At 63.3% G+C, this 57,671-nt stretch carries 45 protein-coding genes and 3 pseudogenes (1 of these 48 running past the window's edge); 15 read left to right on the top strand and 33 right to left on the bottom strand.

Annotation, left to right across the window (positions count from 1 at the left end; translation table 11 throughout):
- Both GLR48_RS23920 and GLR48_RS23925 read right to left on the bottom strand, forming a co-directional pair.
- Positions 1-1,189 (bottom strand): di-heme-cytochrome C peroxidase (locus tag GLR48_RS23920; protein WP_237066519.1); only part of this gene is annotated, 1,189 nt, incomplete at its 3' end.
- Positions 1,190-1,285: 96 nt separating this feature from the next.
- The gene (locus tag GLR48_RS23925) at positions 1,286-2,449 is read right to left on the bottom strand and encodes a helix-turn-helix transcriptional regulator (RefSeq protein WP_237066525.1); all 1,164 of its coding nucleotides are present in this window, start codon (positions 2,447-2,449) and stop codon (positions 1,286-1,288) included.
- 230 nt (positions 2,450-2,679) lie between these two features.
- Here GLR48_RS23925 and GLR48_RS23930 point away from each other — a divergent pair, with 230 nt between their 5' ends.
- Positions 2,680-5,019 (top strand): hypothetical protein, encoded by a 2,340-nt coding sequence (locus tag GLR48_RS23930; RefSeq protein ID WP_237066532.1) that lies wholly within the window; start codon positions 2,680-2,682, stop codon positions 5,017-5,019.
- A gap of 92 nt (positions 5,020-5,111) precedes the next feature.
- Here GLR48_RS23930 and GLR48_RS23935 read toward each other — a convergent pair whose 3' ends face one another.
- The 9 genes from GLR48_RS23935 to GLR48_RS23975 form a co-directional block, all read right to left on the bottom strand.
- A complete protein-coding gene (locus GLR48_RS23935) occupies positions 5,112-6,074 on the bottom strand; it encodes an ABC transporter ATP-binding protein (protein ID WP_237066534.1) in 963 nt (320 codons plus the stop codon).
- A complete protein-coding gene (locus GLR48_RS23940) occupies positions 6,071-7,048 on the bottom strand; it encodes an ABC transporter ATP-binding protein (protein WP_237066536.1) in 978 nt (325 codons plus the stop codon). Before GLR48_RS23940 ends, GLR48_RS23935 begins: the two co-directional genes overlap by 4 nt.
- Positions 7,049-7,052: 4 nt before the next feature.
- A complete protein-coding gene (locus GLR48_RS23945; RefSeq protein WP_237066538.1) occupies positions 7,053-7,958 on the bottom strand; it encodes an ABC transporter permease subunit in 906 nt (301 codons plus the stop codon).
- A gap of 1 nt (position 7,959) precedes the next feature.
- Positions 7,960-8,967 (bottom strand): ABC transporter permease subunit, encoded by a 1,008-nt coding sequence (locus tag GLR48_RS23950; protein ID WP_237066541.1) that lies wholly within the window; start codon positions 8,965-8,967, stop codon positions 7,960-7,962.
- Entirely contained in the window at positions 8,961-10,070 is a 1,110-nt protein-coding gene (locus GLR48_RS23955; RefSeq protein WP_237066543.1) for a M24 family metallopeptidase, read from the bottom strand. Before GLR48_RS23955 ends, GLR48_RS23950 begins: the two co-directional genes overlap by 7 nt.
- A gap of 73 nt (positions 10,071-10,143) precedes the next feature.
- The gene (locus GLR48_RS23960) at positions 10,144-11,733 is read right to left on the bottom strand and encodes an ABC transporter substrate-binding protein (protein ID WP_237066544.1); all 1,590 of its coding nucleotides are present in this window, start codon (positions 11,731-11,733) and stop codon (positions 10,144-10,146) included.
- Positions 11,734-12,218: 485 nt separating this feature from the next.
- The gene (locus GLR48_RS23965) at positions 12,219-14,708 is read right to left on the bottom strand and encodes an excinuclease ABC subunit UvrA (RefSeq protein ID WP_237066546.1); all 2,490 of its coding nucleotides are present in this window, start codon (positions 14,706-14,708) and stop codon (positions 12,219-12,221) included.
- A gap of 148 nt (positions 14,709-14,856) precedes the next feature.
- Positions 14,857-16,155 carry a glutamate-5-semialdehyde dehydrogenase gene (locus GLR48_RS23970; protein WP_336886676.1) on the bottom strand — a complete coding sequence of 433 codons (1,299 nt, stop codon included), beginning with the start codon at positions 16,153-16,155 and terminating at the stop codon, positions 14,857-14,859.
- A gap of 15 nt (positions 16,156-16,170) precedes the next feature.
- Positions 16,171-16,950 carry a pyrroline-5-carboxylate reductase family protein gene (locus tag GLR48_RS23975; RefSeq protein ID WP_237066550.1) on the bottom strand — a complete coding sequence of 260 codons (780 nt, stop codon included), beginning with the start codon at positions 16,948-16,950 and terminating at the stop codon, positions 16,171-16,173.
- A 273-nt stretch (positions 16,951-17,223) separates the two neighbouring features.
- On the opposite strand from GLR48_RS23975, the gene proB reads away from it, so the two are divergent.
- From proB to GLR48_RS23990, 3 genes are all read left to right on the top strand, one after another.
- Positions 17,224-18,384 (top strand): glutamate 5-kinase, encoded by a 1,161-nt coding sequence (gene proB / locus GLR48_RS23980; RefSeq protein WP_237066552.1) that lies wholly within the window; start codon positions 17,224-17,226, stop codon positions 18,382-18,384.
- A 239-nt stretch (positions 18,385-18,623) separates the two neighbouring features.
- Positions 18,624-20,048, top strand: a complete 1,425-nt coding sequence (locus tag GLR48_RS23985) for a hypothetical protein (RefSeq protein WP_237066554.1) — start codon at positions 18,624-18,626, stop codon at positions 20,046-20,048.
- Between the two features lie 207 nt (positions 20,049-20,255).
- Positions 20,256-21,287, top strand: coding sequence for a nucleotidyltransferase family protein (locus GLR48_RS23990; protein WP_237066556.1), 1,032 nt, complete (start codon positions 20,256-20,258; stop codon positions 21,285-21,287).
- Between the two features lie 114 nt (positions 21,288-21,401).
- Here GLR48_RS23990 and repC read toward each other — a convergent pair whose 3' ends face one another.
- The 10 genes from repC to GLR48_RS24040 form a co-directional block, all read right to left on the bottom strand.
- Complete coding sequence (gene repC, locus GLR48_RS23995; protein ID WP_237066558.1) at positions 21,402-22,523, bottom strand: plasmid replication protein RepC; 1,122 nt, start codon at positions 22,521-22,523, stop codon at positions 21,402-21,404.
- 136 nt (positions 22,524-22,659) lie between these two features.
- Positions 22,660-23,637, bottom strand: a complete 978-nt coding sequence (repB, locus tag GLR48_RS24000; RefSeq protein ID WP_237066560.1) for a plasmid partitioning protein RepB — start codon at positions 23,635-23,637, stop codon at positions 22,660-22,662.
- Positions 23,637-24,812: a plasmid partitioning protein RepA gene (repA, locus tag GLR48_RS24005; RefSeq protein ID WP_237066562.1), complete on the bottom strand. Its 1,176-nt coding sequence runs from the start codon at positions 24,810-24,812 to the stop codon at positions 23,637-23,639. Before repA ends, repB begins: the two co-directional genes overlap by 1 nt.
- Positions 24,813-25,191: 379 nt before the next feature.
- Positions 25,192-26,103, bottom strand: coding sequence for a zinc metalloprotease HtpX (gene htpX / locus GLR48_RS24010; protein WP_237066564.1), 912 nt, complete (start codon positions 26,101-26,103; stop codon positions 25,192-25,194).
- Positions 26,104-26,181: 78 nt separating this feature from the next.
- Positions 26,182-26,928 carry an amino acid ABC transporter ATP-binding protein gene (locus GLR48_RS24015; protein ID WP_237066566.1) on the bottom strand — a complete coding sequence of 249 codons (747 nt, stop codon included), beginning with the start codon at positions 26,926-26,928 and terminating at the stop codon, positions 26,182-26,184.
- Positions 26,925-27,599: an amino acid ABC transporter permease gene (locus tag GLR48_RS24020; RefSeq protein ID WP_237066568.1), complete on the bottom strand. Its 675-nt coding sequence runs from the start codon at positions 27,597-27,599 to the stop codon at positions 26,925-26,927. Before GLR48_RS24020 ends, GLR48_RS24015 begins: the two co-directional genes overlap by 4 nt.
- A gap of 4 nt (positions 27,600-27,603) precedes the next feature.
- Positions 27,604-28,356: an amino acid ABC transporter substrate-binding protein gene (locus GLR48_RS24025; RefSeq protein WP_237066570.1), complete on the bottom strand. Its 753-nt coding sequence runs from the start codon at positions 28,354-28,356 to the stop codon at positions 27,604-27,606.
- A gap of 281 nt (positions 28,357-28,637) precedes the next feature.
- Positions 28,638-29,672: a tartrate dehydrogenase gene (locus tag GLR48_RS24030; protein ID WP_237066572.1), complete on the bottom strand. Its 1,035-nt coding sequence runs from the start codon at positions 29,670-29,672 to the stop codon at positions 28,638-28,640.
- Positions 29,673-29,849: 177 nt separating this feature from the next.
- The gene (locus tag GLR48_RS24035) at positions 29,850-32,207 is read right to left on the bottom strand and encodes a YbcC family protein (protein WP_237066574.1); all 2,358 of its coding nucleotides are present in this window, start codon (positions 32,205-32,207) and stop codon (positions 29,850-29,852) included.
- The gene (locus GLR48_RS24040; protein ID WP_237066576.1) at positions 32,204-33,763 is read right to left on the bottom strand and encodes a proton-conducting transporter transmembrane domain-containing protein; all 1,560 of its coding nucleotides are present in this window, start codon (positions 33,761-33,763) and stop codon (positions 32,204-32,206) included. The genes GLR48_RS24035 and GLR48_RS24040 overlap by 4 nt, the downstream gene beginning before the upstream one ends.
- A gap of 100 nt (positions 33,764-33,863) precedes the next feature.
- Between GLR48_RS24040 and GLR48_RS24045 the strand changes: the two genes are divergently transcribed.
- A complete protein-coding gene (locus GLR48_RS24045; RefSeq protein WP_237066578.1) occupies positions 33,864-34,724 on the top strand; it encodes a LysR family transcriptional regulator in 861 nt (286 codons plus the stop codon).
- A 588-nt stretch (positions 34,725-35,312) separates the two neighbouring features.
- On the opposite strand, the gene GLR48_RS24050 is transcribed toward GLR48_RS24045, so the two are convergent.
- Positions 35,313-35,786 (bottom strand): Lrp/AsnC family transcriptional regulator, encoded by a 474-nt coding sequence (locus GLR48_RS24050; protein WP_237066580.1) that lies wholly within the window; start codon positions 35,784-35,786, stop codon positions 35,313-35,315.
- A 136-nt stretch (positions 35,787-35,922) separates the two neighbouring features.
- On the opposite strand from GLR48_RS24050, the gene GLR48_RS24055 reads away from it, so the two are divergent.
- The 4 genes from GLR48_RS24055 to GLR48_RS24070 all read left to right on the top strand — a co-directional run bounded on the left by GLR48_RS24055 (position 35,923) and on the right by GLR48_RS24070 (position 41,227).
- Complete coding sequence (locus tag GLR48_RS24055) at positions 35,923-37,152, top strand: aminotransferase-like domain-containing protein (protein WP_237066582.1); 1,230 nt, start codon at positions 35,923-35,925, stop codon at positions 37,150-37,152.
- 2 nt (positions 37,153-37,154) lie between these two features.
- The gene (locus tag GLR48_RS24060; protein WP_237066584.1) at positions 37,155-37,802 is read left to right on the top strand and encodes an RraA family protein; all 648 of its coding nucleotides are present in this window, start codon (positions 37,155-37,157) and stop codon (positions 37,800-37,802) included.
- Positions 37,803-37,824: 22 nt separating this feature from the next.
- Positions 37,825-40,206, top strand: coding sequence for a transketolase-like TK C-terminal-containing protein (locus GLR48_RS24065; protein WP_237066586.1), 2,382 nt, complete (start codon positions 37,825-37,827; stop codon positions 40,204-40,206).
- A gap of 79 nt (positions 40,207-40,285) precedes the next feature.
- Positions 40,286-41,227 carry a cyclase family protein gene (locus tag GLR48_RS24070; RefSeq protein WP_237066588.1) on the top strand — a complete coding sequence of 314 codons (942 nt, stop codon included), beginning with the start codon at positions 40,286-40,288 and terminating at the stop codon, positions 41,225-41,227.
- Positions 41,228-41,473: 246 nt separating this feature from the next.
- Here the strand turns inward: GLR48_RS24070 and GLR48_RS24075 are convergent, their stop codons facing one another.
- The 7 genes and pseudogenes from GLR48_RS24075 to GLR48_RS24100 form a co-directional block, all read right to left on the bottom strand.
- Positions 41,474-43,045, bottom strand: coding sequence for an FAD-dependent monooxygenase (locus tag GLR48_RS24075; protein ID WP_237066590.1), 1,572 nt, complete (start codon positions 43,043-43,045; stop codon positions 41,474-41,476).
- A 3-nt stretch (positions 43,046-43,048) separates the two neighbouring features.
- The gene (locus GLR48_RS24080) at positions 43,049-43,177 is read right to left on the bottom strand and encodes a hypothetical protein (protein WP_237066592.1); all 129 of its coding nucleotides are present in this window, start codon (positions 43,175-43,177) and stop codon (positions 43,049-43,051) included.
- 107 nt (positions 43,178-43,284) lie between these two features.
- Positions 43,285-43,365 (bottom strand): annotated as a pseudogene (locus GLR48_RS26175) (hypothetical protein); the annotation flags it as partial.
- A gap of 60 nt (positions 43,366-43,425) precedes the next feature.
- Positions 43,426-44,442 carry an amidohydrolase family protein gene (locus tag GLR48_RS24085; protein ID WP_237066595.1) on the bottom strand — a complete coding sequence of 339 codons (1,017 nt, stop codon included), beginning with the start codon at positions 44,440-44,442 and terminating at the stop codon, positions 43,426-43,428.
- 28 nt (positions 44,443-44,470) lie between these two features.
- On the bottom strand, positions 44,471-45,256 hold the full coding sequence (locus GLR48_RS24090) for an IclR family transcriptional regulator (protein ID WP_237066597.1): 786 nt from the start codon (positions 45,254-45,256) through the stop codon (positions 44,471-44,473).
- Positions 45,253-47,190 (bottom strand): TRAP transporter permease, encoded by a 1,938-nt coding sequence (locus tag GLR48_RS24095; protein WP_237066599.1) that lies wholly within the window; start codon positions 47,188-47,190, stop codon positions 45,253-45,255. Before GLR48_RS24095 ends, GLR48_RS24090 begins: the two co-directional genes overlap by 4 nt.
- Before the next feature lie 11 nt (positions 47,191-47,201).
- Positions 47,202-48,149: a TAXI family TRAP transporter solute-binding subunit gene (locus GLR48_RS24100; RefSeq protein WP_237066601.1), complete on the bottom strand. Its 948-nt coding sequence runs from the start codon at positions 48,147-48,149 to the stop codon at positions 47,202-47,204.
- Positions 48,150-48,294: 145 nt separating this feature from the next.
- On the opposite strand from GLR48_RS24100, the gene GLR48_RS24105 reads away from it, so the two are divergent.
- The 3 genes and pseudogenes from GLR48_RS24105 to GLR48_RS24115 form a co-directional block, all read left to right on the top strand.
- The gene (locus GLR48_RS24105) at positions 48,295-50,001 is read left to right on the top strand and encodes a thiamine pyrophosphate-requiring protein (protein WP_237066603.1); all 1,707 of its coding nucleotides are present in this window, start codon (positions 48,295-48,297) and stop codon (positions 49,999-50,001) included.
- Positions 50,002-50,745 carry a sulfite exporter TauE/SafE family protein gene (locus tag GLR48_RS24110; protein ID WP_237066605.1) on the top strand — a complete coding sequence of 248 codons (744 nt, stop codon included), beginning with the start codon at positions 50,002-50,004 and terminating at the stop codon, positions 50,743-50,745.
- A 349-nt stretch (positions 50,746-51,094) separates the two neighbouring features.
- Positions 51,095-51,969 (top strand): annotated as a pseudogene (locus tag GLR48_RS24115) (IS3 family transposase); the annotation flags it as partial.
- Between the two features lie 211 nt (positions 51,970-52,180).
- Here GLR48_RS24115 and GLR48_RS24120 read toward each other — a convergent pair.
- Positions 52,181-53,464, bottom strand: coding sequence for an IS110 family transposase (locus tag GLR48_RS24120; protein ID WP_237066606.1), 1,284 nt, complete (start codon positions 53,462-53,464; stop codon positions 52,181-52,183).
- Between the two features lie 136 nt (positions 53,465-53,600).
- On the opposite strand from GLR48_RS24120, the pseudogene GLR48_RS24125 reads away from it, so the two are divergent.
- The 3 genes and pseudogenes from GLR48_RS24125 to GLR48_RS24135 form a co-directional block, all read left to right on the top strand.
- A pseudogene (locus GLR48_RS24125) lies at positions 53,601-53,894 on the top strand (integrase core domain-containing protein); the annotation flags it as partial.
- A 71-nt stretch (positions 53,895-53,965) separates the two neighbouring features.
- A complete protein-coding gene (locus GLR48_RS24130; protein ID WP_442915874.1) occupies positions 53,966-54,241 on the top strand; it encodes a hypothetical protein in 276 nt (91 codons plus the stop codon).
- Complete coding sequence (locus tag GLR48_RS24135) at positions 54,238-54,987, top strand: ABC transporter permease (protein WP_237066608.1); 750 nt, start codon at positions 54,238-54,240, stop codon at positions 54,985-54,987. The genes GLR48_RS24130 and GLR48_RS24135 overlap by 4 nt, the downstream gene beginning before the upstream one ends.
- Positions 54,988-55,234: 247 nt before the next feature.
- On the opposite strand, the gene GLR48_RS24140 is transcribed toward GLR48_RS24135, so the two are convergent.
- The 3 genes in view from GLR48_RS24140 to GLR48_RS24150 are tightly spaced (each overlapping or abutting the next) and all read right to left on the bottom strand, a layout consistent with a single transcriptional unit that may run on beyond the window.
- The gene (locus GLR48_RS24140) at positions 55,235-56,020 is read right to left on the bottom strand and encodes a FadR/GntR family transcriptional regulator (protein ID WP_237066610.1); all 786 of its coding nucleotides are present in this window, start codon (positions 56,018-56,020) and stop codon (positions 55,235-55,237) included.
- Positions 55,966-56,958 (bottom strand): galactofuranose ABC transporter, permease protein YjfF, encoded by a 993-nt coding sequence (yjfF, locus tag GLR48_RS24145; protein WP_237066612.1) that lies wholly within the window; start codon positions 56,956-56,958, stop codon positions 55,966-55,968. Before yjfF ends, GLR48_RS24140 begins: the two co-directional genes overlap by 55 nt.
- Positions 56,955-57,671: the 3' portion of an ABC transporter permease gene (locus GLR48_RS24150; RefSeq protein WP_237066614.1), read on the bottom strand. 318 nt of this gene lie beyond the right edge of the window; the window shows 717 of its 1,035 coding nt (coding positions 319-1,035); its start codon lies beyond the right edge, outside the window — the gene reads right to left on this strand; its stop codon occupies positions 56,955-56,957. The genes yjfF and GLR48_RS24150 overlap by 4 nt, the downstream gene beginning before the upstream one ends.

The following is a 57,671-nucleotide window of genomic DNA, read 5'->3' on the forward strand; positions in this document are numbered from 1 at the left end:
CCGGCGTTGTCAGATCACCGTGCCCAAGCGGCGCATGACAACTGGCGCAGGACCGGTCGAAAATCTCAGCACCCTGCGCGGCAAGGTCCGTGTCGATCGGTCCCAGCAAAGCCTCTGGCCAAAGCGGAGAATTCAGGCGCGCCAGCTGCCGTTCCAGATTGACCATCGCGGTCACGCGCACGCTGCTGTCGTAACCAAGGGCGGCCCAGCCCCGGTCCGCCTCGACATGCGCGAACACGCCAATGACTTCAGAGGTGTTGCGGATCAGGGCGCCAACGCCGGTGTCGTGACCCAGAATGCGGATCGTCTGCACGGCGTCGGCAATGCCGTTCCACTGCAGCTTTTCCTGCTGATGGGTGTTCCAGATAAATGGATAACTGGCCGGCGCGTCCGACCGGATCACCGGGACCGCATCGGGCGCCCCGTTGATGGCCGCGACCTTGGCCAGGATGTGGCCCTGCGCATCCAGCCGGGCCGGACCAGCGATCACGTGGGACGCGTTGAACGCAGACAGGCGGGCCATCCAGTCGATCTGCTCGTCCACCTGGGTGCGCAGGGACAAGATCGCGTCCGCATCGTCGCTGCCCAGAACGGCCCGCGCGAACTGCGCCCAGCGGTCGGGCGCGTCGCGCGTGGCCCGCAACGCGGCCTCTGTCCCCGACACCAGACTGTCAAAATCGGCATTCGCCGGTGCGCCGTCGATCCGCATCACGGTGCCGGCATAGGCGATCTCTGCGGTGTGGCAGGCGGCGCAGTTCAGCCCGATCCATGGCGTGCGCATGGTCCGCGACAGGCAGGTTTCGGGAAAGGTGTCACACATCAGATCTGCGCCCCGCCCACGATCCTCGTCGACGACAAAGCCGACCGGCAGGCCGTGCGGATTGTCGCGCGACACCGGATTGGACAGGTAGCCCAGACGGGACAGGTTCGCGGGGCCGAACATGGCATCGCGCCCGTCTTCCGTCTTGAGAGACAGCGCCCAGGACAGCGGTAAAAGCCGCGAGCCCTGCGATGTCGAATACCACCACGACCGCTGCGTGTCGTCCCAGCCTTGGTCAAGACAGGTCACGCCGCCTGCGCTGCAGGCCGTGTGCGGTGTCTGCGCGCTGACACCGGGGCCCCAGACCGCCGAAATACCCGCCAAGACGACAGCGAGAAGGGCCGTTTTCAATGAATTTGGATAAATCATGCCGTTGAACCTTTCCGTCACTCTTATGTCTGCTTGCGGTCTGGGTAAGATGATCCTTGATCGTTCTGCCGTGGCCTGCCTCCCCCGGATGGGGGATTACTGCAGGAATTTTGCGCCCATGTTCGACACGAGTCGGATGAATTGGGTCCGGTTGACGCAATCCGCCTTGCTCAGCAGTGACGTGACCTGCGTTTTGACGGTTTCGACGGACCTGTTCCGCCGCTGCGCAATTTCGCGATTGGTCAGCCCTTCGGCCAGAAGGCCGACAAGGGCTGTTTCGGACGCGGTAAAGGACAAGGTCTGGGCAACCAGCCCGATATCCAAGTCAATCGGCCGCCCCGTATCCAGACTGTAAAGCGCGAAACCGTCCAGCCGCCGTTCGCCAAAGGCATCCGCTGACGTGATCGGGGCAAGCTCCACCGATAGCCTGCCAGCGCGACAGGACCGGCTTCCCAGCGCCTCCTTGCGGGGCCGGGCCCCGAACCGGCCGTGACAATGTGCAGATCCCATCAGGTCCGCAAGCCAGGCCCGATCCGCCGCCGCGCACATCTCCAGCCGCCCGTCGCGCAAGCGGCGAAAGACACCGGCCTCTGTCCGCTGGCGTTCGAATTCCGCGTTTTCCATCACGATCTGCCCGTCGGCGCGCAGCAGGCAGACGCCGATGCGAAACCGGTCCAGCGCCTCTGCCAACCCGCTGTTCATTTCCGCCAGTTGTGACACCGGCCGGGCCAGCGCACAGGCCTTGGCCACATGGGGCAGGATCCATTGCAATTTCGCAGCATCTTCGGCGGTGAAAGGGCCGTGGCGTTCCGAAAACTGCACACTGAACCGGTCGCGCCGCGGATCGTCCTTGCTCAGAAGCGCGCCCGCGCGATAGCGGATGCCGTAATCCGCCATCGCCCGCGCGTTCGGACGCGCCGCAAGTGTCGCGTGATCCGCAGCCAGCATGTGATCGCCAATGACGTCGATACCGTCGCCGGTTGCGGAAAACCGGGCAAACACGTCCTGATCTTCGATCTCGATCGTGCTGAAGGTGCGCAGGTAATCGTCGACCAGCGTGCGGTCATATTTCTCCGAGATGAAGGGCGCGGTCAGTATCCTGTCCGACCCCGTGCCGGGCGTCAGTTCGAAGATCATGCAGCCTCTGGCCCCCAGGCTGGCGGCGATCCTGTCCAGAACCTGCGGCCAGCGCGCCGTGTCCAGCACTGTGTCGTAGATATCCAGAATAAGAGACGTGTCGCCCTGCGTCATGATCTGCATGCCCACCGTGATCCTGAAGTCCGGCTTTGCAACACAGGTCCGTCGTCCGCGCGTCACGCAGAGGCAAGGCAGATGTCAAAGGGACGATTCTCGGCATGATGTTAACGTAAGGTAAACTTAAATCAAGATTGGCCTCCGGTATCCCCCAGCCGGGGGAGGCGAGGCGCCGTGAGCGCTGCGTAACCTGCTGCAGCGGCAAGGGGCCGCGACCCAACCAGAAGGACATGGCCATGACATCCCCAGACCCCAGACCCTTTGGCGAAAGCAGGAAAAACATCGCGCGCCAGATCCGGAAAGAAGCCGCCGACATCGCGTTCGAGAGAGCGCCGGCACCGCCTGCCGTCGAAAGCAACGGCGAGGCAGAGCACCTGACGCCACCGGTCGGCACCTTTTGCAAAAGCCTGCCCCACGATGCCGACGGTATGGTGGACGGTGCAGCTTACGGCAAATTGATCCGCGCACTCGGCCAGACCGACAGTCACGATGTCTTTGCCCCCTTTCCCGGCACCTATACGTCGCAACGCCGGGCGGCCTTCGATGTGACGCTGCACACGGGCGGCTACCGCGGCGCCGGCGCCCATGCCGCAGAAACGGCCCGGACCCTTGAATCGCCCCTGGCCGGTCATTGCTTTGATCTGGAAGGACCGGACGCCAACGACTTCGCAATGCCACCGGCACCCCAGGTCGGCTCTGACGAACTGACGGCGGAAATGGCAGAGCTTTACGCCATGGCGCTGCTGCGCGATGTGCCCTTCAATGCCTTCGAATCCGGCGCATCCGGCACACAGGCGGGGCCATCCGGCTTGACGGTTGACGCCGCCGTCGACGCCTTGAATGCCTTGCCGTGGTTCGATGGCAGCGCGACGGCGCCGGGTGGTGCGGCATTGTCATCCCGTGAAAAAGCGCGTCAGCAGGCCCGGACCGGCGACGGCAGTCCCCTGACGCGGCAAACCCTGTTCCGGGGATCGACGGCCGGGGCGCGGACCGGCCCCTACATCTCGCAGTTTCTGCTGATCGGCAATGTCGAGAGAGCCCCCACCGCACCCAATGCCTTTGCCGCGCCCGCCGCCCCTGCCCCGCAGCGCTCGGAAACCGTCTCGCCGAAATTTTTGTCGGCGCAGGATGCCCGGGGCGCCGTCGACGCGTCGGGCACAGGGACAGTCGCCTTGACCCTGCCCGGCGATGGACATGGCCGGGGCGTGATCCTCTATGGCCAGCAGATCATCCCGCAAAAGATCGTGCCGCACGCCGAAGGTGTGGACTGGATGCAGAACTGGATCGACTGGCTCGACGTGCAGAACGGACGCGACACCCGGTCGCGCGCGTCTTTCCTGCTGGATGGCGCACAGGGCAAGGCCCGCTTTATTCACACACCCCGCGATCTTGCCACCTATGTGCATTACGACGCGCTGTATCAGGCCTATCTGAACGCCTGCCTGATCCTGCTGGGACAGGGGGCGGCCTTCGATGCCGGGCTGCCCGAAGGCGACGGTCACCCGACCCGGGGCGCCTTTGCCAGTTTCGGCGGCCCGCATGTGCTGACCTTGCTGACAGAGGTAGCGACCCGCGCGCTTAAGGCTGTCCGGCGACAGAAATTCCTGATCCACCTGCGCGCCCGGCCAGAGGCGATTGCCGGCGCGCTGACGCTGGCCAGTGCCACGACGCACCGGCCCGACGCCTGGACGGGTGCCGACGGGCACAGCAAGCCAGCCAATGTCTGGCCGCGTCTGGATGCGATGCGAGACGCTTTGAAAGGGTCAACGGCCCTCTGGACCGCGCTGCAGACGGCCAATGCCGGGACCCTGACGCAGAATCGTCCTGCCGACGATCCGGCGTTCGACTGGCTTGACGATGCCGAAAACTGGTTGCTGCCGATGGCCTTCCCCGAAGGCTCGCCGGTGCACGGCAGCTATGGCGCGGGCCACGCGACCGTTGCAGGGGCCTGCACGACCATCCTCAAGGCTTTCTTCGAGATGTTCGGCGTCGATCAGCGAAACCTGTACCGGTCAGAGGCAGGTCAATCCCTGACACAGATGATCCACATGGGAACGGCGCTGTTCGCGCCAGAGCTGAAGATGACCGAAATCGGCAACCCGGCCCACGCGATATCCGGCGCATTCCGCACGAACGCGGACGGCTCGGCGCTGGAACCGGCCGATTTCCCGGACCTGACCCTGCAGGGAGAGATCGACAAGCTGGCGGCGAATATCGCGGTCGGACGCGACTTTGCCGGGGTGCATTACTACACCGACTATTATGAATCGCTGCGGCTGGGCGAGCGCATCGCCGTGGGCATGCTGCAAGAGCAGATGCTGACTTACCGCGAACCCGTCTCGATGCGGTTCACGTCCTTTGATGGCGACCGCATCATGGTGGCAGGGTCCGGCGGCACCTATCACGGACAACAGACCGGCGGATACGACACCGACGATGCCCGTGTGCTGGTCTGGCCGAAAGGCGATGACACGCCCCCCTGGACCACGATGCCCGACGGCAAGGCGCGTGACACGGCCATCCGCAACGCGGCGCGTGCGTGGTGGACCCGGGCCACGCCCGCCGCGGACAGCTGAACGACGGGGGACGCGTTCAGCCGGGTCATCTGCTGCACGGAGGCGTCTATCCGCGTTCAAAGCGGCACACCGACCGCCCGAGATCGCAGGCCCTACCCTTCGTTCTCGGGGAAGAAGCAGGCCGCAGTATGCGTGCCGGTGCCCAGCTCGGGCCGCTCCGCGCGGCATTTGGGTTGGGCCTTCCAGCAGCGCGGCGCAAAGGGACAGCCGTCGGGCACGGACAGGGGCGAGGGCAATTCCCCTTCCAGCTTGATGCGGATCTTTGCCTTCGTCGGGTCGGCCTGCGGCGTCGCGGACAGAAGGGCCACGGTATAGGGATGCTTGGGCGCGGCGAACAGCGCGTCCTTCGGACCCTTTTCCACCGCACGGCCTAGGTACATTACGATCAGCTCGTCGGCCACGTGCCGCACCACGCCCAGATCGTGGCTGATGAACAGATAGGCCAGTTGCAGCCGTTCCTGCAGGCCCAGCAGCAGGTTCAGGATCGCGCTCTGGATCGACAGGTCGAGGGCCGAGACAGGCTCGTCCAGCACCAGCACCTTGGGATCGAGCATCAGCGCACGGGCGACCGCGATCCGTTGCCGCTGACCGCCCGAGAACATGTGTGGGTAGCGGTCGAAATGTTCGGGCCGCAACCCGACAAGCTTCAGCATGTCGCGGGCCTTGGCCTCGCGTTCGGCGCGCGACAGCGTCGTATTGATGACCAGCGGTTCCATCAGGATCGTGCCGATCCGTTGCCGCGGGTTCAGCGACCCGTAGGGGTCCTGAAACACGATCTGCACGTCCTTGCGCAGCTCGGCCCAGTTTTCCGGCACCACATCCTTGCCGTCGAGCGTCAGCGCACCCTTCGTCGGCTCCTCGATCATCGCGACCATCCGCGCAAGGGTGGATTTGCCGCAGCCGCTTTCGCCCACGACGGCCAGCGTCTTGCCGGGCACCACCTGAAAATCGAGCCCACCCACGGCCTTGAGCACGCGGGACTTCTTCATAAAACCGCCGCTGACGTCGTAATGCCGCTCCAGCGCGGTGGCCTGCATCACCGGGGTATCGGTCATGATGCAATCCTTTCGTCGGTGTAGAGCGGGTAGAAGCAGCGCGCATATCCCACGTCCGGCCCCAGCGCCGGCGGCGGTGTGGACTTGCAGCGCGCATCGGCAAACTTGCACCGGGGCGAGAACAGGCAGCCGGCGGGACGGTCGAACTGTCCCGGCACGACGCCGGGAATGGTCGGCAGCAGGCGCGCGGTCGCGCGTTCGGGCAGCGCGTCCAGCAGGGCTGCCGTATAGGGGTGGTGCGGGGTGGCAAACAGGTCGACGACGGGCTGTTCCTCGACCTTCTGGCCCGCGTATTGCACGCTGACCCGTTCGGCGGTTTCGGCCACCACGCCCATGTCGTGGGTGATCAGCACCAGACCCATCCCCGTCTCGTCGCGCAGGGACGCCAGCAGATCAAGGATCTGCGCCTGAATGGTCACGTCGAGTGCTGTCGTCGGCTCGTCCGCGATCAGCAACTTGGGCTTGCAGGCAATGGCCATGGCGATCATCACACGCTGGTTCATCCCGCCGGACAACTGGTGCGGAAAGGCCGAAAGCCGCTTTTCAGGGTCGGGAATGCCGACCTGCTCGAACAGTTCGACCGCGCGGGCGTGACGCGCGCGCCGGTCCATCCCCAGATGAAAGCGCAGCGCCTCCTTGATCTGCCAGCCGACGGTAAAGCAGGGGTTCAGCGACGACATCGGTTCCTGAAAGATCATCGCAAGGTCCTTGCCGATGATACGGCGGCGGGCGCGGTTGTCGATGCGCAGCAAGTCGTGGCCGTCAAAGGTAATCTCGTCCGCCGTGACCTTGGCGGTCCAGGGCAGCAGGCCCATCACGGCCAGCATGGACACCGACTTGCCCGACCCGCTTTCGCCGACGACGGCCAAAATCTCGCCGGTGTCGACGTCCTGATCGACGCTGTCGACCGCCCGGAACCCGCCGGAGGCGGTGGCGAATTCGACGGTAAGGTTGCGGATGCGCAGCAATGCCATGGGCTCAGCTCCGTTTCAGTTTGGGGTCGAGGGCGTCGCGCAGGCCGTCCCCCATCAGGTTGATCGCCAGCACGGTCACCAGGATGGCGATGCCCGGAAACGTCACGACCCACCACGCGCGCAGGATGAACTCGCGCGCTTCGGCCAGCATGGTGCCCCATTCGGGCGTGGGCGGCTGCGCCCCCATCCCCAGAAAGCCAAGCGCTGCCGCGTCAAGGATCGCCGTCGAGAACGACAGCGCCGCCTGCACGATGATCGGGGCGAGGCAGTTCGGCAGCACGGTCACGAACATCAGCCGCCATAACCCCGCGCCAGCCACGCGGGCCGAGGTGACGTAGTCCTTCTGCCGTTCCGACATGACGCTGGCGCGGGTCAGGCGGACGTAATGCGGCTGCAGCACGATCGCGATGGCGATCATCGCGTTGGTCAGCGACGGCCCGAGGATCGCGACCAGCACAAGGGCCAGCAGCAGCGACGGGAACGCAAGGATGATGTCCATCACCCGCATGATGATGCTGTCCAGCCACTTGGGCGCAAAGCCGGCCAGCAGGCCGATCAGGATGCCCCCGGTGGCGGCGACGGTGACGACCACGATCCCGACAAAGAACGAAAACCGCGCGCCGACGATCAGGCGCGACAGCATGTCCCGCCCCAGCGGGTCGGTACCAAGGATGTATGTCCACTTGCCGCCCTCCTGCCAGACGGGCGGCACCAGCGTGTCGCTGCGGAACTGCTCGGTCGCGCTATGCGGTGCGATCCACGGGCCGAACACGGCGAGGATCGCGAAGACAACAAAGATCGACAGGCCGATGACGGCGCCGCGGTTCTCTCTGAAATAGAACCAGAACTCGCGCAGCCGGCCCGGGCGTTCGTGGACCATTTCGGCTTCGGAGGAGAGTGTGTCATCCATCTCAGCGTTTCCTGATCTTGGGGTTGATGACGCCGTAGAGCATGTCGACGGTCAGGTTGACGATCATCACCATGACGGCGATCAGCAGCAGACCGCCCTGCACCACCGGGTAATCGCGCCGGAAGATGCTGTCGACCATCCACTTGCCGATGCCCGGCCAGCTGAAGATCGTCTCGGTCAGGATGGCACCCGCCAGCAGCGTGCCGACGCTGAGGCCGATGACGGTGATGACCGGGATCATGGCGTTGCGCAGGGCGTGGATGCCGTTGATGCGCCCCGGCGACATGCCCTTGGCGCGGGCGGTGCGGATGTAATCCTCGCCCAGCACCTCCAGCATGGCCGACCGGGTCTGGCGCGCGATGACGGCCAGCGGAATGGTCCCCAGCACGATGGTCGGCAGGATCAGGTGCAGGACAGCGGACTTGAACGCGCCGCTTTGCCCGGACGCCAGACTGTCGATCAGCATGAAACCGGTGGCGTCGGGGAAATAATACAGAAGGTCGATCCGGCCCGACACCGGCGTCCAGCCCAGATTGCCCGAAAAGACGATGATCAGCAGCAGCGCCCACCAGAAGATCGGCATCGAATATCCCACCAGTGCCGTCGACATCAGCGCGCGGTCAAAGAACTTGCCCCGGTTCACGGCGGCGATGACGCCCGCCGGCAGACCCAGCAACAGGGCAAAGATCATCGCACAGACCGACAGTTCCAAAGTTGCGGGGAACAGGGCAAAGAATTCGTCCCAGACCGGGCGCTTCGTCACGAAGGACGTGCCCAGATCGCCGTGCAGCACGCCGGTCAGGTAATCCCAGAACTGGACATAGATCGGCTGGTCGAACCCATACTGCACCTTCAGCTCAGCATAACGCTCAGCTGACACGCCGCGTTCGCCCGCCATCACGGTGATCGGATCGCCCGGCAGCGCACGGATAAAGCCGAAGGATATCAGCGTGACCCCGATGAACGTGGGAATGAACGTCAGCAGCCGGCTGAGGACGTAGTTCAGCATGTCAGCACCGTCAGGTCCTTCGGAAAATGGGTCAGCGTCTCGTATCCGTCTTCCGTGATCAGCACGTCATCCTCAATCCGGACGCCAAAATTGCCGATCTGATACAGGCCGGGTTCATTCGTATAGACCGTTCCCGCCGGCAAAACCATGTGGTTCCCACGCATGATGTAGGGCGCCTCGTGCACGTCGCGTCCCAGACCGTGGCCGGTCTTGGTGCGGATACGGTCGGCGAAGGGCGACGATTCGAGCACGGAAATCACGGCGTCGTCGATGGCGTGGGCGGTGACGCCGGCGCGGGTGATGGCCAGCCCCGCCAGATTGGCCCGCAGCACGGTGTCATAGACCGCGCGGCCCTCGGCGGTGACATGGTCCAGAAATACCGTGCGGGTGATGTCAGCGCAGAACCCGTCGCAGCGCGCGCCGAAGTCCAGCAGCAACGCGTCACCGGCCTTGACGCGATAGTCGGCACGGGCGTGGGCGTGGGGCCGCGCCGATCCGTCACCGGCGGCCACGATGGGCGGGAACGACAGGTCGTCGGCGCCTTCGTCGAACAGCATCTGCACGAGGGTCTGTTCGATCTGCTTTTCGCTCTGCCCCAGCCGGACGGTCGCAAGCGTCCGCGTCAGGGCCCGTTCGGACATGTCGATGGCCCGCTGCAGTGCGGACAGATCGTCGGCGGTCTTGATCATGCGCAAGGCGGAAATCTCGCGTTCCGCATCGACGATTTTCAGGTCGGGCTGTGCTGCCAGCATCGCGTGGTGGACAAAGACGCGCATCACCTGCCCCTCGACCGCGACGGACGAAATGGACAGGTGTCGCATCAGGTCGTCAAAGGCGCGGGCATAGCCGTCCTGATCGCGCCAGTCGAAGACCGCACCGTCGAACCCGACCAGATCCCAGCTGCCGAGTTCGAGGTTCGACACGACCGCGGCGGCGGGGCCGTCCGCGGGAATGACCAGCACCAGCGGGCGTTCGTGGCTGCCGAACCCGTGCCGCACGGCGCGCATGAAATTGGGACCGGGGACCAGCGCCACGGCATCGACCTTCAGGTCGGCGGCAACGGCGGCATACTCTGCCAAGCGATGGGCAAGGGTTTGGGTCACGTCAGGATATCCGTCTTTGAAACAGGACGGGGCGGCACACCACGGTGCCGCCCCGGATGGTCGGTGCGTCAGATCACTCTTTCAGGCCGACCGCGTTGAAGATGTGGCCACCCAGCGGGTGCACGACATAGCCTTCGACCTCGGGACGCATGGTCATGTAGACGACCGAATGCGCGATCGTGTCCCAGGGCGCCTGATCCTTGAAGATCTGCTGTGCCTGTTCGTACAGCGGCGCACGCTCTTCCTGCGTCGGCAGAACCTTCGCATCCTGGATCAGCTTGTCGAAGTCTTCGTTGCACCAGTTGGCGCGGTTCGAGTTGCCGACCGCATCGCAGCCCAGCAGCACGGCGAGGAAGTTGTCGGGATCACCGTTGTCGCCGGTCCAACCCAGCAGTACGGCTCCGTCGCGGTCAGCCGCCTTGGAGCGTTCCAAATACTCGCCCCACTCGTAGGACACGATCTCGACCTTGACGCCGACCTTGGACAGGTCGTCCTGCATCAGCTCGGCCATGCGGCGGGCATTCGGGTTGTAGGGACGCTGCACCGGCATCGCCCAGATCTTCATCGACAGGTCCGTGACGCCTTCGGCCTCCAGCATCGCCTTCGCGGCCTCGGGGTCGTATTGATCATCCTCGATCCCGTCGTTGTAGGACCACATGGTCGGCGGAATCGGGTTCTTGGCGATCTGGCCGGAACCCTGGAACACCACGTCGATGATCGACTGCTTGTCGATCGCCATGTTCAGCGCCTTGCGGACTTTTGCATTGTCGAAGGGGGCCACGTTCGTGTTGTAGGCCAGATAGCCGACGTTCAGGCCTTCCTGTTCCATCACGACGACGTCGGGGCTGTCCTTCATCGCCTGCACGTCGGCGGGGTTCGGATAGGCCATGATATGGCACTCACCGGCCTGCACCTTCTGATACCGGACCGAGGCGTCGGGCGTGATCGCGAAGATCAGGCTTTCGACCTTTGCCTTGTCGCCATAATAGTCGTCATTGCGCAGATAGCGGATGACGGCGTCCTTCTGGTAGGCCTGAAACTTGAACGGGCCGGTGCCGATCGGCGCTTGGTTCAGCATTTCCGGCGTGCCGGCTTCCATCATCGCGTCGGCGTATTCCTTCGACACGATCGACGCGAAATCCATCGCCATGTTCGCGATAAAGGGCGCCTCGGGGCGGGTCAGGTTGAACGTGACCGTATAGTCGTCGACCTTTTCGATGCTGCCCACCAGATCGGGCATCGACATGGACCCATAATATTCCCACGTGCCGCCGGAGTAGCTGTTGTAGGGGTTGTCCGGGTTGCCCTGACGGTCGAAGGTAAAGATCACGTCGTCGGCGTTGAAATCGCGGGTCGGCGTGAACTGGTCGTTGGCGTGGAATTTGACGCCCTGACGCAGTTTGAACGTGACGGTCATGCCGTCCTCGGACACCTCCCAGCTTTCGGCCAGACCGGGCAGCACTTCGGTGGTGCCGACCTTGAACTCTGTCAGGTGGTCATAGATCGGGTGGCTGGATGCGTCAAAGGTCGTGCCGGCGGTATAAAGCGCCGGATCGAACCCTTCGGGTGACCCCTCCGAGCAATAGACGAGCGACTGGGCAGAGGCGGCGACCCCCACCGTGGCCAGCAGCAGGCCGGTGACTATGGACGTTCGAATGGACATTTTGTATCTCCCGTTGGTTTCGTTTTTTGTTCAGGGCCAGCTGATCCGACCGCAACTTGTGTGACTAGGGCTGCATCGGAAAGATGCCCCCTGCCCCTTCGCATATCTGCGCTCTTCGACCGTCTGCAATATCTCGCCCTCGATAATGTGGATGAACTTTGCCCCAACATGACGCTCATGGTTGGACGCGCAGCCGGGCGACAGGTTCAGAACAAACGACATCCGGTGCGGCCGCATGCGAGACCCCGAAGTGTCGGTGGTGGCGTCAGGCGGCCAGACTATCCCCCCAGAGGCCAGACCAGATCATCGTTTCAGCCAAGCTGTGAGAATAAGAAACCGTCGTCAAGACAAAGATCGCGTTGCCCTTTGGTCAGTTTGGAATGTGCGTGGAACGCCCGGTGGACCTGACCGGTCCGGGATCGGGGGCATCCCGTTCTGGCCATCCTCGGACCGCAGGACTGGACGGTCGGATTGCCCCTACCCGGTCAACCGCGCACCCTGTGCACCGTCGGAAACAGGAACGGCGCGGTTTTGCTGGCGGTGGACCGGGCGACGTCGGACGGCGGACCCTGGGCCACGATCCTGCCGCCGTCGTCACCGGCACCGGGGCCGATATCGACGATCCAGTCGCTGTGCCGCGCCACAAGCATGCTGTGTTCGACCATGATGACGGAATTCCCGGCCGCGACCAGCCGGTCGAGTTGCGCCAGCAACAAGGTCACGTCGGCCGGATGCAGCCCGGTCGTCGGTTCGTCCAGAACATACAGCGTGTCGCTGCGCTGCGCGCGTTGCAGCTCTGTCGCCAGTTTGATCCGCTGCGCCTCTCCGCCCGACAATTCCGTGGCCGGTTGACCCAAGCGCAGATAGCCAAGGCCGACCTGCCGCAGCGCCGCGATCGCCCTTGAAATCGCGGGATCGTCCGCAAAGACATCCTCTGCCCGGTCCACCGTCAGATCCAGCACCTCTGCAATGGTCCTGTCGCGGTAGCGGATCTCCAGCGTTTCGTCGTTGTAGCGCTGGCCGCGACAGACCGGGCACGGCGCATAGACGCTGGGCAGGAACAGCAATTCGACGCTGACGAAACCGGCGCCTTCGCAATGCGGGCAGCGGCCCTTGGCCACGTTGAAGGAAAAGCGACCGGCGTCGTAGCCTCTGGCGCGCGCTTCACCCGTTGCAGCGAAGAGCTTGCGCACTTGGTCGAAGAGGCCCGTGTAGGTTGCCAGATTGGACCGCGGGGTGCGGCCGATGGGTTTCTGATCCACCACGACCAGACGCCGGACATGCTGCATGCCGTCGAGGATATGCCCGCCAGTCGGGGTATCGAACTCCTGCTCCAGCAACTCCGGCTCATTGTCAGGGGTCTCAGTCGCGGGCTTTTGCCCCAGGGCGGTCCCGACGAACTCCACCAAGGCCTGACTGACCAGACTGGACTTGCCCGACCCGGACACGCCCGTCACCGTCGCCAGCACCCCCAGCGGCAGGTCGATATCGACGTCCTGCAGGTTATTGCGTGTGACGCCTGCCAGACGCAGCCAGCCCGTTGGCCGTCTGGGCGTGCGGTCGCCACCCTGCGGATCGTCGAACAGATGCTGCGCGGTCCGAGAGGTCTGCACCTCCTTCAGCCCATCGACCGGGCCGCTGTAAACGACCGTGCCACCTTCTGTTCCCGCATCCGGGCCGATGTCCACGATCCAGTCCGCATGGCGGATGACATTGACGTCGTGTTCCACCACGAACAGGGAATTGCCGGCGCCCTTCAGGTCATCCAGGGCACCCAGCAGCGCCTGCGTATCGGACGGGTGCAGCCCCGCCGAGGGTTCGTCCAGCACGTAGACCACGCCGAACAACTGCGACCGGATTTGCGTCGCCAGCCGCAGGCGCTGCATCTCTCCCGGCGACAGGGTCGCGGTATTGCGGTCCAGCGACAGATAGCCAAGGCCAAGGCGGGTCAGTGCGGCCACGCGGACCATGATATCGCGCGTGATGCGCTGCGCCACGATGGTCTTTTCTGGCGCTTGGTCATCCATCACCGGGCCGCGGTCCGCCCGCTTGCGCAGCAAGGCGGCCAGATCCTGCAGCGTCAACCGCGAGATTTGTCCGATATCGAAGCCTTCGAAGGTGACCGACAGCGACGCCTGCTTCAGCTTCTTGCCGTCGCAGACCGGACAGACAGAGATATCCATGAACTGGGACACGCGCTTTTTCGTGCGCAGGCTTTGCGTCGTGGCAAAGGAATGCAGCACGTAATTCCGCGCACTGGTGAAGGTGCCCATGTAGGTCGGCGAGCGGTCCTCCGCGCGGGCCTTTCGCGTCTCCTCTGGCGTCATCCGGGCATAGACAGGCACCTCGGGCGCGTCGTCGGTGAACAGGATCCAGTCGCGGGTCTCGCGCGGCAGATCCTGCCAGGGCGTGTCGATGTCATAACCAAGTGAGATCAGGATATCGCGCAGGTTCTGCCCGCCCCAGGCGGGCGGCCAGCCGGCGATGGCACCGTCGCGGATCGTCTTCGTCGGATCGGGGACCAGCAGGTCTTCGGTCACGTCGAACACGCGCCCGATGCCGTGGCAGCGCGGGCAGGCCCCGTCAGGGGTGTTGGGCGAAAACGCATCCGCGTAAAGGATCCCCTGCCCGTCCGGATAATCGCCTGCGCGGGAATAGAGCATCCGCAACCCGTTCGAGATCGTCGTCACGCTGCCGACCGACGACCGCGCAGAGGGTGCACCCCGTTGCTGCTGCAGGGCGACGGCAGGCGGCAGCCCCTCGATGCTGTCCACATCGGGCTCTCCCACCTGATCGATCAGGCGCCGGGCGTAGGGCGATACGGAGTCCAGAAACCGCCACTGGGATTCTGCAAAGAGCGTGCCGAACGCCAGAGACGATTTGCCAGAGCCAGAGATCCCGGTAAAGACCACCAGCGCGTCGCGCGGCACATCGATATCGACGTCCTTGAGGTTATGGACACGCGCGCCCCGCACCCGCACACAGTTTTCAGGGCTGATGCGCGCCTTGTCTGATGGACCTTGAGTGATCTGACGACCTCGTTTGCTGTTCCGGCCGTCAGCGACAGCCTTGCTTGATCTGGCGCCTGCCGGCGAAAGCGATGGCAGGCGCCAGCCTGTGGCATCAGTCCCGCTGTTGCCCGTTGCCGTAGACGAAATACTTGAAGCTGGTCAGTTGTTCCGCCCCAACCGGTCCGCGGGCGTGCATCTTGCCTGTCGCGATCCCGATTTCTGCGCCCATGCCGAATTCGCCGCCGTCGGAAAACTGGGTGGAGGCGTTGTGCATCACGACCGCTGAATCGATGGCCGCCATGAAGCGTCTGGCAACCGACACATCCTCTGCCACGATGGCATCCGTATGACCGGACGAATGCTGCTGCACGAAGGCGATGGCCGCATCCGCATCATCCACGATCTTCACCGACATGATATTGCTCAGGTATTCCGTGTTCCAGTCGTCATCGGTCGCCGCCGTCATCTCTGGCAGGATCCGCCGCGCCGCGGCGTCACCACGCAGTTCGCAATCGTCCAGGGCCGCCGCCAGCTGTGGCAGCACCTGATCCGCAATCGCGGCGTCGATCACGACACATTCCGTGGCACCACAAATGCCGGTCCGGCGCATCTTGGCATTGCGGACGATGCCGACGGCCTTTTCGATGTCGGCGCTTTCGTGCAGATACGTGTGGTTGTTGCCGTCGAGGTGCAGCAGCGTCGGCACACGCGCCTCGCGCTGGACCAGCGACACGAGGCCCCTGCCCCCGCGTGGAATGACAAGGTCGACCGTGTCCGTGCTGTGCAGCAGCGCCTTGACCGCCTCGCGGTCGCGCGTGTCGACCATCTGCACGGCGTCCTGCGGCAGACCCGCCGCGGCAAGTCCCTGCGTCAGACAGGCCACGATGACACGAGAGGACTGCAGGCTTTCAGAGCCACCCCGCAGGATGACGGCGTTGCCCGACTTGATGCACAGCGCGCCTGCGTCGGACCCGACGTTCGGGCGGGATTCGTAGATCATCGCGATCACGCCGATGGGCACGCTGACGCGGTCGATCTTCAACCCGTTGGGCCGGTCGAAGGTCGCAAGCGTGCGACCCAGCGGATCGTCCTGCCCCGCGATTGCATCCAGCGCGTCGGCCATGCCGGCCACGCGATCCTCGGTCAGCGTCAGGCGATCGACAAAGGCCGCGTCCTTGCCGCTGTCGCTGATGCTGTCCAGATCCTTGGCATTCGCCGCCAGAATATCGGCGGTGCGGGCGCGTAACGCCTTGGCCGCTTCGGTCAGCGCCAGATTGCGGGCCTCGGTCGTGGCCATGGACAGATCGCGGGCCGCGGCCTTGGCGCGGCGGCCAAGGTCGGCCACGACGGCTGCAACGTCCGGGTTCGTCTCAGTGCTCATGTCGTTCATTGTGTCTCCTTTCGGTGGCAGTCCAACCGCCACGTCTTACTTCAGTTCACCCGCGCGGACGTAGGCCGCCTGCAGGGTGCTGTGAAACAGATCGTCCAGCGCGCCGTCGCGCATCAACGCAGTCAGACCCGCCTGGGTCGTGCCGTTCTTGCTGGTGACGGAGTTGCGCAGCTCCTCCAGCGTCAGATCGGACTGGCGGGCGGCCTCGACCGTGCCGCTAACCGTATCGAAGACCAGCGTGCGGGCCGTGTCATGGTCAAAGCCAAGCGCCTCGGCGGCGGCGACATAGCTGCGCAGCACCTCGAAGATGTAACCGGGGCCGCTGCCGCTGACGGCGGTCAGGCGGTCGATCCGGTCTTCGCTGTCGACCGGGATGCAGGTGCCGGTCTGGTCGATCAGGTCCGTGATCTCTCGCGTCTGCTGCGCCGTGCAGCGGTCGTTGGCATAAAGCCCCGAGACGCCCATCCCGACAAGGGCGGCCATGTTCGGCATGACGCGCACGATGGCTGCGTCACCGACGACCTTTTCCAGCGACGCAACGCTGGCGCCTGCCGCGATCGACACGAAGGTGCCGCCGTCTTTCAGCGAATGTACGTAGTCCGGCAGCACATCTGCGATCATCTGCGGCTTGATCGCGATCAGGACGACGTCGAAGGCCCCGGATGGCAGATCTGTCGCTTTTGACACATGTGTCACGCCGTCGGGCAGGTCGCTGGCCGCGGGGTCAGCGACGGTGAAACTGTGTGCGCCGTGGCTGGTCCACTGGCGCAACATCGCACCACCCATCTTACCGCAGCCGATCAAGAGTATGTTCATCTTCGTCTCCTTCTTTCGCTTTGACCGCATCGACCGTCCGGTCGTGGCGATGCCGCCTTGCACCGTCTCGCAGCCCCGCGACGCGACGCCCGTTTCCGGGTCGGTGTGCGCTTGCCGATCCTTGGCCCCGGACCGCGACCTGTTTGCGCTTGGGGGGCAGGTCCATGTTACAAGCCGGCGAATCATTGAATGGGCAGTGCTACAGGGCTGCGTCGAACGACGCAAACCGATAGCACTTTATCCATTCCGAACAACAATTTACCGGAGGCACCCATGCCTAAGAAGAAAAAGATCGTCGTCAAGATCGGATCGAGCCTGCTTGCGAACGACGAGAATCTGACCCTGCGCTATGCCTTTATCAACGGGCTGCTCAGCGACCTCGCGCAGCTGAAAAAGGAAGGTTACGACATCATCCTGACGTCCTCCGGGTCGGTCGCCCTTGGCCTGAACATGGTCGGCAAGCGCCCCGAAGATGCGGGTATTCTGGACAAGCAGGCGGCGGCCGCCTGTGGTCAGCCGCTGCTGATGAATGCCTACCGCCAGATCGCGTCGGAACACAACATGGACGTGGCCCAGATGCTGGTGTCGGTCGGCGACATGGAAGAACGGCGCCGGTTCCTGAACATCAAGAACACCATGCTGCGGTTGTTCGAAAACGACATCCTGCCGATCATCAACGAAAACGACTCGGTCGCGACCCGCGACCTGCGTGTGGGCGACAACGACCGCCTATCCGCCAAGGTGGCCCAGATGGTCGAAGCGGACCTGCTGGTCATCCTGACGAGTGTCGACGGCCTGTACGACCGCGATCCGTCCGAACCGGGCGCCAAGTTCATCGCGGAAATCGACGATGTCAGCGAACACCTCGAGTCCACCACCGCCATCAGCGCCCTTGGCAGCGGCGGCATGCTGACCAAGATGCAGGCGGCCAACATGGCCCAGAACGCGGGCGTTGAGACGATCATCGCCGAAGGCATCATCGAACGGCCGATTTCGTCGGTCCTGCACAAGGAACGCCGGTTCACCCGTTGCCTTGTCACCGGCAAGACGGCGTCGCCGCTCATGGTCTGGCTCAGCAACAGATTGCAGGTCTCGGGTACGCTGGTCGTGTCGAACGCCGTGGCAGAGGCCGTGGCCGGCGGTGACTACGGGATCGGTCGGCATGACATCATATCGATCCAGGGCGATTTCACCAAGGGCGATGTCCTGCATGTCTATGACGAAGACGGCACGGAAGTCGCGCGCGGCCTGACGAACTTTTCGTCGGAAGAGACGATGCTGATGGCACGGCACCTCGACATGAATGTGGAAGATGTGATCGGCTACAAGACGAAAAGCGACGTGATCGGTGTCGAGAACATGCTGGTGCTGGAGCAGAACCACCTGCCGCTTGACGCGCCACAGGACGACCCGAAGCTGGTCGTGCCAGCCTAGGACTGTTCCTGCATCGCGATGACGGGTGCCACCGCGATGCAGGCCACGGCAGCCGCTGGGGACGGGCTGCCTGATCGTTTCAGGGGCGGCCCGTCCCAAGATCACGCAGGCCCCCTACCCTGCCGTCGCGGCCCGTTGTAGGAGCGGGGGGTGCGCTGCGCCTTGCCCGTCAAACGACACGGTCACAGGCAGCGCAGGACGGCCCCGCGATGCCATGTGACAGGATACGAAGCGCCACCATGTTTCTGCCAGACCGCAGCCGTCTTTCAGACCGCTCCCGCCTTTTCGCGCTGACCGGCTTTCTGCCGGCGGGCGTCGTGCTCTTGATGGTCGCCTTCGAATATACGGGCCAGTCGGGCTTTGCCATGGCAGCCTCGGTCCTTGGGGTCGCGGCGGTTGCCATCTTCAGCCTTGGGGTCAAGGCATCCCGCGTCGCATTCGTGTTCATTGCCTTGGCTCTGGTCGTCTGGGCCGCCCTGACCCGCGCGGACTGGGGGGCCGCCACCGTGGCCGCCACCCAGCGCGGTGCCATGGTCATTGCGCTGTTCACCGCCCTGACGGCGATCCGCAACGCGGCGATGACCGCACCCGAGATCGTGGAATGCGGTCGGTTTCTGGCCCGCCAGCGCCCCGGATTGCGCTATACCGCGCTGACGATCGGCGGGCACCTGTTCGCGCTGATCCTGATCTATGGCTCGATTTCCCTGCTGGGCACGCTGGCCACCGAAAGCGGGTCGCAGGACAAGGATCCAGAGATCACCCGTCAGCGCACCCGTCGCATGATGATCGCCATCCAGCGCGGGTTTGCATCGACCCTTTGCTGGTCGCCGCTGGGGTTTTCGATGATCATCACCATCGCCGTCGTGCCGGGTGCAAGCTGGTCCGCAGCCGCCCTGCCCGGCATCGCCAGCGCGCTGATGATGATGGTCATCGGCTGGGGTCTGGACGCGCTGTACAAGACCCGGCGCCCCGTCCAGCCGCGCCCGCAGGAAACCGAACGCTGGCTGATCCAGCTGCGCCCCCTGTTGTTGCTGCTGACAATCGTGATGGCAGGCGTGGCGCTGCTGCACTTCGCAGCCGGGGTCGAGATCATCGGGGCCGTCATGTCCCTTGTGCCGGTCGTCGCGTTCGTCTGGATCGCGCTGCAGGACCCGCCCGCGGGCCAGTCCCGCGGCGCGCACCTGCGCGACCGAATCTTGGGGTTCATCACCCGCGAATTGCCCGGCTACCGTGGAGAGATGGTCCTGCTGTTCATGGCAGGCTTCATCGGCAGTCTGGGGGCCTACCTGCTGGTGCCGCTGGTGCAGGCGCAGGGTCTGGACCTGACGACCCTGCCGCCCTGGGTGATCGTCGCGGCGATGGTCTGGATCATTCCGATCACCGGCCAGCTGGGCATGAACCCGATCCTTGCCGTGTCCCTGCTGGTCCCGATCCTGCCGGCGCCAGAGGTCATGGGCATCCCCCCCACGGCATTGGTCATCGCGATCACCAGTGGCTGGGCCCTGAGCGGCGCGACATCGCCCTTCACCGCCTCGGTGATGCTGGCAGCCTCGCTGGGGGGTGTGTCGCCGCTGCGCGCGGGTCTGGGCTGGAACGGGGTGTATATCCTGGTTGCCGGCGCCGTGTTGACAGGTTGGTCGCTGCTGCTGCTGACTGTGCTTTAAATCCGTAGGCTTTCGGACTGCTGAATCACGGTTTTTCAAGGTCAGTGACATGCTGGGGCATCAAGGCGGATATGCCCGATGCCCCGGCATGTGTATCAAATATATTTTTGATGCACACAGCATTAATATGCTTTACGGATTACACCTTAAACACGGATGTGCATCAGAAATCTCTTTGCTGCACACAATCGCGGTTGGGATTTTCAGATGGTCGACCTTCACATCACTTCGCTGTCTCGCAGTGCACAGGTCGCCTATCAGGATCTGTTGCGCCTGCATCTGGAGGAGACGGCCTCGGGCCTGATTGGATCCGTCGAGGCGCGTCATCGCAACGGGCGGACGTATCTTTATGACCGCTTCCGGATCGGGACCCAGATGAAGTCTCACTATCTTGGCGAAGACACGCCCGACCTGCGGGACCGGCTTGCCTCTGCCGCGCGGTTGAAGACCGAGGCGGAGGAACGGTCGAAAGGCATGAGCCGGTTGGCAAGACTGCTGCGGGCCGAAGGGATGATCACCACCGACAGAGAGACCGGATCGCTGCTGCTGGCCTTTGCGCGCGCTGGCGTCTTCCGTCTTGGCGGCACGCTGGTCGGCACCGCGGCCTATAGTCTGTATCAGGGCGAGTTGGGTGTCCGCTTTGATACGGATGATCTGGCGCAAACGGGTGACATCGACTTTGCGAGCTTTGAACGCCTGTCCGTCTCACTTGGCGACCGGGTCGAGGAGGATCCGGGTGACATCCTGAAGACCCTGAAATTCGATCCTGTCCCGGGCGTCTTTGATCGTCAGATATGGAAATGGCGGCAAAGCAGCGGTGCTGCGATGGTCGAATTCCTGACGCCGGCGTTCGGTGAAGAGGTCGTCAAACCGCTGCCGGCGCTTGGGGTCTCTGCGCAGGCGCTGCACTACCTCAATTACCTGATCGCCGATCCCATCCACGCCGTCGCACTCTATCGGTCTGGCGTCCTGATTCAGATTCCGCGTCCCGAACGGTTTGCGATCCACAAGTTGATCGTAGCAGACCGGCGATCCGGCGGGACGGACCAGGGCAAGTCGATCAAGGATCGCGGACAGGCCGCCTTTCTCATTGCCGTGCTCGCTCAGGACAGACCGGATGACCTCGCCGAGGCCTATGCGGACGCTTTGTCCCGCGGGCCGCGGTGGCGACACCGGCTGACATCGAGCCTGAGCAAGATGCCCGAGACGGGCGATATCCTGTCTACCTTGGTCAAATAATTCGTCAGATTGACTACTAAGCGGCGGGTGAGTCCCGATGCCCCTGAGGCTGATATGGCAAGGCAGCGTAGAAATTGTCAGCTGACAATTTTCGGCCCATCGCACATGACCAGCCTAAAAAGCGTGGTGATGCGCGGACCGATTGTCAGCTGACAACTTATCGGGACGCCGGGAGACAGAATTGTCAGCTGACAATTTCCCGGCACGGCGCAGGGCCACGGCCTGAAGCATCGGTCGCAGATCGAACCCACCTGCCCGTCCTTGTTGCGTCAGATGGCGTAGATACGCGCCCGGGCTGTCGATCTCGCGCAACCTCTCGAGAATGCACAACACCGCAACGCTCGCTGCGTTCTGACCCAATGTCCGTTGCGCTGCGATCATGACCGGATGATCAATCCCGATCATCGGTGCAATCCGGCTGGCAACGTCGTGCAGGTCCTGCCAATTGCGCACCGGTGCTGGAAAGTAGCACCGGTATTCTGTGCAAATTTCCGTCACCTCTCGCAGTGACGTTCGCTGATTGTGAGCTTCAGAGTCAGAGTTATATTTTGTTTCCACATGTATGTGCCGCTCATTCTGATCGTCGGCGCCGCTCATTTCATCGGCGTCGCAGGCTGTGGTGGTCGGTGTCAGCCGGTCACGCAGGGCATCCGCGATGCAGGCCAGTTCCGTCAGGGCGGCGTTGCGCCGCAACACGCGACGCGCGGTTTCGGTCAAGTGATCTGGACCAAGCTGATCGATGACGGCTTGCCGCAGTGCGATGACGGTCTGGCGGGCCACTGCAATCTCCTCGGCTTGCATCCGATGTTCGGCAGCGGCTTGCGCGATCTGTTCAGCCGCACGGGCGAGGGGTGAGAGGTCGAACCCGAAGGCGAGCGCGATCCGCTGCCCGATCCGCCGCGCAAAGCGTTTGTGGTTCGGACTGTCGCGTCGGTTGACAACGCCAAGCGCGACCAGCTGGGCCAAGTGACGACGCAAAGTGCTCTCGGGCATGCCATTCAGCCGGTCCGACAGGGTGCGATTGGCGGGAAAAACGATGGCTTCGTGTGGCTGCACCGAAATTTCGCGGCCCGGATGAAAGGTCATCAGCGCCTTGAGAACGCCAAGCGTGCGGTGCGACAGGCCGAACGTGGACGCCGCCTGTGTCAGCGCGGACAGGATGTCCCATTTGTCGACCGTGGTCGCGGGACACAGCTGCGCCGGACCACTGCCAGCGAAAAGCGTGGGTGATGTCATGTCATGTTCACGATGGACGCAAAAATTTAGGCCCCGCCCGGCGGGCAGAGTTGACAGATCGGGAAGTGCTGGCTATCTCGATAGTGCGAGTATTGAGAAGGGCCTTCCGGGTGTATGCCTGGGGGGCTTTTTCTTTTTAGGTCTGGTCTCGTGCCTCCGTTGAAGTTGCGTTGCCTTCGGAACGATCGCTGGTCCAGCGGTCGTGAAGCTCGTTCAGCAGGGTCTCTGCCTGTGCCGCCAGCCAATCGTCGAAACCGGTGGCGGGGATCGTCAGCGTCAGACCCTTCGTGCCCTTGCGCAGCTGCGCGATGACCGTCCCGTCGGGGGCGGCAATGGCCTGCGGGGCAGGGCGGTCGGGCTTGGTGGCCGGTGCCTTCATCTCGGCGCGGCGAAAGGCTTCTTCGAACCGGGCATCTGAATTCAGGCCGGTGAAATCGGGACGCCGGGTCACGGTGATGGCGCGGGATTTTGCCGCCGGGTCCTCGAACAGGGCAGCCAGCGCCATCCAGCGATCGCGGCCGATGCTGGGTGCGGCACCGATCACCCGCAGAAACGGCAGATCGAAGGCCGTGCCGACCTTTAGCATGCGGCTGACCATTGGCAGGTCCATCGACAGCGCCGCGGCGATTGTCTGCCGGTCGAAATCGGCCGCCTGCATCTGTGCGGCAAAGCTGGCTTTTTCAATAAAGCTGAGGTCCTTGCGGGCGGTATTTTCCTGCCCCTGCGCCAGCACCAGCGCGTGATCGTCCAGTTGGCGCACCATGGCCTTGACGGTTATGTTCAGCGCCTTGAGCGCGCGCAGCCGACGGCGGCCATAAACGATCTCGAACCGGCCAGGTTTCGTTGCGTGGGGGCGCAGCAGCACCGGCACCTGCTGGCCGTAGGTCGCGAGGCTCTCCTGCAGCGCGTCCTGGTCGGCGTCCTGCAATGTCAGCCGGTCTTCCAGCCCCGCATCGTCGATCAGGGCAGGGTCGATGTCCTGCACGGCGCTTTCCTGCAGCTTCGTCAGGGAGGACTGCAACGCGCCGACGGCCCCTTGCGGGGCCCGGCGCGGTGTCGGTTGTGTCTCGGTCCGGGCGGAGGGTCCGCCCATCAGGATGCCTTTGCGTGCCATTATCTGCCCCATGCTTTCTGGATCAGCATTTCGATCTCGTCATTCACCAGATTGAGTGAATCGACCGCACGGTCGTAGGTGTTGCGGTGAAACTGGGTCCGGTCCACCTCGTAGACGGTCTGATGCGTCAACCCGGCGTCGGAAATCGCGGTTGATTTCAGCATCGGCGCGACCATGACCTCGTCCCCGAAAAGCTGCCGCAGGAAGGCCACGACCTGCTGTTGCGGGCCGTCGTTGGGTTCGTAGCGGTTGATCAGAAAGCGCAGGAAGTCGAATTCCATCTTGGCCCCGGCGTGGCTGACGACGTCGAGCAGATCAGCGCTCATCTGCAGGAATTGCGACATCGAGGCCACGTCGAGCATGTTCGGCACGATGGTGATCAGCAGACCCGTCGAGGCACAAAGCGCCGACAGCGTCAGGTAACCCAGCTGCGGCGGGCAGTCGAAGACGATGACGTCGTAATCCGCCTCGACATCCTGCAGGACAGTGGCCAGCCGGGCAAAGAAGGGCGGCTGCGCGTTGGCCATCAGCGCGCGCGGCGTTTCGTGTTCGAATTCCTGCAACAGCAGACCCGCCGGGGCGAGGTCGATGCCGGTAAAGAACGTGGGCTGGATGATGCTGCGAAAGGGCAGGGGGTCTTCGTAGCGGATCGCGTCGTAAACAGTCCCTGTTTCAAGGAAATCGACCTCTGGCCGAAAGCCGAACAGGGTCGTCAGGGACGCCTGTGGGTCGATATCGACGCAGAGCACGCGGTAGCCTTTCAGGGCCAGCCGCTGGGCGGTGTGGATCGTACTGGTGGTCTTGCCCGAGCCGCCCTTGAAGTTCAGGAACGACAGCACCTGAACCTTGTCGCCGGGCCGCCGCCCCTTGGCGTAGGTGCCGGGTTTCTTGGCTCCCGCCTCGAGCGTGGTGCGGATATCCAGCAGATCCTGGGCGGAATAGTGACGCCGCCCCCCGGCAGAGGTATCGACCTCTGGCGCGCGGCCTTCGAAATGCAGCTTGCGCAGGAAGCTGGCCGAGATATTGAGGAGTTCAGCCGCCTCTGACGCGGAAAAGTGGCGCAATTCCTTGGTGGCGTTCGGGGCAAAGACCTTTTCCATATGATCCTGCAACGCCGCCGACAGTTGTTCGGCGTTTTCGCGGATGCGCGTGCTGATCTGGAATGTGTCGCTCACCTGTTCGTCCTTGCCCGCCGGCTTGACTGCCGGTCTGTGTCGTTTGTCGAGTAACGCTTTTTTGCGATAGCGCACTCTTTAACGTTCTATAGACGACAAATCTGGAAGTTGGCAATCTTTTCCATCGGCTGTGTGTCGGAGTGAACGCACCATATCTGGTGGGTCCGTTGCTGAAATTCCACAAAAGAAGAACAAGATCCCCTGATTTCAATGGCTTGCGGAATATTCTCCAACGCGAAACGCGCAGGGCGTATGCGGACCCGGCAGCGACAATTGTCTCGGTGGATCAGGCCGATCAGGCTCTATGATTGGCAAAATCGCCTGCGACAGACCGTGTTCCGGCGGCTGTCAGAATCATGCCGGTCCCGGTCGGACGTCGTCAGCTCCACGGCCCATGACGCTTGCCCCGTTTTACTGTTGGCACTGTGCTCGACATTGCGGCGGGGGAGGGGGCCTTGCGACCCGGCGCCATCTGCCGCAGGGCTGCGATCCGGTTTTCCGTCGCCGGATGGGTCGAAAACAGCTTGTCGCGGCCGTGGGCGTGCAAGGGATTGATGATGAACATGTGGGCGGTGGCGGGGTGACGTTCTGCCGCGTCATTATCGATCCGTGCGGCACCTTGCTGGATCCGCTCCAGCGCAGAGGCAAGCCACATGGGATTGCCACAGATCTCGGCCCCGATGCGATCGGCCTCGTATTCGCGCGACCGGCTGATTGCCATCTGCACGAGGGCGGCGGCGAGGGGAGCGAGGATCATCATGGCGATGGTGCCGACGATGCCAAGACGCTCGCGCGAGCCGCCGAAGAACAACGCGAAGTTCGCCAGCATCGAGATCGCACCGGCGAAGGTCGCGGTCACGGTCATGATCGCCGTGTCATGGTTGCGGATATGCGCCAGCTCGTGCGCCACGACGGCGGCGACCTCTTCGCGGCTCAGGCTTTGCAGCAGACCTGCGGTGACGGCCACGGCCGCGTTGGCCGGATTGCGCCCGGTGGCAAAGGCATTGGGCTGGGGCGTGTCGATCAGATAGACGGCGGGCATCGGCAGGCCGGCGTTCCGCGCAAGGTCCGCCACCATGTCGTGCAGGCCCCGGCGGTCGCCGGCGCTGATCGGTTGCGCATTGTGCATGCGCAGGACCATCTTGTCGGAATTCCACCACGAAAAGGCGTTCATCGCCACTGCGACCGCAAAGGCCACGGCGATGCCGCCGGTGCCGGCCAGCAGATACCCGACGCCCAGAAAAAGCGCCGTCATCGCGGCCATCAACATGGCTGTCTTTGCGTATCCCATCGCGTGTCCTTGCGTCCGTTCCCCGTTCATATGGGGAAGGCCGCGGGATTTAAAAGAGTGTGCCCGGTTGCGAAAATGTCATCCGACGCGGCGCAGGAACGCGATGGTCCGCTCGTCCTGCGGATGGTCCAGCAGGTCCGCTGGCGGACCCTGTTCCACGATCCGCCCTTCGGCCATAAAGATGATGCGGTCGGCGATTTCGCGGGCGAATTGCATCTCGTGGGTGACGATCAGCATGGTCTGGCCCTTGTCCGCGACGCGGCGCATCAGGTCCAGCACCTCGCCCACCCATTCGGGGTCGAGGGCGGATGTCGGTTCATCGAACAGCATCAGGTCGGCATCGAGCGCCATCGCGCGGCCGATGCCGACCCGCTGCTGCTGGCCGCCGGAGAGGGCGGCGGGGTAGGCGCCCGCCTTCTCTGACAGGCCCGTCTCGCGCAGGATGGTGTCGGCGCGGGCGTTGGCCTCGGCCTTTGTCTGGCCCTTTACGGTGATCAGCGCCTGCGTGATGTTTTCGCGCGCGGTCTTGTTGGCGAAGAGGGCGTAGTTCTGGAACACGAAGGAGGTCCGCCGGCGCAGGGCGAGGATCTGCGCCTTGGTGACACTCTCTGCATCGACGGTCAGATCGCCGACGCGGATCGTGCCGCTGTCGGGCCGGTCGAGGTAGTTCATGCAGCGCAGCAAGGTGGACTTGCCGGTGCCGGAGGGACCGATCACGACGACCCGCTCGCCCGGTGCGATCTCGAGCGCGATGTCGCGCAGCACATGGGTGTCGCCAAAGGATTTCGTGAGGCCCGTGACAGAGATTCCGGCGGTTGCGGTCATCGGGCGTGCGCCTTGTTCAGATACACCTCAAGATGGCGCTGCGCGAAGGCCAGCGTTTCGACCATCACCCAATAGATCGCGGCGACGACCAGAAACGCCTCAAAATAGAGGAAGCTGCCGGCAGCTTCCTTCTGTGTGGCGCCCATCAACTCGGTCACGCCGAGGGTGAAGGCCAGGGACGTGCCCTTGATCATGTCGATGAAGTAATTGACCAGCGTGGGCGCCGCGACGCGGGCGGCCTGTGGCAGGATGATCTGGCGCATCATCTGGCCTTGGGTCATGCCGACGGCCTGCGATGCCTCCCACTGGCTGCGGTCGACGCCAAGGATCGCGGCACGGATGCTTTCGGCCATGTAGGCTGAAAAATGCAGCGTCAGGCCCATGATCGTGGCGGTCACGCCGTCGATGTTGCCGATAAAGGCAAAGACCTGCGGCAGGCCGTAGTAGAACAGAAAAAGCTGCACCAGCAGCGGCGTGCCGCGAAAGAAGCTGATGAAGAGCCGCACCGCCCAGTCGAGGACGGGGACGCGGAAGACCCGTTCCACCGCCATGACCGAGGCCAGCACCAGCGCACAGATCATGCCAATGAAGGCCATGAACAGCGTCAGCGGGACGTAGCCCAGCAAAACGGGCACAAGGCTCAGCATGTAGTCGACGTCGAGCGCCCGCATCGCTTTACTCTGCGACCGTGATATCGGTGCCGAACCACGTGTCGGAAATCTCGGCCAGAGTGCCGTTGTCCTTGAGCGTGGTGATCGCAGCGTCGACCCGGTCGCGCAGCGCCTTGCCCGCGTCGTCGTTGCGGAAGGGCAGGGCGTTGCGGATCTCGCTGAACGGCTTGCCGGCGAGGGCGAGCGGCAGGGGGCTTTCCGCGATCAACTGCGCCGAGGAGACGCGGTCCATCACGAAGGCATCGACGCGGCCAAGGGCCGTGTCCTGCGCGATGTTGCTTTCATAGGTGCGGATGTCGATGTCGGCGGCATTGGGCAGCGCGTTCAGCAGCTCTTCGAAGTTGGACCCGAGGTTCACGGCGACGGTCTTGCCTGACAGGTCGGCGGGGCCGGTGATCGTGTCCTCGTTGCCGGCCTTCACCACGACCTGCGCGCCGTCAAAGACGTAAGGCTGCGAAAAGGCGAACTTCGCCTCGCGGTCCGGCGTGATGGTGATCTGGTTCGCGATGGTGTCGATGCGACCCGAATCCAGCGCGCCGATCAGACCCGAGAACGACATGGTGACGAAGTTCACGTCGTCGCCGGTCTCTGCGGCGATGGCGTTCATGAAATCGACCTCGAACCCCTGCAACTCGTCCAGCTTGACGAAGGTGAAGGGGAAATAGCCGCCCGACATGCCGACATTGATCGTGTCGGCCTGTGCTGTGCCGAGGGATGCCGCAAAAGCGAAGGCGGCGAGTGAAATGGGTTTCATCATGGGTCGATCCGTCCAGTCTGTCTGTGTTGGACCCTCAGGTAACATGGACAGTTCGGACTTCAACACGCCGGGCGAACTCAGGACCGCTGTCAGACATACGCCAGCAGGATCGGGAAATCCTTCTACAGCAATGCATCGTTCCGGAACGGCGTCGGGCGCCGCTGCGGTCTGGTTCGGCTTCGGTCGCGGGTTGCGGGATGGCACCGGTTGCGTCTTGAGCCGACCGGTCCTGACTGAAGATGTGCCTGCCGTCATCAAGACGGCAGGCTGCGCCTTTGGCCCTATGACAGGGCCTGCAGGACGGCGTCGGTGATCTGATCGGTGGTCTGCGCGCCCGGCACGCAGCCGATGCCGTCGGCCGTGACGGATTCGACGGCGGCCATGATGCGGGCGGCGGCGTCCGGCTCGTTCAGATGATCGAGCATCATCGCCGCCGACCAGATCGCGGCGATCGGGTTGGCGATGCCCTGATCCATGATATCGGGGGCTGATCCGTGGACTGGTTCAAACATCGACGGTGCGCTGCGGTCCGGGTTGATGTTGGCGGAAGCCGCATAGCCGAGGCCGCCCTGAATCGCGGCACCAAGGTCGGTCAGGATGTCCCCGAACAGGTTGGACGCGACGATCACGTCCAGCGTGTCCGGCGCCATGACCATGCGGGCGCAGATCGCGTCGACGTGGTAGGACGTCACGGTTACATCCGGGTAATCCGCCGCGACCAGACGCGTGATGTCGTCCCAGAAGACCATCGAATGCGCCTGCGCATTGGATTTGGTGACCGAAGCCAGACGACCGGACCGCTTGCGCGCCTGCTCGAACCCGAACCGCAGGATGCGTTCGACCCCTGTGCGCGTGAAAACCGCAGTTTCGACGGCAACTTCATCCAGCGTGCCACGATGAACGCGGCCACCGGCGCCGGAATATTCGCCTTCGGTATTTTCGCGGATGCACAGGATATCGAAGGCGGATGTGCGCAATGGCCCCTCGACCCCCGGCAGCAGGCGGTGGGGGCGGATGTTGGCATACTGGACAAAGGACTTGCGGATCGGGATCAGCAGCCCGTGCAGTGAAACGTTGTCTGGCACCTTTGCGGGCCAGCCGACGGCCCCCAGCAGGATGGCATCAAAGCCGCGCAACGTCGCGATCCCGTCTTCGGGCATCATGCGGCCGGTGGACAGATAGTGATCGCAGGACCAGGGAAATTCCGTCGGCGCAAGCTGGCCGGGCAGGGCGGCCTGCGCCACGGACAGGGCGGCTTTGGTCACGGCAATGCCGATGCCGTCGCCGGGTATGACGGCGATGCGGTGGGTGGTCATGGGGGCCTCACAGATCGGAAAGGACGCGTCGATGCGTCGGTTGGCATGATGGGCGTTGCGCGCCCTATCCTTGCCGATCCCCGAGGATTTGTAACCCCCCGCTGGCAGAATGTGCTGCGCCGACCGCGCGTCCCCTGCCGTTCATCATAGCGATGACGACGGCAAGGTCAGACCGCGTCAGGCCGCGGGCGACAGGGCGGCGGCGGCGCTGGAGCGATCCATCCAGCGGCTCTGCTCATACCGCCGGCGCACGTGGCCTGACGCGTCGATCGTCACGAGTGTCAGCCAACCTTTCTCGAACAATGCCCGGACGTCAGGCTGGCGTGCAAGAACCTGACTGATCATCTCTTCCGGCGCTTCGACCGCGACGACCAGTCGGCTGGGGACATGGCGGGCCGTCGTGCCGTCATGCACGGACTGCCATGGCAACCCGGGCCGGAGCGCGCCGCCGTTGCCTTCCAGAACGCCGATCCCGCCGACCACGTTGTGCAGCAGTTTGTTGCCTGCGCCAAAGGTCTCGGGCGCAATGGCTGATCCGTGGTATTGCAGGGCGATCCAGCTGGCGACGACGACCGGGGCGCTGAGGATCAGTTCAAGCGTTGCCGCCCCGTCGTCCCTGCGCCAGTCGTAGTCGTGCAGGAAGATCCGGCCACCAAGGTCGCATCCCGACGTCCGGGACCGCGGGGCCGCGATGAAGCCCTGACATCCGGCCAGACCCCATTCGGGCCGCAGTTCCGACCAGTCCCGGCCGCGCCGCGCCAGCGCATCGGCGCGGCCTCTGGGCAGGGTCAGCGCACGCTCTGTCCGTGCCAGCGACCCGGCACGGGCCAAAGCCGTGCAAAGCGCATCGCGGTCGGCGCGGTGCGTCGGCGCGATCGCATCGTCAAAGACGTGGACGGTGTCCGACACAGTGTCGTGCAGGCCCGCCACGAAATGCGTGTCGGCGGGGATCGCGATGCCATCCTTGGCCAGTGCCTGCCGCACGTCAACATCGTTGAGCAGTGCCGCAAGAAGGCGCGCATTGACGTCCCCGGCGTGGCCGCCGCAGGCACCGCACTGCAGGGCGCTGGCGTGCGGGGCGTTGGTGACCGCAGATCCGTGGCCGCAGATCAACACCAGACGGGCAAAGCCATCAGTCAACGACATGGCACGCAGGATGCCGGCCGCGGCCTTGACCCGGTCATCCAGCCCAAGGTCGATCGCCGGCAGCGGCGTCTGCGCCGATTGTCCGGTCAACCCGAGGCTGTCGTGGATCAGCTTGCCGACGTAGAGCGGCCCTGCGGCTTCGACGAAGGCAAAGGCCGAGACAGCGGCGCGCTTGAAACGTCCCCAGGCGCGGATCGTCCGCAACCGGACACGGTCGGCCGTATCCGCGCCCGGCGTCCGGCTTTCCACCGTCGGGGACAGCAGAATCGGTGCCCGCATTTCGGTAATGTCAGACGCGTGGCCCTTGTGCCGCACGGCCAGCCCAAAGAAGCCGGCAAAGCCGATGGTCTGGATCTGCGGATCCTGCGCCTCCAGCGCGCGGCGGAAAACCTCTGACCGCACGTCGATGCAAAAGGCCGCCTGAACACTGGGCCGACCTGCGATCTTGCTGGCATCGGCGTCCGCCAACTGGTCTGCCAGACGCCGCTCTGCGCTTCTGTCGACGGCCTCTTGCAGGGCGGCATCCAGAACGGTCGCTGCATCGACCGTCACCTTGGCCGCAAACGCGGCCTGCCGGGCATCCCAGTCTGCGGCAAGCGGCGCGCCGCCGCGGTCCAGAATGGCAACCTCCCAGACCAATCTGACGGTCAACAGGTCGAAGAGCGTGCCGTCGTGCCCGCCGTCGCGCGCGGCGATCCAGCCGAAGTGGCGGGCATACTGCGCCCAACCCGAGAGGGTCGTCAGCAGGCGATGGAAATACAGTGGCGCCGCCGCAGGCGTGAGCCCGAGGTCAGCGCAGGCTTGTGAAAACGCCGTCTGCGCATCCGTCGGGGTCGCCGCGACGTCGCCCGGAAAACCGGCCAGCCCGGCCAGGCCGGGTGTCAGGTCACGACTGGCAAAGGCGCGCCAGGATGTCCAGGCGCTGCCGTCCGGCGCTGGCCAGAAGGCCTGTCCCCGGTCGAAATGCCCGGCGGCCCACAGCCCGAACCGTTCCTCGATCAGGGCAGGCCAGTTGATACCGGTCCGCGCCGCCGCAAAGTCAGCCACGCAGGGCAGGGGTGTGGCCGGTTCAACGCTTTCATCTGCGGCGTGGCGCAACGTCTTGGGATCGATCCCGAACGTTTCGGCCGCGGCGGTCAGATCCGCGGCCGAAACCTTGCCCGACCGGATCATGGCCGCGACGGTGTCACGCGGCAGGAACATGCGACCGCCCCCGACGCGCAGCAGACGCGCTGCGGCCACAGTGCGATCCTCGCGGGATTGGCCAAGCCACGGATTGACCGCCACGGTTGCGGCAAGGGGAAAGGCCGGCGGCACCTGATCAATCGCGGCCTGTGCCGCGGCAAAGAGTTCAAGGGTCTGGCCCGGCCAGCTCATGTGCGCATTCATGGGTTTGCATCCTGTTTGGGGGTCCAGCGACCGCTGAGGCGATCGACGACCGCGTTGATGTAAAGGCCGTTCATCAGGTGCACGCGCAACCCGGCCACGGCCGGGTGGCCGGCCCAAAGCGGGAACGTCGTCTGTGCCACGGCGGCGACGGCAAAACTTGCGAGCGCCATGACGATGATCGCCCAGATCAGCCCGTCGGGTTCGGGCGGCAGCGGCAGTGTCTGCACCGACAGCCATGTCGCACCGTCCTGCAAGGCAAAGTAGGATGCGGTTGCGGCAATCGACATGACGACCGTTCGCCAGGTCAATGCCCGCGGCGCCGCGTCAGCCAGTCCCTGTGCGATCAGATAGACGACGCCAAAGATAAGGATGGCACCGAGGGCGATGGCCTGTGGCGGCTTGGACAGCATCCCGAACACCAGACCGACACCGACGTAAAGGGCAAGCGCAAGGGCGAAGGACCGGGCCACCGCCCTGAACCCCGGCACTGCGACCGGCCCGGGCCGGCTGATACCGGCCACGTCACGCACTGCCCCGCCGGACGACAGGAAGGCATGCGCCTTGTAAAGCGAATGTGCCACGATATGCAGCAGGGCCAGCGGGAACAGCGCAAGGCCGCATTGCAGCACCATGAACCCCATCTGCGCACAGGTCGACCAGGCGAGGGCGGTCTTGACCGCCGGTTGCGTCAGCGACACTGCCGCCCCGACCAGGGCACTGAACCCGCCAACCAGCGCCAGCACCGCCAGCACACCCGGCGCCGCAATCAGCACGTCGGCAAAGCGGATCAGAAGAAACCCGCCCGCGTTCACGACGCCCGCATGAAGCAAGGCAGAGACAGGCGTCGGCGCTTCCATGACTTCCGTCAGCCAGCCGTGTGTGGGCACCAGTGCGGACTTGAAAATCGCGGCGACCGCAAGACACAGGGCGGCCAGCCACAATGACCCGCCAGCCGCGCCCGTCCGGGCGGCCGCGTTGATCGTGGCAATATCCGTGGTTTCAAAGCGGGCCACAAGAATGGCACAGGCGCACACCAGTGCGGCACTTGCCACAAGCCCGCTCAGGGCCTTCTTGCGGGCGGCGCGGCGGGCCCGCGGCCGGTCGGTATAGAACAAGAGCAAACGGTTCAGCGCCATGCCGGTCGCCACCCAGCCGACCGCGAGCTGGAGGATGTTGCCGGCAGTCACAAGCAGCAGCACGCAGGCAATGGTGGTTGCCATCCAGCCCATGAAGGCCGCGTGACGCGCCTCACCATCAAGGGCCACGCGCGAGAACCGCAGGACGATCCAGCCGACGAAGGCCACGGTCATCGCCATGGCGATGCTGACAATGTCGCCGCGTGCCGACAGGCCAATGGACATGGCGCCGATCAGCGGACTTGTCGCGGGGCCCGCCACGGCGAGATTCAGGGCCGCAAGGGACACCATTCCCAAGGCGGCAAGCGACGCCAGTTCGGGCGCACGCAGGGACCACGCGCCGCGGGCAGGGGGGTAACGCGCCATCAGCAGGGCGGCGATGGCCAATGCAAGCGGCGACACAAAAAGCAGTATTGTCATCGGAAACCTCACGGAAAATGATCTCTTCCGTACGTATCGCGTCCTCTTGACATATAAAAATACATTGTCTGAATGAAAACGTTCTGTTTTATAGAACGCCATGCGGCTCAACTATCATCATCTGCGCTACTTCGAAGAGGTGGCCCGCGAGGGGAACCTGACCCGCGCTGCGGAGCGGCTGAACCTGTCCCAGTCAGCCCTGTCCACCCAGATCCGGCAGCTGGAGGACAGGTTGGGCCACCCGCTGTTCACCCGCACCAACCGGACGATGGTTCTGACAGAGGCGGGCCATATCGCGCTGGACCACGCCACGCGGATCTTTGGCGTCGGTGACGATCTGATCGCCACGCTGACACGCAGCGGTGGCACCGTTGGCCCCTTGCGGGTGGGCGCACTGTCGACACTGTCGCGCAATTTCCAGCTTCGCTTTCTGCGGCCGGTTCTGGCGGACGACACGGCCGACCTTATTCTATCGTCGGGGAACAGCCAGACATTGCTGCGTGCCCTGGAGGATCTGGCGCTTGACGTCGTCCTGCTGACCGATCCGCCCGCCCGAGAGACGTTTCCCGACCTCGTGGCGCACCGTCTGGCAGAACAGCCCGTGGCGATCCACGGCAAGGCCCGGCGTCTGGCGCATCCGACCCTGAACGCCCTTCTGACTGCAGAGCCGGTGATCCTGCCGACCGAAAGCTCGATCCGGACGGGGTTCGACAGCCTTGTCGCCCGCCTCGGCGTCACGCCCCGGATCGCGGCGATCGTCGACGATATGGCGATGGTCCGGCTGCTTGCCCGCGATAACGTGGGACTGGCCATCACACCGGCGGTCGTGCTTGCCGATGAACTGGCACAGGGGCTGCTCTTGACGGCTCCGTTTCCCCTCGACATCGTCGAAAGCTTTTATGCCGTCACGGCCAGACGCACATTTCCGCATCCATTGGTAAGCGCCTTGCTTGCCGAGTGAAGCATTTGGACAAGAAGCAGTCCATCAGGTGCGGGATTGCTGGACAATATCCATAATACCATGTGCAAAACACCCGCAGGTTCAGCGTGCCGAGGTGGGTATCGAGCGTCCGGTCGCGGTGGCCGTTGCGCCACCTCGCCCTGCACCGGCAGCGCCGATGACATGACACCACGCCCTCGGACGCTAGCCCGGCGCTTCAAAAACCGGGCCTGACACGCACTGATCAGGGTCTGTCCCGCCTCTGCAACGTGATCTGCGGACAACGCGGAGATCAAAATTGGATGCCGGCAGGTGGTAGTTATTCAGCGCCGGTTGACACTGCGAGGGTAGCAGGGGAACCGCCGCAATGCTGAAATCAAAGCCAAAAGGAAGGACGGGGACACCCCATTGGGAGCTTATCTCAAAGCCGGTCTGCGGCCTGCAGGCTCGCGCGATGACACGCCTGAAAGGCGGGCGGGGGCTATAGAATACCTGTTCGAAAACGATCGAAACGGGTGTCTCTCCAGTGAGTTTAAAAACGCCTTGTCCTAACTCAAAGCATGGAAATCGCTGTCATAGAGCCTGATCCTCTTTTGACGGCCCGCGCCTTCAAGGTGTTGAAAATGCTTGCTGTCTGGCACCGCTGACGATGGTGTCAACGACAAGCATCGTGGATGTTTCTGCAACTTCGGGCAGGTTCTGAACGGTCGTGGTGATGAAATGACGCAGGGCGTCAATGTCCGGGAACCACGCTTTGAGGATGTAATCGGCGTTTCCCGTGACCATGAAGCATTCCACAACCTCCTGACTTTTGCCGATCGTTTCCCGAAAGGCGCTATGACCATCCGGCTTATGTTTGGCCAGTCTGACAGAAATCATCACGCAAATGGTCATGCCGCGCGCTTTGGGGTTGATGTCGGCGTGATAGCCCCGGATCAAGCCTTCCTGCTCCAGTCGCTTGACGCGGCGGGCACAGGGTGTGGGCGACAGTCCCACGCGCTCGGACAGCTCGTGATTTGAAAGCCGCCCTTGCAGCGCAAGCTCTGCCAGAATGTGTTGATCTATGCTGTCCAAGTCTAACATTGGTGATTTCCCCTCTGCATGCGTCAATGAATAGTGGATAGCGCCAAAGTGATCAATTAGCGTGGTGCAAAACGCCGAGATTCGCTTTGACCGGATGTGCTAGTGCTCAGCGCGAAGCAATCGGGAGGCCCAGACATTGGAAACCGCAGCCATACGCGTCGAAGATCGCGACACGCCGGATCGTGCAGCGTTTGCAGATTGGCTGTCGTCCACCAACGATATTACACGCGCCTTTCTGGCCGCCGGTCAAATCCCCGGCCTGATCAATGTCGCGGGTGGCTTGCCGGATCCGGCGACTTATCCCGCGGACGCCATTGCGGATATCGCGGCAAAGGCGATCCGCGATTATCCCGCGGAAACGCTGGGCTATGGTCCGATCGAGGGCCTGCCGGACCTGCGCACGATCATTGCAGAGCGCTATTCCACAGCGAAGATGACGCTGTCGAACAGGAATGTGTTGATCACGACCAGCGGGATGCAGGGGTTGGATCTGATCGGCAAGGTCCTGTTGAACAAGGGCGACGTGGTGGCCGGACAATTCCCGACCTATCTGGGCGCACTGGATGCCTGGCGGCCGCGGCAGGCAACGTTTCGAAATATGGATCTGACGTCTGCTGACTGCGATCCGCCTGCCGCGATGCAAGACGCGAAATTCGCCTATACCGTACCGAATTATTCCAATCCCACCGGACGGCTGGTGGGGGCGGACATGCGACGGCGCATGCTGGCGGCGGCCAGGCTGACCGGGGCGTGGCTGATTGAGGACGACCCGTATGGCAGCCTGAATTATGACGGACCGCAGATACCCAGTATTCTGGAAATGGCCATGCAGGGCGGCACGACGGGACCCGTGGTTTACATGGGTACGATGTCGAAACTGATCTCACCGGGGCTGCGCGTGGGCTGGGTCATCGCAGCACCCGAGATGATCGAAGCGCTGACACTGGCCAAGCAAGGGTCTGATCTGTGTACCAGCGGGATCACGCAGCGCATCGCCTGCGACATTTTGCAATCCGGTATGATCGAAGCACGCCAGCCCGTTGTCGCGACGCATTATCGCAACCGCCGCGATGCGCTGTGTGCTGCGATGTCGGACCATCTGTCGGACTGGTTCGACTGGGAAGTGCCTGCGGGAGGGATGTTCGTCTGGGCGACAGCGCGCGATCCGCGCATCGACACCGACCGGTTGTTCAGCATTGGGCTGGCGGAAATGGTCTGTTTTGCACCGGGAAGTGTGTTTGATGCCCACGGGGCTGACCGCCGCAGTATGCGGCTCAATTTCACACTGAACGCCGAGGATAAACTGGTTGAGGCTGTCCGCAGAATAGCGCTGACCGTTGAACGATTTTTGAAAGAGGCCATCTGAAAATGAGCGTCACAATCAACTCTTGCGCCGCAAGCCTGACACGCGCCGAGATCGAGGCCTGGAACGACATTCCAGTCAGCATCGCCGTCGATCTGGAGCCGTCCCGCCAGATCGACTACGCGATCCGTCCGCGGACGACGGGTTCTGCACCCTTGCGTCTGATGGGGCGGGCCATGACTGTGGCGGTCACGCCGCCAGATTTCGGCGCGGTTGTCCATGCGCTGGATCATGTTCGATCTGGCGATGTCGTCGTCATCGCGGCAGGTGGTGACACCGATTTTGCGGTGATCGGTGACATCCTTGGTGGCCATCTGCGCAATGTCGGTTGCGCTGGTCTGGTGGTGGATGGGGCGGTGCGCGACATCGAAACGCTGGGACGTTGGACTGATTTTCCGGTTTTTTCCCGCGCCATCAACCCGCGCGGACCCAAGGGCGCTGCGGACGGCGAGATTAATGGCACGATCACGGTCGGGTCCTGTGTCGTGTCACCGGGCGATCTGATCATCGGGGACCGGGACGGGGTCGTGGCCCTGTCTCCTGATATGGTGCGCAACCGGATCGGCGACGCGCGGGCCAAGTTGCGGACCGAAAGCGGCTGGATCGACGATCTGAAATCCGGGAAAACCGCCGTTTCGGTGTTCGGGTTGTGATGGCATGGCAGGAGGGCCCGTCATGACTGGCACAGTGCATCTGAAGGTTATCGAACAGCGGCTTTTGTGGCTGTCGCACTGGATGATCCATCATGCAAACCATCTGCGACCCAAGGCCGACGGCATAAAGGTTGGCGGGCATCAGGCATCGTCGGCGTCGATGGTATCGATCATGACGGCGCTCTATTTCAGTGCCTTGCGCCCCGCTGACCGCGTCGCCGTCAAACCGCACGCCAGTCCGATTTTTCATGCCATCCAATACCTGATGGGTCATCAGACCCGCGAGAAGATGGAGAGTTTTCGCGGGTACGGCGGTGTGCAAAGCTATCCAAGCCGGACCAAGGATATCGACGATGTCGATTTTTCAACGGGGTCGGTGGGCTTGGGTGTGGCGATCACATCATTCGCGTCACTGGTCCAAGACTATATTGCAGCCAAAAGTTGGGGTGCGGATATTCCTGTTGGCCGGATGGTCGCACTGGTGGGCGACGCAGAGCTGGACGAAGGCAATATCTACGAAGCACTCCAGGAAGGCTGGAAGAACGATCTGCGCAACACCTGGTGGATCATCGACTATAACCGCCAGTCGCTGGACGGGATCGTGCGCGAGGGGCTGTTCGCCCGCATCGAGAAGATCTTTGATGCCTTTGGCTGGGATGTCGTCCGGGTCAAATACGGCGCGCTGCAGCAGGCCGCCTTCCGGGAACCGGGCGGCGACAGGCTGCGTGACTGGATCGATGCCTGCCCCAACCAGCAATATGCCGCGCTGACCTTCATGGGGGGTGCAGTCTGGCGCAAACGGTTGATGGAAGATCTGGGCGATCAGGGCGATGTGACACGATTGATCGATTCCCGCAGCGACGCCGCATTGGCCGCGCTGATGGAAAACCTTGGCGGCAACTGCGTCGAGACGATGGCGCAGACCTTTGCCGCCATCGACCACAACCGCCCGACCTGCTTTCTGGCCTATACGATCAAGGGGTGGGGCACGCCGATTGCCGGCCACAAGGACAACCACGGCGGCCTGATGAACAAGACCCAGTTTGCGGCGTGGCAAGCCCACATGGGCGTCGCGGACGGTGCCGAATGGGATCCCATGGCGACGGTCGGCGATCCAGAGGCTCTGATGGCCTTTTTGAAAACGGTGCCGTTCTTTGCTGAAGGCCCGCGATTGTTTCGCGAAGACAAGCTGCCCGTGCCTGCAATCGACGTCGACCCCAGTCCGGCGGTCTCGACCCAGACGGCGTTTGGCAAGATCCTCGATGATCTGTCGAAAGGCGACAGTCCCTTGGCTGAACGGATCGTGACCACATCGCCGGATGTGACCGGCACCACCAGTCTGGGGGCATGGGTCAACCGCCGCAAGCTGTTCGCCCGGACGGCGCAGGCCGACGCGTTCATCGATCACCGCATTCCGTCGACAGCCAAATGGGAATTCTCGCCACAGGGGCAGCATATCGAGCTTGGCATTGCCGAAATGAACCTGATGCTCCTCTTGGGGGCGGCGGGTCTGTCGCATGCGCTGTGGGGCAAACGGCTGATCCCGATCGGCACGGTTTACGACCCCTTCGTGGTGCGTGGCCTCGATGCCTTGAATTACGCGTGCTATCAGGACGCCCGTTTCATTCTGGTGGGCACACCGTCAGGCGTTACGCTGGCGCCAGAAGGTGGCGCTCACCAGTCCATCGGCACGCCACTGATCGGCATGGCGCAGGATGGCCTTGCCGCGTTCGAGCCTGCCTTTGCCGATGAACTGGCGGTGATCCTGCAATGGGCGTTCGATTACGTGCAGCGTGACGGCGGTGGCGACCCGGATGAGCGCACGTGGCTGCGCGATGAAACCGGTGGGTCTGTCTATCTGCGTCTGACAACCAATCCGATCGAACAACCCGGCAAACGTGTTGACGATGCCTTTCGTCAGGGCACGATCGACGGTGCGTATTGGCTCCGCAAACCCGGTCCTAACCCCGATCTGATCATCGCCTATCAGGGCAGCATCGCGCCAGAGGCCATCAAGGCCGCAGGACGCATCGGACAGGACCGTCGCGATGTAGGCGTTCTTGCGGTGACGTCGGCCGACCGGTTGAACGCGGGCTGGACAGCGGCGAAGCGCGCGCGCCAACGCGGATCAGCACAAGCGTGGTCCCATGTGGAACGCCTGCTGGCCCCGATTGGGCGCGATTGCACGATTGTAACGGTGATCGACGGCCACCCGCTGACACTCGGTTGGCTGGGGGCGGTGCTGGGACATCGGACTGTTCCGCTTGGCGTGGAACATTTTGGCCAGACCGGGACCATTCAGGACCTTTATCGCCATTTTTCGATTGACGCAGACGCGATTGTGGACGCCGCTCATGAGTTTACGACTGGCCGCCCGATCCGGATTGCGCCCGAGCAGGGGTAGGGAATCATCCTGTCGTCAATCGCCGCGTCGCTTTTTCCACATCGACCCTAACCACACTGCCATTGAAAGGTGATATGCCATGAAACTCCAACGTCTCTTCATAACAGCTCTATGCGCCGCCTTGCCGGTGTTGACTTTGACCACACCGGCCATGGCGCAGGAACCCGGGCTGTGGCAGGTCTATAACGACACGTTCAAGTCCGCGAAATATGTCGACCTGACGCATACGATCACACCGGACATTCCGGTCTGGGCCGGGTTTGGCAACGCCACCTTCAGCCCCGCAGAATCCGGTGCCGACATGGAAGGCTACGCCACCAAGGGTGAAGTATTTACCTACGAAAAACATGGCTTTGAGGCGACGCAATACCTTTTGCGGACGGATCAACTGGGCACGCAGCTTGACCCTCCGGCACATTGGGCACCGGAATATCCGGGCATCGACGAACTGCCTGCCACCTATACCCTGCGCCCGCTGGTCGTCATCAACATCGAGGATCAGGTAAAGGAAGACTTCGGCTATGCCCTGCAGGTGTCCGACATCGAAGCCTTCGAGGCCAAATATGGCCGCATCCCGGAAGGCTCTGTCGTGTTTGTGCGGTCGGGATGGTCAAAGACATGGCCTGACCCGGCTTTGGCAACAACGGCGCCCTTTCCGGGCGTCGGTCTGGATGCGTTGAAATTCCTGCACGAGCAGCGCAAGATCCTTTTCCATGGTCATGAGCCGCTGGACACGGACGCCACGCCAACGCTGGAAGGCGAATATTGGCTCATGCACAACGGCTATGCACAGGCAGAGGGTGTTGCGAACCTCGATCAGGTGCCGCCGGTCGGCGCGCTGGTGGCCATTGGATTTCCAAAATTCGGCGGCGGTCTGGGTGGCTACGCCCGCTATATCGCGATCTGCCCGCCGGACTGGGAATATGGCGTGAGCGTTGGAGAACTGGCCGAGGCACCGCTTGCCAAATCGGACATGCCACTGCAGTTCGACGCCGAACGCGGGATGCGGGTCCGCAAGTAATGATAAAAGGTCCGCTTGCCATACTGGGACATCGGCAGGCGGACCGGCTTTCGTCCCGCAGGATGGTTGAATTTCGACGGCGGCGGGACTGGTTGTCCTGCGAGAGCTGTTCAACCTGGGCATGCCTGCACTGACCATGATCTTGCGGGCTGACGAAGACATGATGACCGAAGCTCAGGCCATCGAATTCGTTGCTGACCGCGCCGACTGTGCGCACGCTCGCTGGTGCGATGCAGTTGCGCATCGTTACCGCCGAAATCCGGCGCAGGCTGCCGGCAAATCACTTTCCGCAGGCCATGTCTCACCCGTCCAGGCCACGAAGTGATCGGGGCGCACAAGGATCAATCGGGCGTCATATGGCGTAGGGCCGTCGAGCGCGACAATCTTCAATGGCACATCGGATTTTCGCGGCGCCTGTTCCGCCGCGTGCACGTCGCGTGGGTCTGCGCTGCAGACCAGCAAGGTAAAGTCTGGCCCAAGGTGGTCGAACACCTGCGTGCCGTCCGAAAGCACCGCGGGGGCCAGATGGTATCCCGCCCGGGCGTGAAATTGGTGATCACCAAGCGCACTGGGCTGTCCAGGACTGTCGGGGACGATGGGCGAGCCGGCATAGTTCGGCGCGAAACGCGCGACCTCGGCTGCGTCGGCGTTGCGGGTGGACCATGCCGCCTCAAAGGCTGCACGATCCTTTTCGGGATCGTGGGTCTGCAGGAATCGGTTATCGTCATCGATGAACTTTTCGATGAAGTCCCCCGCTGTCGACTCGAAAACAGGGCGGCGTTCGGCGTCGTAACTGTCCAACAGATCCGCGCCGCCCCATCCGTTCAGACAGGCGGCCAGCTTCCAGCCCAGATTGCGCGCATCTTCGAATCCGGTGTTGATACCGTAGCCGCCATAAGGCGGGTGACTGTGCGCCGCGTCGCCAGCGACGAAAACGCGACCGGCGCGGTAGTGTTCGGCGATCGACACCCGCAGGTCCCAGAACCCGACGTAGTCGATGTCCAGATCGAAAGGCTGACCCACGACCTCGTGCAGCATTGTGGTAAAGTCGCTGTCCTTGGTTGTGCCCTCGGGCACCGGCGCGTGAAAGAACCAGCTGCCCACGTCGACGCGTCCGAAAAAGCGCCAGTATCCCTTTAGCTCCGGGTGCAGCACGTTGTAGAACGCTTTGCCAGGATACCGCTTGAGCAGCTCGTGCAGTTCCATGGACCGGAAGACCAGCAGCACCATCATCTGGTCGTGGTCGGACCGTCGCTGCGGAATGCCACCCGTTTCGCGGACGGCTGATTTGGCACCGTCGCACCCCACGACGTATTTGGCCGTCAGCACCTCTTGCGCGGTGCCTTTGTGCTCTGCCGCGTCGACGGTGACGTGATCGCCGTGATCCGTGACGGAGGAGACGGTCCAGCCATACCGGATATCGACGCCCTCGACCTCGGCCGCGCGGGCGCGCAGGACACCTTCGGTTTCGTACTGGGGCAGGCGTTCGTTCGTTGTCAGATAGTAGTCATTCACGCTGGCGCGATTCAGCCAGTCATATGAATAATCAGAGAGCAGGGTGCGATACAGCGTCAGGCCGCCGATCCCCATGTCGGCGGGTATCGTGCGCGCGGCCCGCAGTGCGGGTTCGCAGCCCCAGAAGTGGAAGTGTTCAGTCGTGCGCTGCGTCAGGTTCTGACCTTTCGGCACAGGCTGTGGTGAGGCATGACGTTCGATGACCAGCACCCGCACGCCCCGCTGCCCCAGTTCAATCGCCAGCCCCATGCCGACCGGTCCGCCACCCGAGATGATGACGTCGTAGTTCTGTTTTTCTGCCATCGTTCAGATCATTTCCTGTTCGGTGTAGATGTGTTTGGTTTGCAGGACGTCATAGAGGCCCTTCAGCCCGTGCAGCCGCCCGAGCCCGGACTGACCGAAGCCGCCGGTTTCCGCCTCGGCCGACAGGCGCATGTGGCTGTTGATCCAGACGGTCCCGGCGCGGACCGCGCGGCTGACCCGCAGCGCGCGGCGGCGACGCAGATCTGCCCGGCCATCGTCAGGGCGCCGGGGGTCAGTTCACGCATGGCGCAGTCGCGGTCCGCGTCGGCAAAGATCAGGCAAGGGGCCTTGCCGCCCGGTTCCAGCCCGACCCGCTTCAGCGTCGGCCAAGGGGCCGTCGATCACCCAGGTCCCGCCGATGTCGTGAGAGGCCGTCAAGGTCACAGTTTCAGGCCCAGCAGTTTCACCGCGTTGTCCTGATAGATCTTCTGCCGGGTCGCGTCCGACATCTCCATCCGGTCAAGGATGTTGATCGTGTCGCGGATGTACATCGGCCCGCCTTCGGGGTCGAACGGCGCGTCCGAGGCGAACATCACACGGTCCTCGCCGAAGAATTCGACCGCGTGCGCGATGGCCTTCTCTGATCCGAAGGACGCGGTGTCCGCATGGAATGCCTTGAAGTATTCCAGATGCGGTTTTTTCAGCGCTTTTCGCACGGCGGCAAGGTCGCGGTCGGTCGTGCGGGCGCCCATCTGGTCCCAGCCGGCGCCGACGCGGCCTTCGAAGAAGGGGATCATGCCGCCGGCGTGGTGGGTGATGACCTGCAGGTCCGGGTGCCGGTCGAAGAGGCCCGAAAAGACCATGCGCGCCATTGCGGCCGACGTCTCGTAGGGCCAGCCGAAGGTCCACCAGATTTCGTATTCGGACTGGTCCTCGGTCAAATAGTCGGGAAAGTTCGCGCCCCGCGCCGGGTGCATCCAGATCGCCTTGCCGGTGCTCGCCATATATTCAAAGAATGGCGCGAACTCCGGCAGATCGAGCGGCTTGCCACAGACGTTGGTAAAGATCTGCATGCCGCAGGCGCCCAGATCCTCGATATTGCGGCGGGCGTCTTCGACCATTGCATCCGGGTTGTTCAGGACGGCAGTGCCGATGAAACCGGGAAAGCGGTCGGGGTATTTCTGGCAGAGTTCCGCCATGCTGTCGGACCCGACACGGGCCAAATCAAGGGATTTCGCGGGGTCTGCGTATTTCTCGAACGGCGGCGAGGCCAGCGACAGGATCTGGCAGTAATCCTCGCCGAACATATCCATCACCTCGAACCGGCGGTCGAGGTTCGTCATCATCGGCACAGCCTCTGACCGGCGGGTGATGTCGGTGGTTTCGCCGACATGCGCGATCAGTGCGTCGTGGAAAGGCTTCGGCCAGATGTGGTTGAAGATGTCGATCTTTTTCATGGGGTGGTTCCTTCTTGGAAATTTCGGGTCACAGGGCGTCAACCGCGACGCCGCTGCCGCGCATGGTGGCCAACCGGTGGCTTAACTTCACGCTCGCGTCCCAGACGGCGCCCGACACCGTGGCAAGCTTGTTGTCGTCCAGCAGGTCGCGGTCGATGGTCATGCAGAGCACGGCAATCGGGGCCTGGCTGTCGTCGAAGACGGGGGCCGCGACGCCGATCACGCCCGACGTCACCTCACCCCGGGCGATCAGCGCACCGTCGCGGCGCATCCGCCGCAGGGTCTCGGCGATCCCGTCGACCGTGTCGCCAAGACCGATATCGCGCAGGGCGGCCAGGTTTTCGGAGATTTTCGCCAGCATCTGGCGGCGCGGCAGGTGTGCCAGGATCGCACGGGAAATTGCACCCCGCGCCAGCGGCATGGGCCGCCCGCGGGGATAGCTGGACTTGGGATCGGGAGTGGAGACTTCGGAGGCGACGCACAGCAACTTGTTACCGTACCAGCGCACCAGCAATGCGGTGCAGGGTACGATCTGGGCCAGTTCGCGCAGGATCGCCTCGCCCTCGCGCAGAAGCCCGTCGGACTTGCGCATCAGGAAGTCCAGTTCCACCACCCGCGGTCCCAGCGTCAGGCCGTGCGGCCCGTTCTGCGACAGGAAGCCTGAATCCTTCAACGCCTTGATGTAGCGGTAAAGCGTCGGGCGACTGTAGCCGAGGACGGCCATCATCTCGTCCGGGGTCCATTCCAGCTTCTCCTCGGAGAAGAGCTCCAGGATGCCCAGAATACGGGCCGCGCTGCCAACGCCGGTATTCATGCGGGCACCGCCATTCTGCGGGTCTTGCGAATCTCGACCGCCATGACGGCAAGGCCGCCAAGGACGCCGATGATGTCGGAATAGACCGCGCCGTCGAACATGCCGGCAGGCATCAGCGCCAGCAGGCCGAAGACCGCAAAGAGGCCGCGCGACAGCGGCGACAGCGCCCGACTGAAGTAGCCCGCGATCGCGGCCGAGACGAGCCAGACGCCGATGACCGCCGTAAATATCGCGATGGCGATGTCCATCGGCGCGCCGATCATGATGAGCGTCGGCGAGAACACGAAGAGCACTGGGATCACGTAGGCCGACCATCCGAACCGCATCGCCGCCCAGCCCGTCGCCATGGGCGACGCCTTGGCAATCGCGGCGGCGGCAAAGGCGGCCAATGCGATGGGCGGCGTGATCATCGACATCATGCCGAAGTAAAGGACGTAAAGGTGCGCTGCAATCGGCTCGATCCCGACCTTGATGAGGGCGGGCGCGACGAGGGCGGCCAACAACACATAGACGCCCAGCGTCGGCAGGCCCATGCCGAGGATGATGCAGACGATGGCCGACAGCGCCAGCAGCAGGGGCGCATTGCCGCCGCCGACCTGCACCAGCGCATAGGTCAGATTGAACGACAGACCGGTCACGTTCAGCACCGCGATGACGATGCCAGAGGCGGCAGAAATCAACAGGATCTCAACGACGCCGTGGCCCGTCTGCGCAAGGGCCGACAGGATGACGCGCCAGCCGGGCCGCACGCCCCGGTAGCCGATCAGCATGGATGTCGCGATCAGGACCAATGCAGCCCAAAGGGCGGCGCGTTCCGGTTGGTATCCCTGCCAGAACAGCAGATAGATCAGGACCCCAAAGGCCAAGGCAAAGTGCGCGCCCAAGGCCACGAGGCGACCGTCGGGGATGTCTTCCTTGGGGATCGCCTTGATCCCCAGCTTTGCCGCTTCAAGGTCCGCCTGAATGAACAGGGCGACGTAATACAGCAGCGCCGGGACAAGGGCCGCCAGCACGATCGACCCGTAGGGTACCGCCAGGAATTCGGCCATCAGAAAGGCAGAGGCACCCATGACCGGCGGCATCAGCTGCCCGCCCGTGGACGCGACGGCCTCGATCGCGGCGGCCTTGTGAGCGGGGTAGCCGTCCCGCTTGATCATCGGGATCGTCACGACCCCGGTGCCCACGACGTTTGCGACCGCCGACCCGCTGATCGACCCGAACAGGCCCGACGCCAGCACGGCGATCTTCATCGAACCGCCGCGATACCGGCCCATGCCGATCATCGCCGCGTCCGTGAAAAAGGCGGACCCGCCGGTAATGTTCAGCAGCACGCCGAACAGGATGAAGGCCACGACGACCGTGGACGCCACCGCCATTGGCAGGCCCAGGATGCCATTCGCATCGACCGCCATGTAGCCGGTCAGCATCTGCCAGTCCTGTGGCCGCCCCTGCAGGCGCCCCGGCACGATATCGCCGAACAGGGCGTAAAGGATGAAGACCGCGATGATGATGATCAGCGCCCAGCCGGTGGCGCGGCGCAATGCCTCCAGCGTGGTCAGGATGATGACAAGCCCGGGCAGCCAGATCGCGACTGGCTTGGCAAAAATCATCAGGACAAGTGTCGGGTAATTGACGGCGACGTAGGCGTAGGCTGCAAAGGCGGCCATGGCCAGTATCAGGTCATGATACGGCACCCGGACCCGCAGCGCCCCTTTGGTCGCGGGCAGGGTCAGGTAGGACAACGGCAGCACCAGCGCCAGCATCGCCGCAAAGTATTGTTCGGGATAAAGTCCCAACCCAAGATAGCGGTTGAACGAAAAGGCCCATCCGACGGCGATCAGGGTCATCAGGATCGCCAGCGTATCGGACAGGGGGCGCCAGATCCGGGGCGAAAGCCCGGATCCGGTGTCTTCGGGTTGGGACGTGGTTGCCATGGTTCAGCAGCTCACTTCAGGCCGGCTTCGGCAAAGAACTTCAACGCACCGGGGTGATATTCCGCGTTGCCCGGATCGCCCATGATGTCGGCGGGATTGAAGGCCGCCATCGGTGCAAAGGTTTCTGTCATCACGGCGGCCTGCTCATAGATCGCCTTGGCCATCTGGTAGACGACCTCGTCCGGGACGTCGGCGTTGGTGAACACAACCTGCGGGAACGCGATATAGGTGGTGTCTTCCAGCACGCCGGGTGCGGCACCTGCCGCCACTTTGACAAACGACGCGGTGGGCCAGAATTCCCGCGCCGCGGCCAGATTGGCGTCGGACGGATCGTCGATCCCCAGCGCGCGCAGGCCGCCTACGGACGCATCCGCCTCGCGCACCTTGCCGGCGCCGTTGGCAAAGATGAAACCCGCGACGTCGCCGGCCATGAAGGCATCGGCCCCCGCCACGACGGAGGCGACCGACACCTGTTCCACGTCGTCGCGGGTCAGACCCGCCGTGGCATAGATCGCGGACAGCTGCGGCAGGATCGTGTTCTGCGCGGTGTAGCCGTCAGTCATGCGTTGCCCCTTCAGGTCCGCGACCGACATGATGTCGCTGTCGGCGCGCACGAAGATCGCCTCGATCAGCGGTTGCAGGGTGGCGACGATCCGCAGGTTCGGGTTCTGAACGCCGTTCCACCATTCGGCCCCGCTGATCGCGTAGTCGACCTCTTGCAGGTTCGACACGCCGAATTCGATGCCGCCCGAATTGACGAAGGGGATGTACTGGTTCGGGCTGGTCGCGGGCTGGATCGTGGTGTTCAGCCCTTCTGCATTGGCCGCATTGGCGACCGCCGTGCCGATGTTGTGGAACAGCGATCCGGGGTTGCTGGTGGCGATGCCGACGTTCTGGGCGCTGGCCGCCGTGGCCAGCAGTGCGGTCGCGAAAGTCGCCGAAGCGATGTAGTGACGCATGTTTACTTCCTCCCTGAAGCCGTCACTCCCCTCCCGAGAGTGACAAATATCTCATTAAATGAGATTCGGGATTAATTTGGCCTTGATGGCACCGCATGACAAGCACAATCTAGCGGCACGCATACGGATGCGGAGGAGGACCACCATGACATCACCGGCAAGCCCGGATCCCCGGACAGGGGCAGAGGCGCTTTTGATCGGGTTGAAATCCAGCGGCGTGGACTACATGTTCGCGAACGCCGGCACGGACTTTCCCCCGGTAATCGAGGCGCTGGCGACCCTGCCGCCCTCAGCCGTCCCGGTGCCGGTCACCGCCCCGCATGAGACGGCGGCAGTGGCGATGGCACATGGCTTCTACCTTGTCACCGGGCGGCCGCAGTCGGTGATGGTGCACGTGAACGTGGGCCTTGCGAATGCGGTGATGGGCGTCCTGAACGCCGCGTCCGACAACGTGCCGCTTGTCATGATGTCCGGACGCACGCCGCTGACCGAGGTCGGGCGTGCAGGGGGGCGCGTCTCTCCGATCCAGTACGGGCAGGAAATGTTCGACCAGACCGCGCTGGTGCGCGAAGCGGTCAAGTTTGACTACGAAATGCGCTATCCCGAACAGGGCGGCCCGCTGGCGGCGCGTGCAGTATCCATCGCGATGTCCGAACCGCGCGGTCCCGTCTACCTGAGCCTGCCACGCGAACCGTTGACCGCGCAGATCGGCGCGCGAGTCGGCGATTCATCGGCACGGCCCGCCGCCGTGGTCGCCAGCCCCGATGCCGGGGCGGTGGCAGAGGCCGCGCGGCTTCTGGACGGGGCAGAGCGGCCTCTTGTCATCTGCCAGCGCGGCGATACGGACGGCCGACTTGCTGCGGCGTTGTCCGCTCTGGGCATGCGGCACGGGATTGGCACTGTCGAGCCCTTCGTCGTGCGCAATCTGATGGCATCCGACGATCCGGCGGCGCTTGGGTATGCGCCGGGGCTGTCGCAGGACGCGGACGTCATCCTCGTCGTCGATTCCGGCGTGCCGTGGATCGCGGCGCTGCATGCGCCCGGCCCGGACGCGAAGGTGATCCACATCGGGACGGACCCGCAGTTCACCCGCATGCCGATACGCGGCTATCCCGCCGCACTCTCTATCACGGGCGATCCGGCTGCCACCATGTCCGCCATCGCGGATGCGATGAGCACGTCTGACGATGCGCGTTCAAAACGTCAGACCGATCTGACAGACCGCAGCCGGACACGCCGTGCAGCGATGGACCGCACGGTCGACACCGCCCGCGCCGCCGACCCGATGGGGGCCGAGTGGCTGAGCCGGTGCCTGTCTGACGTCATGGACGACGATGCCGTGATTTTCAGCGAACTGGGCCTCGTGCCCGGCGCGATGCAGCTCAAGGGGCCGAACCGGCTGTTCTCCAATCCTCATTCCGGCGGCCTTGGCTGGGCCTTCGGGGCGGCGCTGGGGGCGCAACTTGCGCGCCCCGGGAAGCTGACGATCGCGGCGATGGGGGACGGGTCCTACATCTTTGCCAACCCGGTCGCGTGCCATCAGATCGCCGAGGCGCTGGCTTTGCCGGTCCTTGTCATCGTCAAGAACAATGGCATGTGGAACGCGGTACGACGTTCGGTTGTGGGTGGCTATCCAGAAGGTGCTGCGGTCAAGGCCAACATCATGCCGTTGACGTCGCTATCGCCCGTGCCCGACTTTGTGCAGATCGCGCGCGCAAGCCGGGCGCATGCAGAGCGGGTGACACTGGCCGAAGACCTGCCGGCCGCATTGGCACGCGCCCTGTCGGCGATCCGCGAGGAGGGTCGGGCCGCCTTGCTGGATGTGCAGGTCGCCGTGTCGGAGGCCCACTGAATGACGATGTCGCCCGACGTCTGGCTGCATCTGGCGCTTTGCGTCGGCGCGCTGGTCATCGGCGGTGTCTTGAAGGGGGCGACCGGGGCAGGGGCACCGATTGTGGCCGTGCCGGTGATTTCGCTGTTCTACGGCGTCCAGACGGCCATCGTGGCGATGATGGTGTCGAACCTGCTGTCGAATGTGGTGCAGGGCTGGCGCTATCGCGCGGACGTGCCGACCGGACCTTTTGCTTGGGTCTTTGCCGGCGGCGGTCTGGCCGGAGCGGCACTGGGCACGGTGATGCTGGCACGTGTGTCACCACAGATCCTGCTGAACACGATGGCGGTGATGATCGTTGCCTACATCCTGTTCCGCCTGCTGCGCCCGGACTGGGCTTTGTCGCGGAGGGCTGCGGGGCGGCTTGCCTTGCCGGTTGGTGCGATTGGCGGGCTGTTGCAGGGGGCGACGGGGATCAGCGCGCCGGTCTCGATCAGCTTCGTCAACGCCTTGCGCATGTCGCGCGCCGCCTTCATCGCGACCATTTCACTGTTCTTTAGCGCGATGACGCTGGCGCAGATCCCGTTTCTGGTGGGGTACGGCATCCTGACATGGCACGGGCTGGTCATCAGCACCGGCGCGTTCCTTGTCATCCTGGCCGCGATGCCGTTGGGAGAGGCGTTGGCCCTGCGGCTGTCGGCGGCTGTCTTTGACCGGCTGATCCTCGTCCTGTTGGCCGTCATCGCGCTGAACATCTTTCTTTGAGCCCGATGCTGACGTCAGGCACCTCCCAGTCCAGACCTGTCAGCTGCTAGAGGCTAGCACGACGCCCGTCGTCTGCCCACGCGCCGCCCCGACAAACTTTTCTGGTCAGTATGTCTGAGCGGTGGCGCCACTGTGGGGTGTCGTTTGCGGGAGCGTGTGGATTCCTACGCTAAACCGACTGCGGCCGTTCGAGCGAGGGGCGGCGAAGAGCTTAATTGACGTGATGCGGCATGGTTTACCAATGTCCGCTTTGAGAATCTAAAAGAATGTGATCAGGGCACTAGAGTGCCCCCACTGAAGTGGTCCACCTTTTGGGATAGAATTATCCCGTTTTCATGAGGACGACGAGATGGGTGGCAAGCGAGAGAAGCCCGAGGATATCGTGCTGAAGCTGCGACAAGTTGAAGTGCTGCAAGGGCAAGGCAAATCGGTTCAGGAGGCCGTGCGGCAGATCGGTGTCACGGTTCAGACCTACTATCGGTGGCGCAAGGAGTATGGCGGCATGAGCCGGGATCAGCTCAAGCGGCTGAAAGAGCTGGAGGCCGAGAATAGCAGACTCAGACGTGCTGTCTCGGATCTGACGTTGGATAAGATGATCCTGGCCGAGGCTGCACGGGGAAACTACTGAGCCCTTCTCGCCGCAGGCAGTGCATTGATCATGTGCGGCAAACCCTCAGTGTATCGGAGCGCCGGGTTTGCCGCACATTGGGTCAGCATCGCTCGACGTAAGCCGCAAGGTGCCCTGTGGTCTGCCGGACGAAGCCCGGCTGACCGAGGACATCACCGCGTTGGCCGAAGAGTTTGGCCGCTATGGATATCGCATGGTCGTCATTGTTGCGCCATTGGTCCGAGCGACAATGACGACGGGACTGCTGAACAACAGTGGCTGGCATGTGAACCATAAAAGGGTCGACCGGATCTGGCGGCAGGAAGGGCGTGAGGCGTCCCACAAAAGCAGCCCAAGAAAGGTCGGATTTGGCTGAATGATGGCTCCTGCGTCCGGCTCCGACCCGAGCGTCCGAACCATGTCTGGTCCTATGACTTTGTCCAGGACCGGACCCACGACGGGCGAGTCTTCCGCACGCTCAACATCATCGAAGAGTTCACGAAGGAGGCGCTGGTGATCCGGGTCAAACGCAGGCTCAATTCAACGGATGTGGTCGACGCCTTGACTGATCTGTTCATGCCTCACGCGGTCCGCCGGAATACATAAGGTCGGACAACGTCCTAGCTCGGGAACAAAACGCTGTTTAGGGCGTCAGATCACATGGCATCCGAGCTACCGGATACCTTTTGAATTGTTGCCCAGGCGGGCTCCGCCGTCAAGAAGTGGTCTCTCCCATAGCAAATACAGGGTCGGCCACGATGCCGCCCTCACCGTCCTTAAGACGAGATCCTAAATCCCAAGCGGAAGGCCCGAACATTATCTACGAGGTCAGGAACCTGCCTCCACGGCTCTACAGAGAGGGGTCCTTCCGCCTGGGCTCGTCCCCTCGAAGAAGGGACGATAGGGTTCGCCGGATTTGATCACGGCGTGAATGGTGCGGGCCATCTTTGCGGCGATGGCTGTGTAAGCCTTGCGGCGCAAATCCGGGTTGTGACGATCTTGCGCAATGTAACGCTCGAACTTGTCGCGGAAGCTGTTGGCCTTCTTCATGACCGCCGTCTGCCCTGCAAGCCACAAAGTGCGGCGCAAACGGGCGTTGCCGTATTTGGAGATCTTGCTTCGACCGCGGAACATGCCGGACTGGACGGTTGCCAGATCCATGCCGCAAAACTTCAGAAACTGCCGGTGATGACGGAAGCGGCGCAGGTCACCGGTCTCGGCCAGGATCGTCAGGGCGTTGATCGGCCCGATGCCGGGAATGGTGCGCAGCAGCAGGTAATCGGGACGATCGCCGAGCAGTTCGACGGCACGGCCTTCGATGGCATTGCGTTGGCGGATCAGGCTTCTGCCTTCGGCCAGCATCATGCGGAACATCCTGATGGCGTCAGAATCCGGCGACACGGGCAGCCCCGCGGAAGTCTTCGCCGTCTCGTAAATATCTGACAACATGAGGGTCTTCTCGACCTTGCGTCCAACCACTTCCCAGGCCGCCTTGGTGAACTCATCCTTGGTCAGGGCAGATATCATGTGTGGAGACGGGAACATCTCGAGGAAGGCCAGGAACCAGTCGGTGCGCGAGCTGCGGTGGAAGCGGTCGGCCTCGGGAAAATAAAGTGGCAGATAGTGGGTCAAAATCCGATGCCACAGCTCGGTCTTGGACCGCGACACCGCATCATGAGTCTTGGACAATTCCTGAATGTCATTCGTACCGGCGACCATCGGGTCCTGGAAGATCTGCACCGCGCCGATTTGCAGCATGTGCAAGATGACTTGCGCATCCTTCGGATCATTCTTGTCCCAGCTGTTGTGCAGCGCCTCGCGTGTGCGGGCGAGGGCGACCGAGGATACCAGCTTCAGGTCGAACCCGGCGACGCCGAGATGATACATCAGCACACGGTGATAGTTGCCGGTGGCCTCAAACCCGATCCGGACCGGCAGGCCATATTCCCGCAAGATCGCGATCAGGCGCATGAAGTCGTCGGTGGAATTGGTGATCGTCATGCGCCGCCGCCGCGTCTTGCCCGGGACGGCAATCAGCACCTCGTGCCGGTGTTTGGAAATGTCGATGCCTACCAGAACGCGGGCATCCGAAGTATGTTCAACCTTGGCCATGGCCGGTCTCCTCTGTGGTGTGGTTCGCAAAACCACCATAGAGACCCGAGACCCGGTTATGGCCGCCTGCTGCGCAATTTTGGAGGCTGCGCAGGCGGCCATAACCTTGAACGGCACTTCATTCCCAACATGCTATGGCGCAGAATTTATTGCCAAGAAGGTGCGTGCCTGGATCGGTGCCGTGGGCGCGAAAACCGCGTTCATCACACCTGGCTCACCGTGGGAGAACGGCTACTGCGAGAGCTTCAACGCCCGTTTCCGGGATGAGCTGCTCAACGGCGAGGTCTTCACCACGTTACGAGAGGCCCAGATCCTGATCGAACGCTGGCGTCGTCACTACAACACGGTCAGGCCACACAGCGCTTTGGGATACCGGCCGCCGGCGCCCAAGAGCATCGTCCCGATAGACCAAAGACCGACCATGCACTAACATTCAAAATGGGCCACTCGATGGGGGCACTCCAGGCCCTCGCGCGCGCACTTTTTGAGGATCGTCCCATCGTGTTTCTGGACGAGCCGTTTTCAGCCCTTGATGCAGGCACACGGGCCGACATGCAGGAACTGGCGACCGACGTTTTGAATGACCGTACCGTTTTATTGGTCACCCATGATCCTGCCGAAGCCGCACGTTTGGCGCATCAGATTACCATCATGTCAGCGCAAGAGACGCAAAACTGGCCAGTCCCTGAATCCGCAGCTCCTAGAGACATCAACGCGGCGGAAACACTCGCATGTCAGGCCCAGTTGCTTGCGTATTTGCGAGGGACTGCCGCATGAGGTTTTGGGATACCTTGCTGGCCTTGTTGATCGGGCTGGCTTCGTGGCAAGTGCTGGTCATTGTCACCGACGCGCCCCACTTCATTCTGCCGTCCCCTTGGCGGGTCGCGCAGGCCGCATACAAAAGCCGCGTGATCATCGCAGAAAATGCGTGGGTCACAGCGATCGAGGTCGTACTTGGGCTGCTGATTGGCACGGTACTTGGCGTTGCAACAGCGATTCAGCTGGCGATGTCAAAGACCGCCGAACGGCTGATGTTGCCGATACTTGTGTTCACCCAAGCCGTACCCGTTTTTGCATTGGCTCCGTTGCTGACGCTTTGGTTCGGCTACGGCATGGGATCAAAAATTGTGATGGCGGTTCTGATCATCTACTTTCCGGTCACGTCCGCTTTCCACGACGGGTTGACGCGGATCGACAGCGGCTACCGTGATTTGTCGATTTCGATGGACGCAGACACGTGGAATTTCATGCGGCACATTCAAATACCCCAAGCGCTTCCCAGCCTAGGCACGGGGCTCCGGCTTGCGGCAGTTTATGCTCCAATTGGCGCGGTCATTGGCGAATGGGTCGGGGCCTCTCAGGGGCTTGGCTATCTGATGCTGCTTGCCAATGGTCGTGCAAAAATTGACCTGATGTTTGCCAGTTTGATCGTTCTGGCGTGCCTGACCGTCATGTTACACATCGCAATCGGCATGCTGGCCAACCGGCTGACCTGTTACGCCCAAGGCACAACCAAACCATAGAACGCACCAAAATGCGTCCCGCTGATCTTTTGAAAGGTTCAACTCAAAAGGACTGGGATGCTGCCAAAACATCGCGCTCCACGACGCGCTGGCCGATCCTGGCGTGCAGTTTCCCGATCTCTCGTTCGGACATTGATGGCTCAGCTGTCACCATCGCGCCGCTACCGTGGTCGACCTTTGCACCGCAGTTCCCGCCGGGGGCCGGCTGTCCGTCGCGCCCCAGTTGCATTGTGTCGTTCCGCTTGATCTACGGCCCTGTCGCATAGCGCAGACGCGTGCGGTGAAAACTTTCGCTGATCACCTCGGTCATCGCCGCGTGGGCTAACGCGGCTTCGCCGCGCGCGATGGCCGTGGCAATCGCGCGGTGCTTGCGCGACACTTCGACCTTGCTTTGTGGAAAGGCGTCATTCGCCTCGGTCATGAACAGGGAATAGAGTGCTGTCTGCACCATGTCGCCCAATGAATGCAGGAAGCGGTTCTGCGACAGCTTCAGGATCTGCTTGTGAAATTCGTAGTCCGCCACGGCAAAGGCGGCACGGTCGGCGGCATGTTCCATGTCGTCGCACAGCTGCGTCAGCCGTGCCGAGTCCACCACGTTCGCCAGTTTGGCGGCCTTTGCCGCGGCCGCGGGTTCAAAGATAATCCGGATTTCGAACAGCTCTTCGTAGAATTGCGTCGGGTTCTTTTGGGCCGCGTGCCACATGAGCACATCTTCGTCGAACATGTTCCAGTCGTCGGCCGCGCGGACATGGGTGCCGACCTTGGCCTTTGACTGGATCAGACCCTTGGCGATCAGCGTCTTCTTGGCCTCGCGCACGACCGTGCGCGAGACGCCGAACATCTCGCAGAGATCGGGATCGAGGGGGATCATCGTGCCCGCCCGGTATTCCCCTGCAACGATCGCGCGTCCCAGCTGATCGACGACGAAGGTGGTATGGTTCGACGCGCGTTCGTCCCGTGCGCCGTAATGGACGAAATTCATGATGGCGTGACGAAGCCAGTCGCTGCTTTTCTGCGTGCCGTCGATGCCCAAGTCAGTCCCTTTTGCAGAAGGATGAATGCGAAAAGCAAACCTCCGATGACGATTTTTGTCCACCAGCTCGACAGCGTTCCATCGAAGACGATGTAGGTCTGGATCAGCCCCATGATCAGGATGCCGAAGAATGTCCCTGCGACAAATCCGTAGCCGCCCGTCAGCAGCGTGCCGCCGATGACGACCGCGGCAATGGCGTCAAGTTCCACGCCGACGGTGGCCAGCGAATACCCTGCCGAGGTGTAAAGCGAGAAGACGATGCCCGACAGTCCCGCGAGGCCCCCCGAGATGGCATAGATCCCGATGGTGGTCGAGGCCAGCGGCACGCCCATCAGCCGCGCCGTCGCACCGCCGCCGCCCAGGGCATAGACGTTCTGTCCGAACCGGGTGCGGTGGGCGACGAGGGCACCGACGATGAAGGTCAGGATCATCACCCCGCCGATCAGGCGAAAGCGCCCGCCACTGGCGGTCTTCCAGTAGATCTGTTGCAGCGTGTCGTAGAACGGGTGATTGATCGGCACGGAATCCGTCGACAGGACGTAGGCGGCACCACGGGCCAGGAACATGCCAGCCAGCGTCACGATGAACGGCGGCATTTCCAGATAGTGGATGACAGCGCCCATCGCCGCACCGAAGGTCGCGGTGATGACCAGCACGAGGGCAAAGGCCGCCAGCGGGTGGATGCTGGTGTCACGCAGGATTACGGCAAGAAAGACGCCGGTAAAGGCGATGACGGAACCGACTGACAGGTCGATCCCGCCCGACAGGATGACAAAGGTCATGCCGACCGCGACGATGCCCAGAAAGGCATTGTCGGTCAACAGGTTGGCTACCACGCGCAGCGACAGCATCGCGGGATACTGCGAGGCACAGAGCGCGTAGGCCAGTACGAACGTCGCCAGCGTGATCAACAGGGGCAGGTGGGTGGACCGGATCATCGGTGACCCTCCTTCAGCGGTGGCAGGGGTTTGCGGGCGGTTTGGGGTGCAGAGGCGCGCAGGATGTAAAGCAGGTGGCTGACCTTGGGCGACTGGATCACGAGGATCGCGAGGATCAGCAGCGCCTTGATGATCAGGTTGAACTCCGGCGGCAGACCGGACAGCAGGATCAGCGAGTTCACGGACTGGATGATCATGGCCCCCAGCAGCGACGCGATGATCGAGAAGCGACCGCCCAGCAGGGAGTTGCCGCCGATGACGACAGCGAGGATCGCGTCGAGTTCCAGCCACAGCCCGGCGTTGTTGGCGTCTGCCCCTTGAATGTCGGCGGCGACGATGATGCCCGCGATCCCGGCCGCGAGGCCCGAGACGACGTAGACGCAGATCAGCAGGACGCGGCTGTTGATGCCGGCAAGCCGCGACGATGCCTCGTTGATGCCGATGGATTCGATCAGCATCCCCAGCGCCGTGCGGCGCACGAAGATCGCGACGAAGGTGCCAAGGGCCAGCCAGATCACCACCGGTGTCGGCACGCCAAGGACGGTGCCTGCGCCCAGATGGATCAGGCCGGGGTCGAGGAACGTCAGGATCGTGCCGCCGGTGATCAGCTGCGCAATCCCGCGCCCGGCGACCATCAGCACCAGCGTCGCCACGATCGGCTGGATGCGCAGCACCGCCACAAGGATCCCGTTCCACAGCCCGCACAGCGCGCC

The sequence above is a fragment of the Loktanella sp. M215 genome (genome assembly GCF_021735925.1).
Taxonomy (GTDB): Bacteria; Pseudomonadota; Alphaproteobacteria; order Rhodobacterales; family Rhodobacteraceae; genus Loktanella.

What these genes read in the sequence shown, in the direction of transcription:
- GLR48_RS24030 (WP_237066572.1), bottom strand. Translation starts at nt 29,672, where the DNA reads ATGACCACCCACCGCATCGCCGTCATACCCGGCGACGGCATCGGCATT.
- repB (WP_237066560.1), bottom strand. Translation starts at nt 23,637, where the DNA reads ATGGCACGCAAAGGCATCCTGATGGGCGGACCCTCCGCCCGGACCGAG.
- GLR48_RS24100 (WP_237066601.1), bottom strand. Translation starts at nt 48,149, where the DNA reads ATGCGTCACTACATCGCTTCGGCGACTTTCGCGACCGCACTGCTGGCC.
- GLR48_RS23945 (WP_237066538.1), bottom strand. Translation starts at nt 7,958, where the DNA reads ATGGATGACACACTCTCCTCCGAAGCCGAAATGGTCCACGAACGCCCG.
- proB (WP_237066552.1), top strand. Translation starts at nt 17,224, where the DNA reads ATGCCTAAGAAGAAAAAGATCGTCGTCAAGATCGGATCGAGCCTGCTT.
- GLR48_RS23975 (WP_237066550.1), bottom strand. Translation starts at nt 16,950, where the DNA reads ATGAACATACTCTTGATCGGCTGCGGTAAGATGGGTGGTGCGATGTTG.
- GLR48_RS24135 (WP_237066608.1), top strand. Translation starts at nt 54,238, where the DNA reads ATGAGGTTTTGGGATACCTTGCTGGCCTTGTTGATCGGGCTGGCTTCG.
- GLR48_RS24050 (WP_237066580.1), bottom strand. Translation starts at nt 35,786, where the DNA reads ATGTTAGACTTGGACAGCATAGATCAACACATTCTGGCAGAGCTTGCG.
- repC (WP_237066558.1), bottom strand. Translation starts at nt 22,523, where the DNA reads ATGACATCACCCACGCTTTTCGCTGGCAGTGGTCCGGCGCAGCTGTGT.
- GLR48_RS24070 (WP_237066588.1), top strand. Translation starts at nt 40,286, where the DNA reads ATGAAACTCCAACGTCTCTTCATAACAGCTCTATGCGCCGCCTTGCCG.
- GLR48_RS24015 (WP_237066566.1), bottom strand. Translation starts at nt 26,928, where the DNA reads ATGACCGCAACCGCCGGAATCTCTGTCACGGGCCTCACGAAATCCTTT.
- GLR48_RS24120 (WP_237066606.1), bottom strand. Translation starts at nt 53,464, where the DNA reads ATGGCCAAGGTTGAACATACTTCGGATGCCCGCGTTCTGGTAGGCATC.
- GLR48_RS24095 (WP_237066599.1), bottom strand. Translation starts at nt 47,190, where the DNA reads ATGGCAACCACGTCCCAACCCGAAGACACCGGATCCGGGCTTTCGCCC.
- GLR48_RS24020 (WP_237066568.1), bottom strand. Translation starts at nt 27,599, where the DNA reads ATGCGGGCGCTCGACGTCGACTACATGCTGAGCCTTGTGCCCGTTTTG.
- GLR48_RS24040 (WP_237066576.1), bottom strand. Translation starts at nt 33,763, where the DNA reads ATGACAATACTGCTTTTTGTGTCGCCGCTTGCATTGGCCATCGCCGCC.
- GLR48_RS24060 (WP_237066584.1), top strand. Translation starts at nt 37,155, where the DNA reads ATGAGCGTCACAATCAACTCTTGCGCCGCAAGCCTGACACGCGCCGAG.
- GLR48_RS23925 (WP_237066525.1), bottom strand. Translation starts at nt 2,449, where the DNA reads ATGCAGATCATGACGCAGGGCGACACGTCTCTTATTCTGGATATCTAC.
- GLR48_RS23960 (WP_237066544.1), bottom strand. Translation starts at nt 11,733, where the DNA reads ATGTCCATTCGAACGTCCATAGTCACCGGCCTGCTGCTGGCCACGGTG.
- GLR48_RS23990 (WP_237066556.1), top strand. Translation starts at nt 20,256, where the DNA reads ATGGTCGACCTTCACATCACTTCGCTGTCTCGCAGTGCACAGGTCGCC.
- GLR48_RS24105 (WP_237066603.1), top strand. Translation starts at nt 48,295, where the DNA reads ATGACATCACCGGCAAGCCCGGATCCCCGGACAGGGGCAGAGGCGCTT.
- GLR48_RS24045 (WP_237066578.1), top strand. Translation starts at nt 33,864, where the DNA reads ATGCGGCTCAACTATCATCATCTGCGCTACTTCGAAGAGGTGGCCCGC.
- GLR48_RS24110 (WP_237066605.1), top strand. Translation starts at nt 50,002, where the DNA reads ATGACGATGTCGCCCGACGTCTGGCTGCATCTGGCGCTTTGCGTCGGC.
- GLR48_RS24080 (WP_237066592.1), bottom strand. Translation starts at nt 43,177, where the DNA reads ATGCGCCTGTCGGCCGAGGCGGAAACCGGCGGCTTCGGTCAGTCCGGG.
- GLR48_RS23985 (WP_237066554.1), top strand. Translation starts at nt 18,624, where the DNA reads ATGTTTCTGCCAGACCGCAGCCGTCTTTCAGACCGCTCCCGCCTTTTC.
- GLR48_RS24085 (WP_237066595.1), bottom strand. Translation starts at nt 44,442, where the DNA reads ATGAAAAAGATCGACATCTTCAACCACATCTGGCCGAAGCCTTTCCAC.
- GLR48_RS24025 (WP_237066570.1), bottom strand. Translation starts at nt 28,356, where the DNA reads ATGATGAAACCCATTTCACTCGCCGCCTTCGCTTTTGCGGCATCCCTC.
- GLR48_RS23940 (WP_237066536.1), bottom strand. Translation starts at nt 7,048, where the DNA reads ATGGCATTGCTGCGCATCCGCAACCTTACCGTCGAATTCGCCACCGCC.
- GLR48_RS23950 (WP_237066541.1), bottom strand. Translation starts at nt 8,967, where the DNA reads ATGCTGAACTACGTCCTCAGCCGGCTGCTGACGTTCATTCCCACGTTC.
- GLR48_RS23935 (WP_237066534.1), bottom strand. Translation starts at nt 6,074, where the DNA reads ATGACCGATACCCCGGTGATGCAGGCCACCGCGCTGGAGCGGCATTAC.
- htpX (WP_237066564.1), bottom strand. Translation starts at nt 26,103, where the DNA reads ATGGGATACGCAAAGACAGCCATGTTGATGGCCGCGATGACGGCGCTT.
- GLR48_RS24065 (WP_237066586.1), top strand. Translation starts at nt 37,825, where the DNA reads ATGACTGGCACAGTGCATCTGAAGGTTATCGAACAGCGGCTTTTGTGG.
- GLR48_RS23930 (WP_237066532.1), top strand. Translation starts at nt 2,680, where the DNA reads ATGACATCCCCAGACCCCAGACCCTTTGGCGAAAGCAGGAAAAACATC.
- yjfF (WP_237066612.1), bottom strand. Translation starts at nt 56,958, where the DNA reads ATGATCCGGTCCACCCACCTGCCCCTGTTGATCACGCTGGCGACGTTC.
- GLR48_RS24035 (WP_237066574.1), bottom strand. Translation starts at nt 32,207, where the DNA reads ATGAATGCGCACATGAGCTGGCCGGGCCAGACCCTTGAACTCTTTGCC.
- GLR48_RS24075 (WP_237066590.1), bottom strand. Translation starts at nt 43,045, where the DNA reads ATGGCAGAAAAACAGAACTACGACGTCATCATCTCGGGTGGCGGACCG.
- GLR48_RS24090 (WP_237066597.1), bottom strand. Translation starts at nt 45,256, where the DNA reads ATGAATACCGGCGTTGGCAGCGCGGCCCGTATTCTGGGCATCCTGGAG.